Genomic DNA, 57671 nt, shown 5'->3' with positions numbered 1-57671 from the left:
GCGGCCCAGGTACTCCAGCGCCGGTCCGGTGTCCGTGCCCGCCGGATCGACCCAGCGCACCAGATCTCCGGTGCGGTACATCCGCTCCCCGGGCGCGCCCCATGGATGGGCCACGAACCGCTGGGCCGTCAGCGCCGTCCGGGCGTGGTATCCGCGCGCCAGCGCAGGACCGGCCAGATACAGTTCGCCCGCGATGCCGGGCGGAGTGGGCTGCAGCCGGGTGTCGAGCACCAGCGCCCGCATGCTCGCCGTCGGGCCGCCGAGCGTCATGGGCTGCCCGGCTTCCAGTTCGGCGAAGGACGCGCTGATGGTCGTCTCGGTCGGGCCATAGCTGTTGATGTAGCGGCGGCCGGGCTGCCAGGCGGCGAGCAGGCCGGCGGTCGCGGCGTCGCCGCCGGTGGCGACGACCGCGAGCTCGTCCAGTCCGGCGGGGTCCACGGTGCCCAGCATGGGCGGGGTGATCATGATGTGGGTGACGCGTTCGGTGCGCAGCAATTCGTGCAGCGGCTCGCCGCCGAGCAGGTCCGGATCGGCGATCACCAGGGTCGCACCGGAATAGAAGGTGTAGAGCCATTCCTCGATCGACTGATCGAAGCTGGGGGAGCACACGTGCAGGAAGCGGTGCGCGGGTTCGATACCCAGCAGGTCCACGCCGGTTCCGGTCAGGTTCGCCAGCCCGGTGTGCGTGACCAGCACGCCCTTGGGCAGGCCCGTCGACCCCGAGGTGTAGATGAGATAGGCGGGGTGTTCCGGGCGCAGCGGCCGCCGACGCTCGGCGTCACCGATCGGCGCGGGCGAGCGCCGGGCGAGTTCGGCACGGGTATCCGGGTCGTCCAGGCACAGCCAACGCACCTCGCCGGACAGCCCGGCGGCGAAGCCCTCGAGCGAAACGCCCGTGACGGCGCCCGAGTCGGTGATCATGTGGCGGATTCGGTCGGCCGGATGGGTGGGGTCGATCGGGAGGAAGGCGGCGCCGGTCTTGGCGACCGCCCACACTGCGGCGACCATGTCGTAGCCGCGCCGCAGCGCCAGGGCGACAACGGTTTCCGGACCGGCTCCACGCTCGATCAGGAGCCGGGCCAGGCGGGAGGAATGGTCGTCGAGGTCGCCGTAGGTGATCGAGTAGCCCGCGGCCCGTACCGCGACGCGGTCCCGCCCCGAACGCAGCCCGTGGGTGAACAGCTCGGGTAGCAGCATGCCCGGCAGGGTGGGGGCGGGGCCGCTGATGCGGGTCAGCGTCCGGTATTCGTCGTCGTCGAGCAGGTGTAGTGCACCCACGGAGGAGTCGGGTGTGGTGTGCAACCGGTCGATCATTCGCACCAGCCGTTGCCCGAGGGCGGCTGCGGTGGCGTCGTCCACGGCGGCGCGGTGATGGAAGATCCGCACGCGCAGTTCGGTTTCCAGTTCTACTACCACCGACACCGCGTAGTGGCTGTTGGACACCGATCCGACGCCGTCGACGAGCAGGCCGTCCAGCGCGCCGCCGGCCGCACGCAGCCCTTCGGCGTCGATCGGATACGACTCGAACGCGAGCAGGGTGTCGAACAGCTCGCCGGCCCCGGCCGCCGACTGGATCTCGCCCAGTCCCAGATAGTGGTGTTCGAGCAGGGCGGTCTGCTCGGTCTGCAAGCGGCGCAGCACATCCCGCGCGGAGTCGGCGGGTGAGAATCGCACGCGCACCGGGATGGTGCCGGCGAAGAGCCCGACGATGTCCTCGACGCCGTCGAGCTGCGGCGGTCGTCCGGAGACCACCGCGCCGAACACCACATCGGTGCGATCGAGTGATCCGGCCAGGACCAGGGCCCAGGCGGTCTGCACGATCGTGTTGACGGTGACGCCGGTGGCCGCGGCGAAGGAGGTCACTCCCGCGGTGTGCGCGGCGTCCAATTCCAGGACGTGCGAGCCGATTTCGTGGTCGGTCGCGGCGGCGGGCGGCAACACCGGGACCAGCGCTGTCGGTTCGGCTCCGGCCAGGGCCGCACGCCAGGTATCCGCCGAGACGGCGTGGTCGCGGCGGGCGAGCCAGTGCAGATAGCCGCGGTACGGGCGGGGAGCGGGCAGCGCGGAGGCGTCGCCGCCGGTGGCGTAGAGAACCAGCAGATCCTTCACCAGCAGGGGGGAGGACCAGCCGTCGAACAGCAGGTGGTGGGTGGTCAGCACCAGCCGCGTCTGCCCGGATTCGGTGTGGTACACGGTGAATCGCAGCATCGGCGGGACTGCGGGGTCGAAACCCGCGCGCTGATCGGCGGCCAGTAGGGCGTCGACCTCGGCATCCGGGACGGCTTCGAGCACTCGCCACGGCACCGCGACGTCGTCGAGCACCAGCGCCACCGGCGACCCGTCGGTGGTGGCGGCGAAAACCGTGCGCAGAACGGCATGACGGCGTACGAGCGCCTGCGCGGCACGCCGCAACCGGTCGTGATCGACAACGCCGGACAGACGCAGCGCGAACTGGGTGACGTACGTGTCCGGTGCGCCGTCGGACAGTCGCAGATGGAACAACAGACCGGCTTGCAGCGGTGAGAGCGGAAGCACCTCCGCCACACTGGGATAGGTGTGCCGCCAGCCATCCAGTTCGGCCTGCGACACTCGCACCAGCGGGACGTCGGACGGTGTCAGGCCGCCTGCAGCCGGATCGGTGAGGTGTTCGGCCAGTGCGGTCAGGGCGGCGAGCCAATCCTGCGCCAGCTCACGGGCTTCCGGCTCGCCGAGCACTCCGGTGGCGTATTGGAAGGTGGCGCCCAGCCGTGGTCCGGCCGCGGTGTCGGTGACGATCGCGTTGATGTCGAGCACCAGGTCCAAGGGCATGGCCGGATCCTGATCAGGGGCCAGTTCGATGACCTCGTCGGTGGGCAGCCAGCTCGTTTCCACGCTGCCGCCGGTCAGCGCGGCCGACGCGACCCGGCCCAGATAGTTGAAGCCGATCTGGGCGAGGGGTGCGTCGAGCTCGGTGGCGGTGGCGGGGTTGAGATGGCGCAGCAGTCCGAACCCGATGCCTTTCGCGGGCACCGCGAGCAGTTGTTCCTTCACCGACTTCAGGAGTGCGGCAGCGGTTTCCGGCTGTTGAACGGCGGTGTCGACGCCGGTCAGGTCGAGCGCTACGGGGTAGACGGTGGTGAACCAGCCGACGGTCCGGGTCAGGTCGGCTCCCGGCACCGTGTCCTGTTCGCGCCCGTGGCCTTCCAGCCGTAGCCGGGTCACCGGAGCCTCGATGCCGCGGCGCGCGCGCCAGGCCCGGACCGCCACGGCCAGGGCTGCCAGCAGCCCGTCGGGGGCGCTCGTGCGATACAACGCCGGCAGGGCGGTCAGGAGTGGTTCTGTGATTTCGACGGGCACTTCGATGCTGAAGCGCCGGGCGGTCGCGGTGCGGTCGTGGTCCGGATCGAGCGGACGCGCGCCCAGCAGCGGATCCGGTGTCGCGAGCACCCGCCGCCAGTGATCCAATTCCCGCTGCCGGCCCGAATCGGTTGCGGCGGCGGACAATCCGTGAGCCCAGCGGCGGAACGAAGTGCCCACGGGCGGCAGCACGACCGGGCGATTGCCGACGTGTGCCGCCCAGGCCGCCATCAGGTCCGGGATCAGAATGCGCCAGGAGACACCGTCGATCGCGAAATGGTGGGCGACGATCAGCAGCAGATCCCCGGCTTCGGGCCGGCGCAGCCAGCCGAACGCGATCATCCGCCCGTCGATCGGATCCACCATGGCGGCGGTGGCGGCCGAGGCGGTGGCGGTGATCCGGTCCATCAGAGCCGGTGTGGTCGCGACCGGGACCTTCCATTCACCGATCAGGTCGTCGATCTCGGGTCCGTGCTCGACGACCTCGACACGCCAGCCGGCGTCGGTGTAGCGGACCGCCGCCCGCAGCATGTCGTGGTGGGCCAGGACGGCGGACAGGGTGCGGTGCAGGCCCACCCGGTCGATGCCGGCGGGCAGCGCCAGCACCATGCTCTGGGTGAAGGCGTGGACACCGCGTTCCAGCTGTGCGGCCAGCACCGGTGTCGGCGGGAGTTCGCCGATGCCGCCGCCGGGCAGTTCGTCCAGTGCCGGAACGGGATTCGCCGCGGCGGCGCGGGCGATCTCGGCCAGGCGCGCGACGCTGCGATGCTCGAACACCTCTTGCACCGACACGTCGATGCCGGCACTGCGGGCGCGTGATACCAGCTGGATGGACACGATGCTGTCGCCGCCGAGCGCGAAGAACGAGTCGTCCACCCCGACCCGCTCGAGCCCGAGAACCTCGGCGAACAACGCCGCCAGCCGGGCCTCCATCCCGTCGCGGGGGGCGCGGGACTCGATGGTCGCGAAGATCGGCGCGGGCAGCGCCGTCCGATCGATCTTGCCGTTGGCGGTCAACGGGAGCGCGTCGAGCACCTGCACGGTGGCGGGCACCATGTGGTCGGGCAGGATGCGCCGGGCGTGCGTGAGCACCTGTGCGGTGTCGAGGGTGCGCCCGGGAGCGGGCAGCAGGTAGGACGCCAGCCCCGTCGAGCCCGAGGGCAGCGTGACGCCCACGGTGATCGCGGTGTCCAGATCGGGGTGCCCAGCCAGCGCGGCGTCGACCTCCCCGAGTTCGATCCGATAGCCGCGCACCTTCACCTGGGAATCGGTGCGGCCCAGGAACTCCAGCGCGCCGTCGACGCGCTGGCGCACCAGGTCGCCGGTGCGGTACATCCGCTCGCCGGGTCGGAACGGATTGGCCACGAACCGCCCGGCGGTCAGGCCGGGGCGCCGCAGATAGCTTTCCGCCAGGCCGGCTCCGGCCAGGTACAGTTCGCCGGCCACTCCGTGCGGGCACAGGCGCAGGCTCGCGTCCAGGACGTATCCGGCCATGCCCGGGATGATCGAGCCAATGGTGATCGGGGCGTCCGGTTCGACTGCGCCGCTGGTGACCACGACTGTCGCCTCGGTCGGGCCGTAGGAGTGGAACAGTGCGCGCCCTGGTCGCGTCCAGCGCGTGACGAGTTCGGGTCCGAGTTTGTCCGCCCCGGTGACGACCACTCGCAGCTCGGGCAGCGCGGCGGGATCCAGGGTGCTCAGAAGTCCTGGCGTGCCCAGCAGATGGGTGACGCTCTCGCGACGCAGTAGTTCGGTCAGTTCAGGTCCGCTGCGCACTCCGGCGGGAGCCACCACCAGGGTCGCCCCGGCGGCGAAGGTGAAAAGTATTTCCTCCAAGGCGAAGTCGAAACTCGGGTTGATGTTGTGGGCCACCCGGGCGGGCGCTGTGACCTGGTATTCCTCGCGCCCCAGCGTGACCATCTGGTCGATGCCGGCATGCGTGACGACAACGCCCTTCGGCAGGCCGGTGGAACCTGAGGTGTAGATGATGTACGCCGGATGGGCCGCAGCGAGCGGGGCGGAACGGTCGAGGTAGGACGGCGTGTGCGCGGGCCTGCCGGCAAGCTGTTCCCGTACTGCGGGATCATCGATGACCAGCCAGTCCAGCGAGCCCCCGAGCGCTTCGCTGCCGGCGGCCACCGTAATGCCCAGCCGTGCCTGAGAATCCGCGAGCTGGTAGGCGATGCGGTCGGCGGGATGGCTCGGGTCGATCGGCAGGAAGGCGGCTCCCGATTTCGCGACCGCCCACAAGGCCAGCACCGATTCCGCCGAGCGCGCGATCCCGACGGCTACCACCGTTCCCGGTCCCGCGCCGCGTGCCAGCAGTTCATGCGCCAACCGCGAGGACCCCTCGTCTACTTCGCGGTAGGTGAGCGTGCGCTGATCGGCGGGCTTGCCGGTGGGGTTGTAGCGGATGGCCACCGCGTCGGGCGCGGCGGTCACCGCGCGAGTCAGGATCTGCCACAGTCGTGCGGCTCCCGGCCGTCGTCTGGAATTAGCGGCCCGACGACCCGACTGCATTGGTCTCCTCGAGGATTGAGCAAACGATTGTCACCAGTGCGTTCGGTTTCGCGGACGGCCGCTGGGACGAGAGCCTTAGCGGCTCGGTTGCTCGAACTCTAATCACCGGTCCGAACACTCGATTTCCCAGCAGTGGGAAGGGCTTTCGCCGCATTCTCGGCGGGTCGATACTCTGCCTGCCGGACAAAATCGTGCTCATAATCCGGAGAATGTTCATGTATCTCGAACTGCTGAACCAGGTGAATTCCTCCGATCCTCAGACGTGGGCTAAACCGGAAACCTGGAGCGCCGCTGTCGAATACACGAGCAAGCAGAAACTCAGGAGCGGCAGCGCCGTCTGGATTCTCGGCGCGCCGTGCCTTATCGGCGCTCTCGTCATGGCTGTCGGGTTCTACTTCTTGGTGAACAAGGACAAAAAGAACTGAACTGTAGCGCCCTGAACAGCGCTTACCGGTTTGGCCACGAGAAGTCCGGCAGTCGGCTTTCACGCCTGATCACCAAGGTGATTCGGCGTCAATTCGACTGTGACAATGTCGTTCTCGGCATCGAACGTCGTTCTCGTTCGAAGTCCGTTCAGCTCCGGGTCGGGTTGTGGATGGTCGGCACGGAAGAAGAAGCCGCGGCTTTCCCGGCGCGCCAAGGCGCTGAGTGCGTAAGACTCGGCGAGTATCAGCAACCCGGTATCGCTGCTGTGCGTGGCGGGGATCACTCGTCTGGTGTCCCGGCACCAATCGATGAATTCCATTGCGGCCCGTGCCGAGAAGCGATGGTCCTCGAATTCGTACAGCCGGCGACGGATGCTCGTGCGGAGGCCGCGGTCGCTCGCGGCGTTCCGTGCCGAGGGCACGTACAGCGGGTGATCGGGGTTCGGCGGCAGGTCCTTCAAAAGCTGTGCCAGTCGGCCGGAGCCGGCCAGGGCGATCGCCCAGGGGCGGCCGAGGATGGCGTCGGAGGCGAGGTCGTGGCGAGCCTCGCCGGTGACGTAGACGCCTTCGATCGTGGTGGCACCGTCGGTGTGTTCTACGCCGCCCATGGACAATCCGTAGATCGGTCCCAGCAGGTGGCGTTCCTCGCCGCGTGCATACGTATGCGGCACATGACCGTTGAATCGCCAGTACCGCTGGAAGATATCGAGATCGCGGCGCCGGTCGTCGAAGGTCGCGGAGGCGTCGGTGAGCCAGTCGGCGCGGTCGTCGCCCCGATAGAGGGTCGCGCCGTCCAGGTCCGGGGGATACAGGATGCGCCCAGCGGTCAGATCGCCGAGCGCGTGGCGCTGGGAGAATTCCAGATTGGTGAGCTCTCCACCAGCGGCGGCGAACACCCCGAGCATGGCCGCGGAGTTGGAGGTGTGAGAGTGGGGGAGCAGGCCGGAGTGACCGCCCGTCGCCAGCACCACCGCGGTGGCCTGGATCACCGCCGGGCCATGCGCTCCTACATAGGCCACACCGTGGCAACTCGATTGCGTCACAAGCAGATCGGTGACGCGGCCCTCGAGGATCCGGCCTCCGGCCGTGGTGATGTGCTTGTGCAGCAGGGTGATCGCGTGGTCACCGGCGCCCAGTCGCGGGAAAGGGCTGGGGTGCTGGGGGATCAGTATCGGACCGGCGACCTGGAGGGGGACCAGGCGTTCGAGTTCGGCGAGTTCGGTGGTCAGGTGGGCGCGCAGCAGCGACCCCAGCCGCGGGTGTCGCGTCGCGGTCTCGTCGGCCAGGACCGCTGACGGGTCGCCGGATCGCGTGGCCTCGATGAGTCCACGATCGAAAACCATTGCCGCCAAACGGGATACATTCGGCGTGTCTTCGTCTTGCGCGGAGATCAGAATGACGTCGACGCCGAGCTGGGTCAGCCGGTAGGCCAGCCAGGAGCCGGCGATCCCGGCCCCGATCACGACGGTGTGGGTGTGCAGCGGTTCGGAATGCGACATCGTTCAGTGCCGCTGGGTCTCGGTGTCGACGAGGGTGTCGAGCAGCGCCGCAGCGGCGCGGACGTCGCTGTCGAGCGGGCGATCCGGGTCGATGGGAGTGATGGTCTCGATCAGCTGGTCGATGATGGCCGCGCAGGCGGGGGCGGTCGGGCGGCGAGCGCCGACGTACACGGCTTGACGCAGGGCCACCGCCAGCGAACCGTGCAGCCAGCGCAGCGAGGTCGCGGTATCGAGCGCATTGAGCGCGGCCTGCGTGCCGAAGGGGATCACGTCCTGGTTGTGCCCGTTGGTCGGAATGCTCTGGATGGACGCGGGCATGGCAGTGCGGCGCATGTTCGCGAGGGTGGCGGTGGCGGCGAGTTGAACGCCTTGCACGCCATGCTGTTTGCCGGGTTCGGTGGCGAGCATGGGCGGCAGGCCGCCGTTGCGGTGCGGATCGACGAGCAGATCGAGCTGGCGTTCGGCGAGGTTGCCCATCTGCACCGCGCCCATGGTGAGCAGGTCGGCGACGAAGGCGACGGGTTGGCCGAAGAAGTTGCCGCCGTGCACGACGGTGTCCGTCTCGGGGAAGAACAGCGGGTTGTCGCTGACCCCGTTCAGATCGTCGGAGATCACGCGGCCCGAATGCAGCAGGCTGTTGCCGACCGCGCCCAGCAGGTGCGGGGCGCATCGAATGCTGTAGGGCTCCTGCAGAGATCGCGTACCGGTGGGAGTCGTTCCCGTCAACCGGGTACGCAGCCGTGCCGAGACCTCCGCGGCTTCGGCGTGCCCGAAGGCTTCGAGCAGCTCCGCCGACAGGAAGCCGGGATCGCAGCCGAGCAGGTCGACGAGCAGGGCGGTGAGGGCGATGGCGACCGAATGCGATCGGCGGATCGACGCCAGGGCCAGGCCCGCGGTCGCGGCGGTCACCGAGGTGCCGTTGACCATCGCAAGTCCGTCGCGGCCATCGAGGGCCAGCGGTGCCAGGCCGGCGACCGCGAGCGCCTCGTCCGCCGGGAGCCGCCGGCCGGAGACATAGGCGTGACCCTGGCCGCGCAGCGCCCCCGCCAGGTGGGCGAGCGGTATGAGATCGCCGCTGGCGCCCAATGATCCGAGGCGCGGCACGGCGGGGGCGAAATCGGTGCGCAGCATGGCGATCAGGGCCGCGGGTACCGCCTGTGAGACTCCCGATCGCCCTTGGGCCAGTGACCACAACCGTGCCAGTGCGGCCGCGCGCACCACGCGCTCGGGCAGATCTTCGCCTTGGCCCGCGGTCAGGTGGTACAGGATGTTGTCGCACTGATCGACAGGCAGATCACGGCCCGCGAATTCCACGAGCGGTCCGAAACCGGTGGTGCTGCCGTAGATCGGGGTGCCGTCCTGCAGTCTCTGTGAGACGAACTCGCGGCACAGATCGATCCGCTCCCACACCACGGGGGCGAGCTCGATCTCGGCAGGTTTCGCGACTCTTTCCAATAATTCCGGAGTCAGGCGCGCGGGGAGCCGGATATCGGCTCGCAGTTCGTTCATCGAGGCGGTTCGGGTGTTCACATTTTCTCCAGAACGGGGGTTGTGTAATGGATTTCAGAGAGTCGTGAATTCTGGTGAGAACCCCCCGCGGAGTCGGCCCTCGGTCCATCGGACGGGATCATCGAGCACGACGTAGGCGACGCCGCCCGGCCGGATCCGGGCCCGCTGCCAAGGCCGTGATCCTCGGCCACGACGCTGCCGGATCCGGTATGTCGTTCGGGGGACGGTCTCATCACGGGTAGTCCTTCGCTGGTGGAACGAGCCGCGGCCTCGACGGTGGCGGCCCAGTGGAACCGTGGCGCGGGACGAGCCGTGGTTTCGCCGGAAGGCTCACATATCCGTTGCGCTGCCTCAAACATCTATTCCCATGAGTGGGAATAGCTGGGCTGGGTCCTCGAATGTAGCTTTGGCCCCGCAGCCGTTCTTCCGAGGAATCAGGACCGGATCATGTCAGTCACCGGCACCATCGACCCCGTACTCCTCTCCGTGGCGGCGGTATTACCGACGCCGGAATATTCGACGGAAGAATTGCTCACCGCGGGTCGGGGACGTTTATCCGACAAGCTGGTGGATATGCTGGGCGGACTCGGTGTGCGCAAACGCCATTCCGTGCTGTCGAATTATCCCGACGTGCTCTTCGGCGCCGCCGACCCGGTGCTCGAGATAGAAACAGCCGATCTCGCCGTCGCGGCCGCGCGGCAGTGCTTCGAGAAGTCTGCGGTGTCACCGGATTCGATCGGATTGGTGCTCGGGGTGACCAGCGCTCCCGGCCGGTTGCTCCCCAGCCTGGTGTGCGACGTGATCGCTCGAATGCCCGAAATCCCCAGGACGGTCTCGAATCTCAGCATCGAGTACATGGGGTGTTCGGCGATGGCGAAAGTCGTCGAAACGGCCCGCTGGTATCTGAGCTGCAATCCCGGCAAGAACGTCCTGGTCTGCTTCGCCGAGGCCATCACCCCGATGTCGCCTCCGCTCCCGGGCTTCTACTCCCACTTCTCCGAAGTGCCCGCCGCCCAACGCCAGTCGAGCGTGGACGCACTGCACGGGTTCCTGTTCGCCGACGCCTCGGTAGCCATGATCCTCGGCGCCGAAGGGGAGGGACCCAGTTTCGGTCCGGTGATCAACCTGACGAACGAACTGCCCTCCGACGCCGAACTGGGCACCGTCCCCGACGGCGGCTCCGATATCCCGGTCGTTCACGGACGCCGGATCTACACCCTCAGCGCCGATGTCACGCCGCGCGGGTCGTACTACGCCGAGCAGACCGTACGCCGGCTCCTCGACGAGGATGCCTGCACACTCGAAACCCCGGCCGCGGCCTCGGCTTTGCTGTTGCACACGGGCAGCATCCGGATTCTCGATGCGTTGTGCGACCGGTTCGGCGTCGCGCGCGACGCCGAGAGCATCGCCTCGTCGTACCGGGTGCTACAGGAGTACGGGAACACCCTGGGCTGTTCGGTGCCGTTGATGGTCGCCGAGCCGACCCATCGCACCGCCGGTCAAGCGATTCTCGTCACCTTCGGACTCAGCTTCAGCTGTGGCGCGTTCACCATGACCGTGCCCGAGGGCGGCTGGAGTGCGTGAACGCCGGGGTTGTATCGCCTCGGCCTCGATGCGCTCGAAGCTGCTCGCGGGCAACGGATCCGAGCCCGGATTCGGCGAATGACCGCCCCCTTGAACCCAGTCCTGGGGCTGTCACCGTGTGCCGGCGGGGCCATCGGGGTTCATGAAGCATCGTGACGGGTAGCTACCGTGCCACCAGATTTCGGGGCATCATTTCGCGATCCTTCATTTTGAGAGTTTCACTATGCTTCTTCCGATGATCGACGGCACCATCCCTCTACGAACCGCAGTCATGCTGCGGGATACAGCTATCAAGGTCGGCGCGACGCCGTGGAATCTCGCGAGCTTCCCGGAGGTGGATCCGAGCGCACTCGGGGACGAGCGCTTGCGCGTCCCGATCGAAACGGCGTGGCGGATGTGGGAATTGATCGGGGCCACCGGGGGGCTGTCGGCCGGATTGTGCGCCTCCGAGGCGGCCGCGCCGGGAGTCCTGGGGGTATGGGATTACCTGTTCTCGAGCCGCGCGACTCTGGGGGAGAGTCTGCGCGCGGTCATGGAATTCCGCTCGGCGGTAACCGACCCGGTAGTGGAATGGGAGGTCATCGAGGACGGGGGACTACTGACTGTCCGAGTGGGCGTCGCGGTAGAGGCGGATCCGGTGTTCGTGCCCGTCGAGGAGTTCGTGCTGACGCTGATTCTGCGCAGGATCCGCGAAGCGACCGGTCAGCTGGTTGTCCCGGTACGGGTTGCCTTCACTCATCGGGTCAGTCAGCGCAGGAATGCGTTGATCGATGAATTCGGTACGGGAAGAATCGATTTCGGCGCACCGTACTCCGAGATCACCTTTATCGACGCGAGCACGCTGCCCACCGGCGGCGATCCGGGGCTGGGGAACGTGCTCTGCCGGTACGCCGCGCTGTTGCACACCACGGCCAAGCAGATGCCGGTCTGGAGCGAGCAACTGCATACCGCGATCTCGGAGGCGCTGCTGTGCGGCGAACCCGGGCTGGAGAGCGTCGCGCGGCGCCTGTCGATAAGCCAGCGCACCCTGCAGCGTCGGTTGGCCGAGGCAGGCACCACCTGGAGCGCCGAAATCGAGCAGGTGCGGCATCAGCAGGCACGAGAGTTGCTGCGTGACACCGAACTTCCAGTCCAGTCGATCGCGACCCGAATCGGGTACACCGATGCCCGCACCCTGCGCCGGGCGTTCCATCGCTGGTCCGGCCAGACCCCGGATTCCTTTCGGAAACAAGCGGCCCGGCGGTCGGCGAGCTGAGCTTGCCTTACAGCGGAACACGTTCGGATCCATGGTCGTGACAGTCAGCGCATTCACCAGGCTTTGCCCAGAACACCGGAGTACCGCTGATATTCGTGTGGCGCTGGGGCGGGATCGTCGTCGCGGTGCAGATCGGCCAGCCGATCATTCAGCCACGCTCGCACGAGTGGGTCCTCATCCAGCAGACCGCGGTCGCCCAGAGCCTCTGCCGCGGAGATCGACTGCGGGTCGGTGGTCAGTGAGTGCAGATAGCACAGTCGGGCCGTATCGGGCTGTTCCAGTGCCTCCAGGCATTGGCCGAGCATGAAGTAGGCGTTCGCGCTGACCTGCGGGCCGAGCATAACGGCTTCCTCGTACGCGGTCGCCGCCTGGCGGATCCGCCCGCGCTCGATGAGGACCTGTCCCAGGGTGAGTCGCGCGCGTGGATCCGCGGGCACGTGTTCGACGAAGAGCCGGGCGTAGTCCTCGGCTTGCTGGAGGTCGCCGCGCAGGAGGTACTCCTTGACCCGGCTTTCCAGGAGTGCGTACTGCAGGACTTCCCATTCGGCCCTGTCGTTCGGATCGCTGCGTTCCATGCGGCCGCAGTGCTGTGCGGCGCGGTCCATCTCGCGCGACATGGCCGCGTGTTTGCCTTCCAGCTGGGGCAGCATGGCCGCTATTCGGTGATACCTGCTGGCGAGCCGATGGTAGCGGTTTCCGGTGGCCCCGGATGCTTCGATCGAAGCGAGATGCCGATCCAGATGCGTGCGGAAATCGTCGATATTGCCGAGGTATTTGACGTTCGCGTTGGCGAGGAAATACGTGGCTTCGATATGCGCCCAACTGCCGGGTTGCGCCATGTTTTCGACCTGACGCAGCTCGTCGAGAGTCCGGGCCTCCCCGACACCGTCGATCATCAGATGGAACCGGGAGAGTCCTCGCATGAAAAGTCGTGCGGCCGACTGGTCATCGAGGTCACCGTATATCGGATAATTCTCGTGCTGAAGAATGGCCTCGTGAAAACTTGCGCGGTGCAGGAGCCACAGCGTCCTCAGCTTCGCTTGTTCATCGAGATCTCGGTAGGCATCGAGGTGGTCGCAAAGCTTTTGCCACAAGGGAGTGCGCAGTTCCACACGCAGCTCACCGGGGTGGCCGATATCGTATTGGGGGAGCCGTGCCTGCTTCGTCAGCTCGTGCCGGATCGACGCGGGGGCCGAGATTTGAGGCCGAGCGTAGTCGTCGCTGCCTTCGTCGAATGCTCTGGCAGCGAGCACGAGACCGCTGACCAGCAGATTTCCCGAGCCGTTCCAGGCGCCCAGGTCGAAGAACGGCCGATACAGCCATCCGGTCAGGGTTGCATCGATTTCGGTGCGGCTAGACGACATCCTGCCTCTGTTCGGTAGAGATTTCGGGCGTGTGGGCGCGCCGTGCCCACGTGAAATGGCGCGCCCACAAACTGCCGCCGCCTAGACGACCGAACGACCGGCGGCGGTCGAACCCAGGGTGCGGAAAGGCTTGATCTTCATAGATTCTCCTTGAAATCGGGTGTCGAGAATCGACACCGTATCTCTTGCGTGGCCGCCGCCCAGTCGCACCAGCTGGTGCGCTCGGAAGGCGGTGCCAGCAACACGATATGCGATCCGCAATGCACACTATTCCCGGCAACGGGAACGAGAATCTGGAGTGGATTCATTGCGCCGCAACGAACCTGGCACCATCCGATATCCCCACCGAGGGTAGCCACATGCGTTATCGGCCGGGGGCGGGGCAGCTGCCGCTGCGCCTTGGCAACGATATCCATCGCGAATTCGGTGGCAGTGGGATGCCGTGACGCGAATCGATCTCCAGCGAACGCATCCCTGGCTGCGGGCCGCGGCCGACACGAGCTGCCGATCGGCGGTTCCTGCGGCTCACTGCCGCAACGACACCAGCTTGCGCACCCAGGATCGTTTCGCACCGGGCTCCGGCTGTTCGGTGGCCGCGCCCGCCATCGGGCATCGGGGCTCGGCCGGGGCTGACCCCGGCAGCGGCGTCGCGCGCCGGACGAAGGCGGGCCGCAGCCGCGGGTCCGGCGGCTCATAGTAGCGGTGGAAGGTTGGAGTCAGGCTCGCCGAGAGCGGGGGATTGATCCAGCTCCAATCGGCGGGGCAGACGCGACCCTCGATGCGCTCGCGTTCGACATGATCGATGAACTGTTTGGCGACGGTGTGATGGTCGACCAGATGGACGCGAGACTGCTTGTAGCTGTGCAGGATCGCGCGACTCAATTCGATCAGCGCGCTGTCGCGCCACAGCGTCCGCTCGGTCGAGCAATCCAGCCCGGCGCGTGCGGCGATCTCCGGCAGCAGATCGTAACGGTCGTGATCGCCGAGATTGCGGCCTATCTCGGAGGAGACGTACCAGCCGTTGAACGGCGCGCACGGGTAGCTGAGGCCGCCGATCTCCAGATCCATATTCGAAACAGCCGGCACCGCATGCCATTTCAGCCCGAGGTCGCCGAACCAGGCGTGATCGGGATGGGTGAGCGGCACCTCGAGCACGAGGTCGGCGGGCACTGGAAACAGGTGTATCTGCCCGTTGGGCGATTGGATCAGCAAGGGGAGTACATCGAATCGGCCGCGGGTGCGGGGGCGCCAGCCCCGGTCCATCGCAAGCTCGGTGAGCTCGACATTGGCCGGATCGCCCAGCACGCCGCCCGGAACCCGATACCCCGCGTATCGAATGAGCTGGGAGTTGAGGATTCGGAAGGCGCGCCCCTCGGCATCAGCAGGCGGGGCGACGGTGATGAAGCAGCGGACCGCACCGCCATTGGTGGCGCGGCGCAGATGTTCCCAGCACGCCTGCGCTATGCCGACCGCGCTGCGAGCGGCGCGAGCGTCGAGGACATCCAGTGCTCGCCAGTGCTTGCGGCCGACACAGCGACCGTGATTGCGCCAGGCCAGCCGGGCGCCGATGCGGAGTTCCTCCACGGTGTGGCAATAGGTTCCGGTACGCCTGAACTCACGCAATGCGGTCTTCACTCGCTCCGATGGCAGGTGCGCCAGTTCGGACCGGGCGAAGAACTCCGCGCATTCGCGCAGGCGCTCATCTGAGCCGGGAACGGGCGGTGAGTCCAGGCGGCCGGGAGCGGCGTCAGGCTGCTGTCCGGTCGCGGGCGTCGCGCATCGTCCGGTTCCAGGTACTGCGGTGGAGATCGTCATGAAGTTGTCGCCTTCGTAATCGAGTCAATCTCGCCTGATATCCAGCGCGGCCCCTTCCTGAATTCCTTTCCCGGCGCTGAATATCGCACACTTCGCTCGAGATTTGCCTCGATTCGCCGGCTCCGCTGCCAGGCATGCCCGGTTCATGTCGCGCCAGCCCTCGGGCCCTGGCCGCGCGTTGGCCGGAACGGGATGGTGGTGCCCGGGACGCCCGGAGGAGCGCGAACGCCGCTCTGGCGCAACATGTTCGTGGTGGGGGCTGGCATGGAGCAGGTATCAGCTACAGAAGATCCTTCCCAGCGGTGGAAAGTCCGCAACCTGCGGCTCACGTGAGCGCCGATAGTCTCGCTCCCTGAAAAGACCTGAACACCCGGAGGACTGAACATGTATCTGGATATGCTGACCCAGGCAAATCTGCTCGACCATGAGGTCTGGACGAATCCCGACACATGGAATGTGGCTATGGAGTACACGGCCAAGAAGAAGTCCAAGAAGGGGAGCGGCTTCTGGATTTTCGGCTCGGTCTGCCTCATCGCGGTTGTCGTACTGATCCTCGGCGTCGTCTACATGGTCAACAAGAAGAAGTGACACACCAGGCCCCTCTTCGGGTCCTGACTGATCAGCCCTCGGATGCCACGTCGGGTAAACCCAGCTCGGCCTCGTGGTAGTTGGTGAGGCAGGTTCCGTACGGGCCCATCCGGTAGAGCGCGAGAGTGGTGAGAGTGCCGGTAATGCTCTCGGGGGCGGGCAAGGTATCGAACGGGACACGATACGCGGGGTCGGTGGGCGCGCTCTCGGTGACATGGGGGCGGAAGCGGTCGCCGATTTCGTCGAATCCGGTGTCCCGCAGTTGTTTCAGGCGTTCCGGATCGGCGGGTACAGTTCCGGCGAGCATGGCAGGCAGAGGCTCGCCGAACGGTCCTTCCTGGCGGAGCCGGCCCTGACGAAGCGGCTCGAACGCCTCGACCACGGTCCGCTGCAGAGTCCGCCACTGCGATGTGGCATGGAAGAAGAGTTCAGGGGCGCCGAATGGGTTGTGTCCGTAGTGCTTTCCGAGCGCTTCCACCGGCGGGGTGTGCGCGGCGACGCGGTCGACTGCATCGGCGAGCAGTGGGAGCATCTCACGCGGGGCGGTCAGCATGAAGATCGAGATATGGGGTTCCGCGGGTTCGCTGCCCCAGGGCACGATCTCACCGAGAACGAAGCGCGCGTCCAGACGCTGCCGGCGCATGAGATGACTGAACTGCCGACTGCGACTCGATGATTCATCGCGCATGGGCTGGGGCAGCCGAAGCACGACATCGAGGGTGAGTAGTTCGGCTGGATCGCCGTCCAGCCATAGGGCGGGGATCGAGGGGGATTCCGGCATCCGAGCACTCCTGACAGACGACGAAGTACCGGAACCCTATCGGCAATACAGCACGCTCCCCAACGCTGGTTATACCCGATTGAGCGAGCCGCTGAACAACGGTACGTTGCGCACGTTATGACTGTGGGGTCGACGAGGGCTTGACCAGACGCGACTTCGCCGGGTCGATCCGACCCGGCGATGGCGTGCACGTGGCCACACAGTCCGGTCCGATCGAAAGTCGTTCAGCTGATGGCCGCTGTCACGTTCGGTTTCGTATTCCTGTTCATCGTTGTGGCCGGCGGGCTCAGATCCGTCGAAGTCGGCTGCCAGAACACTCAGAAGATCCATGTCAAGAATGTGTGGCTGTGCGCCGTGCTGTCGTATGCCGTTGCACTGAGCGGGTTTTCGATATTCCTGGTGGTCTCCACGCTGGTCGCGCATTCCCCCTGGCCGAGCTGGGCCGACCTACGTCAGATGCCGTGGTGGGCACCGTTCGGCGGTCTCATCGGCGGCGTCGCGGTAGTCGGCATGATCACTGTTGCCAAGTACGTCGGTATCGCGACCTTCAACGCAGTAGTGATCACAAGTGAAATGCTGGTCGCTCTGGTCATGGATGATCTCGGGCTGATGGGTTTCGCGGAACGGCACCTGAACCCGCCGCGGTTGGTGGCCGCCGCACTGATCACCGTCGCGGTCTTCCTCATGGCTCGTGACACCACACAACGGGCCGTCGAACCACGGCGTGACGTGATCCTGGAAGGGGTTGCCCGATGACCGCTCCCACCACGGTCCGCCCCACACTGTCACGTTCCGCTCTCAGCCTGGTCTTCGTGTTTCTCCTGATCGGCGGCGCGTTGCGGTCAGTGGAGGCGGGCTGCCAGAACTCACTCAAGCTCGCACTGAAGAACGTGTTCCTTTGCGGGGTGATCTCCTATGCCGTCGCACTCGCCGGAGTAGGAACCATTCTCGTTGCGACACTGTGGGTTTCGAAGAAGCGAAACTGGCCGACATGGACAGACGTGCGAACCATGCCCGCATGGGCCCCGTTCGGCGGGCTCACCGGAGGGGCCGCGATCTTCGCCATGATCACCGTCGCCTCCAGCGTCGGAGTCAGCACCTTCAATGCGCTCATCATCGCCGGGCAAATGTTCCTGGCCGCGCTCATGGACCACTACGGGGTCATGGGTTTCCCGCGCCGCCGTATGGATGCCACCCGGGTAGCTGCCTGCGCGATGATCATCATCGGCTCATACCTGCTGGCTAAATACTGAATGAGTGACGCGTCCGGTCCAAGTGCTCAACGACCGATCGGTGGAGCCGGCGGTTTCGGGTAAAGCCAGCCACGCAGAGCTTTCGACACAATGGGCATCGCCACATAGGTCATGAGGACACTGAACAACGCCGCGATCACCAGGGTGCGCACCGGGGTCGGAATCGTGGTCAGGTGCGGTAGGAGCAGCAGGTTGGCTGTCAGCGTAATGGGCAGAATGGCGAGGAACGATCCGATGGCCATCTTCCACCTCGGCGGCGCGAGCGGAGCCGGCGCGAACCATCCCTCGGTGCCGTGCAACACACGGTGGGTGCTCAGACGATGGTGATCGGTATCTATCGCTGCGAGCCAATGAGCACGCTCCGGTGAGTCCAGCCAAGCAAGGTAGGCTTCCTCGTCCGAAAAACGATGCAGGACATGCCATTTATCTCCACCGTGCGCCGGGCGCAGTAATCCCGATCCCAGGTGACCAGGACTCCGCTCGGCCGCCGCCCGCAATCCCGCAAACCACGCTTGGAACTCGGCTTCAAATCCGGGAGCGACCTGCTGTTCGAGCAAGACCGTGACGACATCCGCATCCGGGTCGGCAGACTGTCGCGCCATCATGTCACTCCTCGAGAATCCAATGGGCGCCTGCCTGTATCGCGTAGAGCAGGCGGACGCCGTTGTCGGCCATGCGGACAAACTTGTCGCGGTCGGCCTCGCATCAGCACAGTTGTAGTCGGCTTTGTGAGTCGGTGTCGAGAAATGTTCTTCCAGAGCGAACTTCCGGCCGCCAGTGCGCCACAATCCGTCACCGTGATGAAAGCAGGGCAGGGTGTAAATCCCGCGGACTGAGTCTCAGACGGTCAGGCCGGCGCACCTTGACATAACTAAACAATATCGGCGAAAGTTTCTATACCACAACGCATTTCCATCGGCTGGATGTAGCGCCAGATCGCACACCAGCGTGAGGCTGTTCCAGCCGAGGATGCACCGCGCTCGCGCGTCCGACACCAACTCCGCCGTTGCAGAGCTCGCACCGATTCCCGCACGGTGAAGGTTGTGCGGCACAGTGTGATTCAGGCGCCGATAAGCTACCTTATGTCAGGCTGGGAGTTTGGGGTGTCCCCTACGTCCGCGGCGGCGCTATTGCGGCAGCATGACGCGCGTTGGAATGGTGAATTCTTCCACGGGTTGTGTCAGCGGCAGCGCTTCGATTCTTCCGTCGATGAACTGCCTCTTGGTGATGAATGTGGTGTATCCGTACGGGTTGTAGACCTGAAAGAGACCTTGGTCAATGCCGACTATCACCATCTGATGACCCAGGTCGTGGTCTTCACGAGCGCCCGGTCGGTAGGCCAGGATCGGGACCGGCTTGCCGGCGGCCACCGCAGCCTCGACTTGGGGCAGCACGGATGCGCGAGCATCAGCGTCACTTACCTGGATGGTGCTGTATTTGCTGCCCGTAATCGGTTCCAGCAAGCGGAGGGTGTCCGATTGAGTGGCGGAACCGTTTGCCCAGCCCGAGTATTCGTCGAGGTAGGCGTTCTGAAGTCGGGCCGCGAACTGGGGGGTGCTGTCGCCGGGGCGACTGCCTTCGATGGCGGCGGGTCCCTGCCCCGTCGTCAGTCCGAGCATGTAGACAGGATCGTTCTTGGCGCGCGCCACGATGGCCCCGGCTGCTACACAGTCGGGCGTGATGTCTCCCTGGCTGTAGATCGATACCGCTTGGCCGGTGACCGGGTCGGTGTAGTTCTCCTCGGATCGATAGCGAGCCAGGTGCTGCCCCCGCGACGTCGATCTCGCACCCCCGTCGGTTCCGATCATTGGCTCCAGATGGTCGGACAGCCATACGGGGTCGTCGCCGTGTGCATGGATCAATGCGCTGAAGGAGTCGATATCGGCTCGGGAGTACCCGGCTGCCAATGCTTTCCACAAGTAGGCGCGCTCGGTATTCGATTTCGCGTCCTGGAGTTTCCGCTCGAACTCCATTCGCTCCTCGGAGCTCATGCCGGTCAGGCGCTCCGAGGCACGCTGCAACGCCGTGGGGGTCAGAATCGGATTCTTGCCTGCGGCGTACACGGCACCGCCGACGCCGCTGTAAGCCAATCCGACCGCTTCCAGGGAACCGAGGCCGGGGACGTCCACAAACCGGGCACGGAACTGCTCGATGAGTTGGCGCAGAGCACTCTTCATGTCGTTCCGCATCGCATCGCAAAACAGCGCGGTCTTCTCGCGCACAGTGCAGGCGTCCACTGCCAGTTGCTTGATCCGAAACCGGTCCCCAACGTTCGAGCTGACGTTCGCGCTTATCATCGACGCGACTTCCCTCAGTTGTCGCCGAGCCGATTCGTCGTCGCTTTGAGCTTCTCGCAACGCCCATCCATAGTTCTGTGCGAGTTCAGAACTTGCTTTGAAGGTGGAGTGCATTGCGGTCAGCTGTGATTGCATCCCCATCATGTCCTTCAGCGCGGCGTCTGCCGCACGGCCTCTCCAGTGAGCATCCACCGTAGAGCTGGTTCCGGCCATATCGTGTCCGCACTCGTCAGTTACGGTCGATGCTGTCCCGAAGAGTTCAGCTTCTTTGGCTATCAAGGTGGGTGAGCCTGGCGGTCCTTGCACTTCGATGGCCTGGTTTACGGCGGGGAGCAGGAATTCACGCACCATACTCCCGGAGTCGGCCGAAATAGCTTGCATCCCTTCCCTGAGCTCCGTGAGTATCGCGGAGGGTTGTGGAGGGATGCCTTCATCCGATGGTTTCTCGCGGCTCATGTTTTGTCGCTGAGGACGGTCGAGTAGATCTCGCGGGCGCCGTTATCGTCATGCGCCTCGTATGCGTCGACAGCCGTCGAGAGCAATGACCCGAATTCCTTTGCTGCGCTGTCAGATACGGATACCTCGGCGGTACCCGCACGCCGCAGCTCCGACCACAGGGAGGCGAGGTCCGATTCATCGAAAATCGAGTTCGGCGTTGCGTCGGATCCGTCGCCGGACAGCTTGCCCGCCAGCTGTGCCAGGCGATCGGCGATGTCGCTGATGCTCGCGCGAGCCGCGCGCACCGCGCCCGGATCGAGCCGTAATGTCGATGGTTCGATGCCGGCATTACCGTCTGTGAGTCCACTCATGATGGCTCGGCGGGATCGCGCCGAAGGCTGGCGCGCGGTTCCGTTCCCGGGCGCTCAGCACAGTGGCGACCGCGTCGAGCCACCGAGCGAATCGGTCGTCGAAGGCGACGCCGACAGGCTGCGGGCCCGACATCGCCGCTGCGATCCAGCCACGAACCAGTTGCTCCCGCGCGTGGCCGGTGAACAATTCCGGCATCGAGGACACGGTGGCCAGCCCCGAGGCCCGAACGTATCCGGCCAGGAAGGCCAATCCGGACGAGTCGATGGCCACCTCCTCCGCGCGCAGCGCCGCCGCGATGATCGCGGTGGTGTACCAACCGCCGCAGTCCGCGCCAGCGGGCCGCATTCCCGATGCCAGGGCCGATTCCACATCGAATTCCAACAATTGCCTGTCGATCCGGTACTCGACCGCGCTCATCACGAGCCTCCGCTGTTCGTCACGCACCCGAGCGGCACATCTTCTCTTCATTACCCGGCAACGAATCAACGCTACACAGCGCAGCTCGAAACATATTCCCGCTCATGGCAACAGCACGGGCAACCCTGATTCGAGGCAATAGGCTGCGCAACCACGCCGGGCGCTTCCCACCGGTGGCTACATGAGCGAACCCGGTCGGCACCGTGGGCGCATAGAATCCGGCGGCGAACGATATTTCGCCGAAATATGTTCCAGTAGAAGGGGATTCCATGATCTCGCGAACACCGGCAAGCGTCTCGCGGGTGCTGGCCCGTAGCGTCGCAACCATCGCCTTGGCCGTTGCCGCTCTGGCATCGTTCGGCGCCCAGGCCTCCGCCGAAATCGTCGACCAGGGTTCGGAGGTTCGTTTCGAACAGACGCATCCGCGGCCGCATGATCCGTACGGGATGGGCGGCGGGTACGGCTCGCGTAACTATCCCGGTCCGCCCATCGACTTCTGGCCCTCGCCCTGGAGCATGTTCGATCCGGGACCCTGGCGGCCGGGATTCGATGGCTGGGCGCCCCGTTCGTACCGTTGCTCGGGTTCCTTCGGCAGCTGCTGAGCCACGGTTACGCGGTGGGAGGCTTCCGCTGCGGAGGAGCCTCCCACCACCCTTTCGGTGGCCACGTAAATCAACCCTTCGATGTTGCGGAGAACAATCGAATGTCCTTGTCACGTCGAGGATTCTTGGCGGCGACGGCACTGGGCGCGACGGTAGGGGCGTTCAACGGGTTCGACGCTCGGGCCGCGCCGCCCGCCATCACTCGCGATGAGCCGGCCTACTCGTCACTGGTCCGGCGTGGCTACAATCGGCGCTTCATCGCTCAACCCGATCGAATCCATACCCCTTCCAGCACAGCCGAATTGCTGGAAGCTGTACAGCGATCTGTGCGCGATGATCTCCGCATCGCAGTCCGATCCGGCGGGCACGGTTTCGACGACTTCGTCGACGGCGCGGACACCAAGGCCCTGATCGACTTGCAGCGGTTGAACACAGTGGACTGGGATCCCGAGCTGCGGGCCTTCTCGATCGGCGCGGGCACCGACCTCGATACCGTCTACCGCGAGTTGGCCCGCTGGGGGGTGACCGTTCCGGGCGGCCTGTGCCTCGGGGTCGGGGTGGGCGGGCATATCAGCGGGGGCGGTTTCGGTCCGCTGTCACGGCAATTCGGCTTGGTCGCCGATCACCTCTACGGTGTAGAGGTCATCACTGTCGACGCAACCGGCAAAGCTACGCTGGCCTTGGCCACTCGTGACGGCCCGAACCGCGATCTTTGGTGGGCCCACACCGGCGGTGGCGGCGGCAATTTCGGGATCGTCACCCGATTCCTGTTGCGTTCGCCCGCCTCCGACGGCACCGATCCGACGCTAGCGCTCCCCCGCGTGCCCGAGACCGTGCTCATCGGCCAGCTGGACCTCCCCATGCCGATGGTGACCGAGGACTCCTTCTTACGACTGCTGCGCAACTATCTCGATTTCCACGACCAGCACCGTGATCCGGGTGATCCGTTCACGAATGTGTTCGCCCGGTTGGCGGTTCGCCCGCTTATCGAGAGCTTCACCGATCTGCTGGTCTTCTCCTACGGCGAACCGGCCGAAACGCAATCTCGCCTCGATGAATTCCTGACCGCCGTCAGCGCCGGCGTCACCCCCTCCCCCATCGTGCTGCCACCGGTCCGACTCGGCTACCTCGACAGCATCGGCAGCTATTATGCCCCGCCGCCACCGATTCCCGGCCGGATCAAGATCAAAGCCGCTCTGCTGCGGCAGCCCTACACCGACAGCCAGCTTCGCGTCCTGTACCGGGCGCTCACCGATCCTGCCCTGAAACGCGAAACCTTTCTGGAGTTCTCGCCTTTAGGCGGCGCGATCAACGCTGTTGCTCCCGACGCAACCGCCATGCCTGCCCGGGACACGATGATGAAGATGCTTCTGCACGCCGCATGGAACGATCCCGCCGACGACGACCGCTTCATATCTTGGGTCCGAAAGACCTATGCAGAGGTCTATGCCGAGACGAGCTCGGTCCCGGTCCCCGGGCAGCGTGACGGTGGCAGCTACATCAATTATCCGGACCCGGACCTGGCCGATCCCCTCTGGAACACCTCCGCCACACCCTGGCATGAGCTTTATTACGCGGGCAACTATCCCCGGCTACAACGCGTCAAGTCCGTCTGGGACCCGAAAAACAACTTCCGCCATCAACTCTCGGTGCAACCGGGGTGATTACATGGCCTCGGGCCGTTTGAAAGTGTAGCGGCACTTATCTTCTCGTGGATACAAACTCCCAGCACTGGTGGGTCCGGGTTCCGCTCCGATGTTAGTTTCGCCTTTTGCCACTAATGACCTACCCAGGGGAGCTCATGGCGATCGATCGGATCGAACCAACCGGAAATCAGGTGTTGTTCAACCCGGATAGGTTCGGGAAAGCCGTCGCGGGAATCGCCGAGGCCGCCAACGAGATGTCCGGCGTGGCGATCGCGAATCCCGACATCATGAGTATCGAACCGAAGATGTTCGGTGAGCTCGGGCCGGCCGTAGCGAGATTCCACAGATCCTGTTCGAGCGACGCGGAGTCCGCTACGCGTACCTTGCGGAAAGTCGCGTCGTCCTGCAGCGACGCGGGAACAGCCTTCGAGCAGGTCGATGCGGCGGGGCACGCGCTCGTGACCTCGGCCATGACCGGTGACCCCGGCTCGACGGACATTCTCTCGCGGCTGACACATACCCACGCCATCGACCAAACTCAGCCGATAAGCGTCGACCCGTCCGGGCTGGAGAGTCTGACTCAGAAGCTCGACAAGATCGAGCAGATGGATCGAGACCTGGTCGAATTGATGCACAGGGGTGAGCAGATGCCGCCGATACCCGAGGTGCCCCCAAAGGTCTTGGGTGCTGAGGTGCTAGGCGAATCAAGGGTGGAAGGGCGGCAGGGATGAGCGAGGGTGATGTGCGGCAGCTGCGAAGTCTGTGGGAATCGCTCAAGGCCCTGAATTTCAGATATGGCCGACCCGAGGCGGAGGCCTTGGCGGTCACGATCAAGTCGGCGATGTCGCCGAAGCTCGCACCGAAGGGTGATCCGGCCGCAGTTTTCGCGCAGGCAGAGATTTACCGCATCGCGGCGGATGCATCGAAAAAGGCCAACGCCGCGCTGCACACCGTGACCTCGTCCGACCTCCCGGAAGCATGGCGCGGTAGAGCGGCCGATACGCATACCGAGGTGTTGGATGCGTCGACCGTTCAAGCACAGGGCATCACCGCTAGTTATGAAACCGGCCATGCCACGCTGAACGACTTCCACGACGACCTCCGCCAAGCGCACGATCGTGATCGAAACGGCTGTGCGCTACTGCAAGACGCCGCCGAGCGCATCGATGCGATCCTTGCGCAATCCCCGCCGAGAGGGGCAGATTACGAACTGGCCTTGTCCCCGATCCGGGAAATCGCGTTACAGGGGTGTACAGACCGGCTCACAGCCGCGAAGACCGCGACGGAAAACGTGCAGGCTTACATCGACCGGCTCGAATCGGCGATTCGGGACTCACCCGGAGCACGGTTCCTGAAGGATCCTGACGGTGCCCTCGCCTCTGCCTATCTCGCCGATCTGTTGACCCCGACCGAGATGGCTACGGCAAATCAACGCCGCAGGGATATGACCCCAGCCGAGTACAACTCCTTCACCGGGCTGCTGGCACAGGCAACCTCGGCCAGCGAGGTCGCCGCCCTCTGGAAAGCGCTGGGGTCGAGCCGGCCTTACAGTCCCGCCGAACTCGCTGCTCTAGGCCAGGCGCTGCGCTCGAACATACCTCCAGGCGCGAGCGCGGGGCACGCGTCAACCCCTGACAAGGGTGGCGTAGTAGTACCACCTAGTTCCGATGTCGATCTATCGAAGCCACACACACCGAATCTCCGAGAGATAGAAATGACTCCACCTCTCGATGTACCACTGGCCGTGGGACAGGACCCGGTCCCGCTCCAAGGCGACGTCTCGAAGTCGCTGCCCGTACCGCCGCCTGGGCCAGCACCGGTACCTCCGGACAAGCGATAAATCCATCGCGTGCGGCCGTCGGCGCGCGGTCGCACGCGATGCAGCTTTCGTCTGTGACGTGGCGGTGATTGGCGCGCGCCGGGAGAGCTGTCAGACGACCGCCATCACCATGATCGCCACCGCCGCGAGGACGAGGTAGATGCCGGCTGCCACGCGTAACCCGAAGCGCAGCAGCACATGTTCGGAGACACCCGCGTTCGTGGCGCGATCACCGGCCACCGCCAGGATGAGCATGATCATCGGCAGCGAGGTGAATACGGTGTGGCCGGCGGCGCTGTTCTGCAACGCGGCGAACCAGGTGCCGAGGCCGGTGGGCGCGAGGTCTTGTTGCAGTGACATCATCAGCACGTCGCCGCCGACGTTCGAGCCGGTGACGAAGCCGCTGAGCATGCCGAGTGCGGGTGCGGCGCAGGCGATTACCATGGTCGGAGCGTTGGCGAGCGCATCCCCCAGAGCGCTGATCATTCCGCTGTCGGCCATCAGGCGGCCCAGGATCACGAAGCCGGTCAGGGCGAGCAGGGGCCGGGTGACGCGGTTCATGGCGGCGCGGGCATCGAGTAGATGTGGACGTCCGCGGTCCAGCAGCAGGGCGGCGGCCAGCAGCGGGAGACCGGGCGAGGACAGGAGTGCGAAGCTCGCGCCGCCGGTGTGCAGCGCTAAGGGAGCGACACCGGCGGCGGTGGCGATGCGCAGCACGGCGATTCCGCCCAGGACCAGTCCGTAGGCGTGCAGGACCGGGCGCGGCGGGATCAGTCCGCCCGTGGCGCCGTGCCGGTCCTCCCGGTTGATCTCGTGGTGACGCTCGACGTTTCCGGTAGCCGCAGCGGTATGAGCGAGTACCTCGGAGGGCTCGGACGCCCGGGGTCGCCGTAGCGCGCACAGGGCCAATCCCATTGCGGAGGTGAATAATCCGGCCAATACACCCGCCGGAGGAACCACTCCCAGTCGATTGCTGATCAACAGGCCCGACGCGAGCACTCCCCCGGCTCCGGCGGCCAGGACCGCGGTGCGGAGGCGTCGTTCCGGGCGGGACAACAGCGCGGCCCAGACGGTCAGCAGGGGGAAGATCAGGGCGCTGGTGACAGCGGTGGCGGTTCCCAATGTGGTCACCGAGACACCGGCGAGCGCGGCCCCGATGACGGTAGCCAGCCCCAGGGTCCCCCACGGCATGATGTTCATTCCGAGCATCGCCTGTCGCAGCGCGGTCGCGGGCGGGGCGAGGGCCAGCAGCACCGGGACGGTGACCAGCAGCGATACTCCGAATCCGGTGAGCGCCTCCACGGTCGGCGCGATGCCGGCCACGACGAGTGCGATCTTCGCCGGGCCGGACAGCGGTAGCGCGCGTACCCATTCCTGCAAGGATTCGTGTACGCCGCGGCGGGTGAGCACCTGGCTGAGGTAGACGCCGGGCAGCATGACCGCGGCGGCATTGAGCACCAGCAGGCCCGCCGCGCCTGCTCCCGCGCCGAGCCGCTCACCCGGTACCGCGAATTCCGGCCGCCACCAGACGATTATCACCGCGGCGAGCGCACCGGCCGCGGCGGCCCAGTGCGCGGGCCGCCGCAGGCCGGTGATCATCGCCAGCACCACGATCAGCGGGAGTACCGCCAGTACCCACATCATTTGCTTCTCGAAACCTCTCGTCGTGTCGGAACAATCGCTATCCAGCGTGGCGGGGCGGGTGTGTCGCGGTCTTGAACAAAAATCTCACGCCTGGAGATGCCCGGACCGAAGCTCGCCTTCCCATCGGCGGGATGCCGGGATCGGCGAATCCCCCACCGGCAGCGATAGATTCCGGGAATGAGGCGCCTGCCATCCCGTACCGCACCGGCACTCGACGTCCACGCGTCATCCCGGCACGCCCCCTCGTCACCGCCGTACGCGGTCAAGTCGTTCCGACGTGCCTTCAGCCGCGATGCACACCGTAAGGTCCGGCGCGAGAGCGAAGGGTTCAGTCTGAGCATGCGTCTGAAGAACTGGAACACCGTTGCAGTAGCACGTGATTCAAACGAACCACACCTGAGCGCAACTGCCGGACTCCCCGCCGGCGTACACCGGACCGGGCGGGAGCGTCGAAGCGGCGCCGGACGGTTGAGCTGCGTTGTCGCCGCCGCGCTGTTGTTCGGTTCGATCACCGCTTGCTCACCGGGGGCCGGTACCGGACCGGAGAATTGTGTCGCGGCGTCGAACGGGGTACCGGTGTCGGCCGCAGCCCGGGACGGACAGTCTACGACGGATCTGAGTCGGCACCCCGAGATCAGCAGCGGCTACCGCTCCGGTATGACGCCGGTGCGAACGCGGTCCTTCGCGGTATCCACCGCGAATCCGATCGCGACCGAGGCCGCGTGCCGTGTGCTGTTGGACGGTGGAACGGCGGCGGACGCCCTGGTCGTCGCCCAGACCGTGCTGGGCCTGGTCGAACCTCAGGCTTCGGGGCTGGGCGGCGGCGGGTTCGTGCTCTACTACGACGGCACGGCCAAGACCCTCGACGCCTATGACGGTCGTGAGACCGCGCCGGCCGCCGCGAACGGCGACTATTTGCGCTGGGTCAGCGAAACCGATCACGCCGCACCGCAACCGAACACCCGTGAGTCCGGCCGGTCTGTCGGCGTCCCGGGCATACCGCGTCTACTGGAGCTGGTGCATCGCGAACACGGAAAGCAAGCCTGGCGTGAGCTGTTCGATCCCGCGATCTCCTTGGCCGACAACGGGTTTCGGGTAAGTCCGCGACTGGCCGGGCAGATCGCGGACTCCGCCGCCGGGCTGGCCCGCGATGACAACGCCAAGCAGTACTTCCTGCGCGCGGACGGCACCGCCAAGCCCGCGGGGTCGACGTTGACCAACCCTGCTATGGCCAAGGCGCTCTCGGCGCTGGCGAGCGAGGGGGCCGACGCCTTCTACACCGGGGCGATCGCCGCCGATATCGTGGCTGCCGTGGAGTCCGCGGCGAACGGGCGCACCCCGGGCCGGATGTCGGCGGCCGACCTCGCGTCGTACCGGGCGAAGAAGCGGACCGCGGTATGCGCGCCGTATCGCACCCGCGAGGTATGCGGTATGCCCGCCCCCTCATCGGGCGGCATCACCGTGGCGGCGACGCTGGGCATCCTCGCCAACTTCCACCTCCCCTCGATGAAACCGAGTGGGACCGAGGGCGATACGGATGCCGCCCGCAATGGCGGCGTTCCCGCGGCCGCGGCCGTCCATCTGATCGCCGAGGCGGAACGTCTCGCCTACGCCGATCGTGACAAGTACGTCGCGGATCCCGATTTCGTTGCGTTGCCGGGTGGTTCGCCCCAGACTCTGCTGAATCAGGACTACCTGAAGCAGCGTGCGAGGCTGATCGACCCCAATCGCAGCATGGGCACCGCCAAGCCGGGCGATTTCGGCGCGGTTCCCGTCGGCGTCGGACCGCAGCCGCCCGAGCACGGCACCAGTCATATTTCCGTCGTCGACCGCTACGGCAATGCCGCCACCATGACCACTTCCGTCGAATCCGCCTTCGGCTCTTTCCATCTGGTCGACGGCATCGTGCTCAACAATCAGCTCACCGATTTCGCGGCCGAGCCGATCGGCGCCGACGGCGTGCCGGTGGCCAATCGCATCGAGGCCGGAAAACGCCCTCGCAGTTCGATGGCTCCCACCCTGGTTTTCGAGCGGAATCTCGACGGTACCCGCGGCCCGCTGACCTACGTCACGGGTTCACCCGGCGGTGCGGTGATCATCCAGTACGTGGTGAAAACCCTGGTGGCGCTTCTTGATTGGGGGTTGAATCCGCAGCAGGCGGTATCCCTGGTGACCTTCGGCGCTACCAACTCACCGGTCACCGGTCTCGGCGGGGAAAACCCGGCGATCGACGCCACCGACAATGGCGTCCACGATCCGCTGGCATCGAAACTGCGGCAGCTGGGTCATCAGGTCTCGACGACGCCGCAGATCAGCGGCGCTTCGGCGCTCGTGCGTGAAGCCGACGGCTGGGTGGGTGGCGCCGATCCCCGCCGGGAAGGCGTCGTGCTGGGAGATCTGCTCAACCGCTGAGGGAGCGCCGGGTTTTCACTCCTGCCGTTGCGCGGCGCGGGCCTGCTCCGGATCGGTCGGCAGGGTTCCGATGCGATGCCGCAGGGTCGGGGTGTCGACGGCGGGCCGGTGCACCACTCGCATCGCCTCGTCGCCCCGGCCGGCGGCGATGAGCGCGATGCTGTGCAGTGCTTCGGTGGGTTGCCTGGTCTGTGTGTCGGCGAAGGCGTTGTATCCCGTGTGGATTCGCTTGGGATTGTCGAACGGCGGGGTGCTGGGCGGTTCTGCGGCGACGCGGACGGCATGGAAACGCTCGTTCGCGGGGTCGGGACCGTGGCCGGTGTTGAGGAACCGGCCCTGTCCGGCGGCAGTGTCCGCGCCGACCACGGTGACCGGGTCGCGGTGGGAGGCGAGCACGTAGACGTTCTGTTTGCCGATGCCGAAATCGGCGGCGCGGGTGAGCGGTCCGGCACCGGGAGCCCCGGACAGGATGATCTGGTCGATCTCACCGGCCAGTCGACCGCCCTGGCCGGCGTGACAGATCGTGGTCGAGCCGAAACTGTGCCCGAGGAGGGTGTGCAGGCGCGGCTCTGTCGCGCCGCCGGGCAGACCCGCCCAAGCATCCCGGGTCGCGTTGTAGCTCACCAGGTCCCGCGTCACCACGTAACCGCCGACTTCGGCGAAGATCGGTTTGGCCGGTTCGGGCGGCAGCATCGCGATCGGATGGCGGTAGCCGATGTCGATGATCGAGGCAATACGGTTGTGGCCGGCGTAGCGGGTGGTCATCTCCCACTCGTTGCCGACCAGCCTCGCACGGTTCTCCAGTTTGCGTGCCGTGGTGCCCACGCCGCCGATGTGCCGGGTGACGATCTCGGCGCGGTCGGCGTCGCCGATCGAGACCACGATTCGGCCGTTGCCTTTATAGGCACGCGGGTTGTAGGCGAGCACCTGCACTTCGCGAGCGCCGAGTGTGTGAGCGCGCCGTTCGAGGTCCGCGAGATGATCACGAATCCGAACGATATTGCGTAACGTCATCAACTCGGCTTTCGGCAGCCCGCTGCGGCGGCCGGTCGGCCGCCAGACCAGATGTGCTTCCAGATCCTGGGTGATGGCAAGGCGATTCGCGCGGTCCCGGTAGGCATAGGGGATGCCGTCGGTATTGCCGATGAGATGTGGCCGCACCCGGACCATCGCCGATCGCTGTTCCTCGGACAATCCATGCCACCAGTGGGCATTGCGGGTGGCACGGCGCCGGGCCGCGGCGACGACGTCACCCGGTTCGATCGGGGTTACCAGTGATTCCAGATCCGCGGCCGGACCGAAGTGTTTCTTCAGATCGGCGATCGCTTCGGCGGCGAATTGGCGCTCCGCCGCGGAGATAGGCGTATTGGCCGGGAGCGAGGAACCGAGATGGCGTGCCGCGGAGGCATTCTGCGGGGACGGGAGGTCGCGGCCGGACGCTTTGGTCAGCCTGACCGGCCCCGGTCGGCCGCTCGCCTCGATCTCGCGCCCGAGGCGGTCGTCGAGGCGCAGCTTCGCCTCGACGTCCTGCCGTGCGACTCGCGCCGGGCGCTCGCCGACGTCGTGCAGCACCCGGCCGTGACGCCGCGTTATGCGCTGCAAGTCCTGTGTGATCCGGGTGAGCGCCATGCGCAGTCCGGGGGCGGCGGTGCCCTTCTTCGGGATCACGCGGCACTGGCGGCAGGCTGCCGGCTTCGCGGCCGGGCGTTTCCGGTCGTGCCGATGCTGTTGTCTACCAAGACCTCTCGCTGGGTAGATGCTCCGATTCGGTAGGTCCGGCGATGTCCTCGAGCGAGCGGCCTTCGGCGTCGACAGCGAGGGCGCGGGCGATCAGCCCGCCGCCGATCATGATGGTCGCGCCGAGCAGATATCCCAGTAACAGCCGGTCCGGCCGGGTGCCGTCACCGATGAGCGCACCGTAGACGACCGGGCCGAGCGCGCCGACGAGCTGCGCGATGGCGAAGAACACCGCGATCGCCTTGGCGCGCACCTCGAGCGGGAAGATCTCACTGACGGTGAGATAGGCGGAACTGGCTCCGGCGGAGGCGACGAAGAAGATCGCGCACCAGCACAAGGTCTGAGTGATGGCATTCAGCAAGCCGCCGTAGAACAGCGCGGCGGAGACGGCCAGCAGGACGCCCGAGAGAATGTAGGTGCCCGCGATCATGACCCGGCGACCGACGGTGTCGAAGTAGCGGCCGAGCGCCAAGGGGCCGATCAGGTTTCCGATCGCGAAGGCTGCGAGGTAGAGCGGCGTGCTGGTCGCAGGGACGTCGTAGAACGCGCCGAGCACCAGCGTGTAGGTGAAGAAGATAGCGTTGTAGAGGAACGACTGGCTGATCATCAGTGCCGCGCCCAGTAGCGCGCGAGAAGGGTACTCGCGGAACAGGACTCGGGTCAGCGCGAGGTAGCCGATCCGGTTGGCGGGTGTGACGCGCACGGCTCGTGCCTCATCGACCGGGAGCAGTTCGACGCCGCTGGCCGCCACTTCACGCTCGATCTCGGCGATGGATTCCTCGGCCTGGGGTTCGCGGCCGTGCATGATCTGCCAGCGTGGGCTTTCGGGAAGGTTGCGCCGCACGAGCACGATCGCCACCCCGAGGATGGGTCCCAGCAGGAATCCGAGCCGCCAGCCCAGATCCGGGGTGAGCCGGTCGAGCAGAATGTAGGTGCCCAGCGTCCCGATCAGCGCACCGGCCCAATAGGTTCCGTTCACCGCGATATCGACCCGGCCGCGGTAGCGGGCCGGGATCAGTTCGTCCACGGCGGAATTGATGGCCGCGTACTCGCCGCCGATGCCGACCCCGGCGATGAATCTGGTCAGATACAGGAACACCAGCCACCCGCCGCTGTTGCCGAGGGTGAGCGCGGTCAAGCCGCTGCCGAACAGATAGATGGCCAAAGTGACCAGGAAGAGTTTGCGCCGACCGAGCCGATCGGACAGGTCGCCGAAGACCAAGGCGCCGACGACTTCTCCTACCAGATAGACCGTCGCCATCAGGCCGACCGCGGTGGTGGACAGATGCAATGTCCCGGGTTCGGTGAGCAGGTCGGCGACCGCGCCCGCCACGGTGATCTCGAGACCGTCGAGCACCCACGCCACCCCGAGCGCGATCACGAGGCGGGTATGAAATCCGGACCACGGCAGGCGATCTATTCGTGCCGGTATCAATGTTGTAGGGGCACCGTTGTTTTCGGCCGCTTCCGCCATCACAACTCCTGAATCCACCCTGCAGGCCTCGAGCGCGCAGGCCGGTTCGGAGCCGGTGATCCCGTCATGCGCGGCTCCGATCCCCTGCCGCACAGATCACACTATGGCGTCCCCAGCGCTGGGAGTTGCGGTCAGCGCCGGATGGCGCCGGGCGTTATTCCGAAGTAGCGCTTGCATATTCGAGTGAGATGCGCCTGATCGGCGAACCCTGTCGCCACCGCTACTTCGGCGGGCTGCCCACCAGCCAGCAACAGTCGGCGGGCCCGATTGGCCCGCAGGCGCAACAGGTACGCGTGCGGTGGCAGTCCGTACGCCGCTTTGAACGCGGAGATCAGCCTGCTGCGTGGAATACCTGACGCCGCACTGAGTTCCGCTACAGTGACCGTCTCGTTCCAGCGATCGTGCAGGAGTGCGCGCGCCGAGTCCAGGCCCGCACGGGGCTGGGTGGCGGATAGGGAAACTCGTCCGGTGCGGCCATGCCGCCGCAGCACCGTACCCAAGCCATTGAGCAGCAGTGATTCCGCAGTGAGAGGATCCCCGGTTTGCTCTTGTTCCCGGTGAACCGCGCGCAACGCCGTGAACAACGCGTCATCCCGCACAGCTGTCTCGGGAAACCACACGTCCCCGCCGCCCAGTTCCTCGACCAGCGCGGTGTCGAAATAGAACATCCGATATCGCCAACCGGATTCGGCCGCAGCAAACCCCGTGTGCACCTGCCCCGGATTGATGATCACCAACTGCCCGGCCGGGATCACCACCGTGCCGCCGGCCAGATGCAGGCCCTCGGCGCCCTGTTCTATCACCCCGACCGAGAGCTGTTCGTGGCTGTGCCGATCGAAGGCGAAGGATTCGAATCGGGCTGCCAGCAGATCCACCTGCGGACTCGCCGGGGCCGTCCACAGCCGGGCATGCTCACCTGCTGTATCGGATCTCGCCTTGATGTCGACCTCCGAAATGCCGCGCCACCGCTTTGGCGGCCCGGCCGACCGCCAGTATCGCCCGGAAGTCCAATTCGCTTTCCGCGTAGGGTCCTTCGTCGATCGCTCGAACGTACCAGTCGCCGTACAGATCCATCGAGACGGTTATTTCCGTCAGACCGAACGCGCTCAGGGAGTTCGCCATCCGACGCGCGGATTCCCCATCGACGGCGCCGAAGAAATGCGCCACCGAGATCGGTGCAGTAGAGGTCACCGCAACAGTTTGCGTCGGTCGGGCAGGCCGCTATTCCCAAGAGCAAGAAGACATCACAGGTTTCGGTCGCGCGTCCGCTACGCGATCGCCTCGCGGGCCGCGGCGAGGGTATCGAGCGCTTGCGGGTCGCTGACCTCGAGATCTGCCCAGACCAGGTGGTGGTCGGTATCGGTGGTCTCTACTCCTTGGTTCACGGTCTGGAAATCTCGTGAGGAGTAAATTTGGTCCGGCGCGCCGTCCCAGCCTGGAACGGTTCTGGCGTCGGGCTCCAGTGCCGCACTCATGCCGAGATCCTCGAATGTGCTCCCGTACACCAGCCCCGGGCGATCGGTATTCAGATCGGCCGCGACCACCGCAGGGCCTTCGACCATCCCGCGTACAGCCGTACCGATCTCTCTGGCGTGCTCTGCGCCGGCGCCTTCCTCATAGCTGTGCCCGAAGAACCCCAGCGGCGTCGGATGTAGATTCACCACATTGATTCCGGCGACGTTCACCCGCTGTGCGTATCGGTCGTATGGTTCTACGGATACGCCACGAACCTTGAGGTCGAGCCGGGTGGTCGGCAACCGTTGCGCTTGTGCGCCTTCGATCGGCAATCGGCTCAGCACGGCCAGGCCTAAGTCCTTACCTTCACTGATATGTGATGGGCACATCTTGGTCTCGTAGACGTGTGAATAGCCGAGCAACTCAGCCAGCGTCCGAGCCGTGGAGCCATCCGGACCGATCTCGGACTCCTGCACGTTGATGACGTCGGGGTTGAGGCGTCGCAATTTCTCGGCGAAGTACGGCAAATCCACTTCGCTGTAGTCGAACGCACCCGTCGACAGGGATCGACGACCACCGGCAATGTTCCATGTGACCACACGGAACGGTCGCCGAGGATCACCTCCTGCGGTCTCGCTGGACAACTGCTTACCCAGCGTGATGTCCGGTGGCGACGAGTGCGCCGGGTCGCGGGCCACTACTGAATCGAGGTGAAAGCTCTTGTCGACCTTCCGGAATCTTTCGGCCGCATCCTTTGACGCGGTAGCGAACGACCCGGTGCCGGGCCCGGCGGCAGCCCGTGCTCCGCTCGCGATTCCATGTGTCAACCGCTGGGTGAATCGGATACAGGTCAGCGCGACATCCCGCCCGATCAAGAAGACCTCACCTTCAACCCGATCCCTAGAGCGAAATCCGTCGCCTGAGCCACCGCCGGAAGCTACACCGCGCACCACCCTCGCTCAAACAGGCGTTCACCACTCCTGAGACGATCTGGAGCGAGATCCCCGAGCCAGGGATGAACGGTTATGTCGTTCCAGCACGCCCCAAGATCCTTCCCAAGGATGAGAAGGAGGGTGCTTCACGTTCGAGTAGAGTCGAATTCACCCGCGGAGGTCGGCCTCTCCAGCGCCTCCCCGGGACACGACCAATGCATCGAACACTGCCGTGGAACCTTTCCCCCTCGGATTCTCACTCACGGTCAGTTATCGAGATCTAGCGCATTCTCGCCTGTTCCTTGCCGGTCGCGAACAGCCGCTTTCGGACTCTCGAAATCCATGCCGTCGAGCAGAGTCCGAAAGCGGCATTTCGCGTTTGCGCTCTCTTTCCGCCTTCTAGGCTCTTGATCTGCACGCTCATGCCGTGCTTTGCCGCCTCCGGTGACGCGTGCACCGCGCTCCACTCGACGCCTGAGACTCGCCCCCTGCCAGTCGGGAAAGACTGCGCGCGCAAGACTTCGCGGCCGGCGGTCAGCGCGGCCGCCGGCCGGGCGAATCCGATCGAGACGCCAGTCAGGTCGACCTTCTCATCGCCGGGAACAGAACATCTGAACAAGGATGGAACACTGATTAATGTACCGCTGCTTGACGGCACATAATGCCCGGCGCGTACCGGTCCACTACCGCCAGCGTGTGAGGAACACACCGATGCACTCATCCACCATTTTGCGCAGGCTCGGCACCGCAGCCTTGCTCACCTGCACTCTTCTCGGCGCATCCGCGATCGACATCGCCTCGGCCGCAGCCGGTCCGACAATCCTGCACGCGGCTCCTGGAGGGGGTTCGCACGGCCGCGGCGGAGACCACACGGGTGACCACGGGAGTGGCGGTAGCACCGGCCGGAGCGGCCGCGATGCGCGCGCCGAGGGGACCGGATCGGGTACCGGCCGGAGTGGTTTCGGACCGTCGGGCCGTATCGAGAGCGGAATGAAGCCCGATCCCAATCGGGAACGTTCCGGGCCGGCATTCGAGGCTCATCTGCCCGTTACGGACGAGAGCCGGCGAGGGGAAGACAAGCAGCCGGTCGGCGATGGGGCTTCCGACGCCGCGACGACCGAGAGCAGGGACGCAACCTGCTCCGCGCGCGCGACCCACTGCGACAACTGAACATCTCGCGGAACCGAACGAAGTGGTGCCGGGGCGAAAGCCCCGGCACCACTTCGTTTTACGACAACACGCCGTCGATACACAGGCTCGACGACCGCCAGGTGGGGCCGTGCTGCACCGACATGCCGTCGAATACCCACCGCGAGATCGGGCCGGCCGCTCGCCAGTAGCCGCTGGTGGAGACCTCGTAGACGTCCTCGCTGCCGTCGATGAGCTGGCTGCCCACGCAATAGTCGTTGTAGGAACTGCCGGGCTGCCGGGCGCCCGGGCTGAACAGGCCCCTCGGGTTCTGCACCGCGCCTGGACTATGGACCGTACTGCGGCGTGAGGTCTGCCCCGTTCGCGTCCATGACGGTGCGCCGAAGTGTTCGGTCCCGCAGTTGAAGGCCCAACCCCCCGCGTAGACGGTGTCGCCGGGTTCATAGCCGGTGCCAGCCCACAAACACATCGGTGCACTTGCCTGGGCGGTGGCGGGAACAACCGTTGTGACCAGGCCGAATGCGGCTGCGACGGTCATCAAGGCGGCCGCCGTACGGCGGTGTCGGCGAGTTCGATGGCCGTGAGTGCGGGCATGGGTGCGAGAGGTGGTTGTGGTCATCGACGGCTCCATTCACCGTAGGTCGTTCCGCGCCTGGGCCGATCCGGGCGAGACGCTTTTAACGACACTGAATGTACCGACAAGTAACGGCACGTTGACTGGAGGGCACCTGCCAGGTGTGGGAAGTTCGGCAGGTGCGGCTCCAATTCCCAGCGATGGGAATGCTATTCGCGGGCTCGGAAAGTTCGGAGCCATGATGGGCTGGTGGTGCCACCGGTTGGACCCGACGCCGGTGGTACCACGCCTCACTTGGTTATCCGGATCCGCCGCGCGCGGACCTCAGCTCCCCCACACCGCGGATCAATCACCAAAAGTGATCGGAGGCATGACCTTTTCGGCGTTGTTCCCGGGCGCGTGCTCGCGCAGGCTTGCGGAGCAAGCTTGGGATGAACCGAAGGAATCGCCTTGTCCAAGATCACCCCCTTTCGTATCGACATACCGCAGGACGAGCTGGACGATCTGAACCATCGTCTGGCCCGTACCAGGCTTGTCAGCGAGCTGCCGGTCGCCGAGGTCGCGGGCAAGGTGAATGTCGGCATACCGGTGCGGCCTGGCTGGGAATACGGGGTGCCGCTGTCATATGTGCGTCCGTTGCTCGAATACTGGCGTGACGGGTTCGATTGGCGGGCCCAGGAGCAGCGGTTGAATACCTTTCCCCAGTTCACCACCCAGATCGACGGGCAGCGTATTCATTTCGTCCACGTGCGTTCCCCGGAACCCGACGCGACGCCGTTGCTGCTCGCGCACGGCTGGCCCAGTTCGTTCACCGAATTCCTCGGCCTGGTAGGCGAACTCACCGACCCGCGCGCACACGGCGGTGATCCCGCCGACGCGTTTCACGTGGTGATCCCGTCGTACCCGGGATACGCGTTCTCCGGACCCACCAGGGAAGCCGGCTGGCATCCGGTTCGGATGGCCACGGCCTTCAACGAGTTGATGGATCGGCTCGGCTATGACCGCTACGGCGTGCACGGCAACGACGGGGGCGCGATTGTGGCGCCCGAAATGGGGCGGATCGCGCCGGACCGGGTGATCGGTGTTCATGTCACCCAGATCTTCTCCTTCGCCAAAGGGGATCCGGACGAGCTGATCGGGCTCACCGAAGCGGAGCTGAACCTGGTGCGGTTCGGGCAGAAATTCCTCGAGCACGCCATTCACGACGTCACTCAGAGCGCGCAGCCGCAGACCCTCGGGCACGCGCTGTCGGATTCCCCGGCCGGACAGCTGGCCTGGAGCGGGCAATTGCTCACCGACGCGCTGACCCCGGACGAGATTCTGACCAATGTGTCGATCTACTGGTTCACCAATACCTCGGCGCCGGCCGGGCGATTCTATTTCGAGAACAAGAAGTCGGTGCCGCCTCCGGAGCCGACCACCGTGCCGATCGGGTTGGCGTCCTTCGGGTTCGACTTCAAACCGCCGCGCAAGTTCGCCGAGCGCGACCACAAGAACATCGCGCAGTGGAACGAATACAAGGTCGGCGGCCACTGGTCGGCGCACGAGGCACCCGATCTGCTGCTCGACGATATCCGCGGCTTCTTCGCCAGAGTGATCTGAGGCTCGGGCGGACACGCAGAGATCCGCTGCGCGACAACGCCGTTCATCTCTTCCAATTCACTCCCCGATAGGGGACAACGCGAGTCCTGTCATGTCAGGACACTCAGGGAGAAACAGTGTCACGCTCCACCTTGATTTCACAAAGCCTCGCCGCCGTCGTATCGGCCGGTACCGCCCTGGCGGGCTCGGTCTTCGCCGCTCCCCCGGCCGCGGCCGATACCTTCCCAAATCTGATCGGGCCGGCCGTTCCGGCGGTCGCCGACCTCGATCACAATGGCTATCCGGACGTCGTGTTCAGCGATTTCGTACTCGGCGCGGGAGTCTCGGTGCTGCTCGGAGCGCCCGGCGGCTTCCGGCCCGCGGTGCGCTACGCCACCGGGGCCCAAGCCGACTATGTCGCGATCGCCGATTTCGACCACGACGGTGAATTCGATATGGCCGTCACCAATTTCTCCTCACACGACGTCTCCATCCTCGAGGGCCATGGGGACGGAACCTTCGCGCCCGCAGTCGGTTACGCGACCGACCTGGCTCCCGGAGCCGTGGTAACCGGCGACTACAACCACGATGGAAATCTGGATCTGGCCACCTCCAACCAAGCCCCGTCGTGGTCGATCCTGCTCGGCAACGGCGACGGCACCTTCGCGCCCGCGACGATGATCTCGACCGAGCTGGGGCTGGGTTCGGGTTCGGCCGACGCCGCCGATTTCGACGGGGACGGCAATCTGGATCTGCTACGCGGGAACTACGTCAACAGCACCATCCAGATCTACCGCGGACACGGTGACGGAACATTCGCCGCGCCAACCACTTTCAGCAAGGGTGCGGTGACGGCGTGGTACGGCATGGCCCGTGACCTCAATGCCGACGGCAAACCCGACATCTTGTTCTCGAACCTGGTCACCAGCACGGTTTCCACCCTGTTCAACAACGGAGACGGCACCTTCGGCGCACCCATCGAATACAGCACCGGCGGGCTGCTCCCTCAGTGTTTCGATGTCGCCGATCTCGACGGTGACGGGCTGCTGGATCTGGTGGTCGCCAACGGTGGCACCGCGACCGTCAACGTGCTGCGCGGAACCGCCCCAGGGGTTTTCGCGTCCGCTCCACACAGCTATCCTTCCGGCGGGCTGGTCCCCCTGTCGACGCCGATCCTGGCCGACTTCAACCGCGATGGAAAGCTCGATTTCGTGGTCGGCAATACCATGTCCGGCCAGGTCACATTGCGCTACGGCAATGGCGACGGCACCTTCGGCTCCGCTTTCGATTATTCAGCATGACCCTGCCCTTCGCGGAAACGTCGATACGTATTCTCGACGTTTCCGCGAAGCTGGTGGGTGGCTGTTATACGGAACTGGCGGTCATAGCCGCCGCGACGCTGTTCGCATTCGCGATGCGTTGACCGCGAGCTTCACCCGAGCTGCGTTCGTAGTACTGATCGAACGCGCTGGCGGCTGCGCCGGCAGTCTCCGTTGCTTTGAGACGCGCGTATGCTGCCGACTCGCTACCTTGAAGCTCGCTCATCATGTAATCAACCTGAACCTGCCAATCAGTCACAGGCTTTCCCTGCGCCGCGGCGAACTGCTCGAGCATGTGGCGGCGCCCGCCCTCCCACTGGCACAACCCGATCGCGCCTTCATTCGGGTTGTATGCGCCGGTGTCGAATCCTGATTCGACCTGCATGTTCCCAAGAATTCCGGCGGCTTGAGCGGGAGTGAATCCATAGTGTGTGATGAGGTATCGGTAGATCTCGTCGACTCGCGCGCGCCTTCCAGCCGAGATCGGCTGCGCTGCGGCCGATCTCGCCTCTCCCCCACGCATGGAGTCCCGCGCCCTGCTTGAACCATCCCGTGCGCCGGCATCGCGCTGCCCCACCAGACTGCGCTGCCCCGCCTGGTTGCCCAGATACGGGGACATCCCTGAGGACGCGGGATAGCCGGTTTGCGACGCAGTATGGCCACCTTGCGTGCCGGCCATCGAATCGGCATGTGTTTGAAGTTGTTGCTGGGCCTGTGAGAATTTCTCCCCTGCGGCATGCGTCATACCAAGGATTGTGTTCCCGGCGCGGATTTGTGCCTGCACGCTCGGCTTCGGTTCTATCCCGCGCAGGTAGCCGTCGATGTTGCCTGCCAGGGCCTTCACTTCCTTGTAGGCGTCGCCGGCGATCTGGGTGGATTTCGACGCCAGTTCGGCGATCTCGACGTCTATCGCGCTGAGATTTTTTCGATGTTCTTCGATCTGCGCTTGCTCGACATGATATTTATCTTGCATCTCGCCGGAGCCGATCTGATTTTCGCCCAGCCCGCTGAGGCTCGCACTGGTGATGTTGGCCGCCGAGCCCTTTCCGAGATTATCGAGAAGCAGGTTGAGCACTGTCTCGGAATGCCTGACAAAGGAATTCAGGATGGGCGCGTCAGGCGGCTGCCACAGTGTCACCTTGTCGTTGGCCATCCTTTTCCTTCCGATGCGCACCACGAACGCCGCGACGGCCCCTCACAGGCATCTTCGTATCGTAGTCACCGCGCGCCCGACTTCGTTCCCTGTGCTGGGAACACGGTTCCCTCAACCCGAAACGCGTTCCCAGACCTGGGAACCGCGTTCGACCCTGGGACCCGCGCGGACCACTAGAGTCGAGATTGCTCGAGGATCGCCGCTATCGAACTCCTCGAGCCGGACAACGATGTGCCCGAACACAGTCCTTCGCCCATGAGCGCGGAACATCCTTCCCTCCCATTGGTTTCAACCTCATGGGCAGGCGTGTGCGGACCGGTAACCTCGCGATGCCGGACATTCGTCGTCGACACCGTCGCTTCCGGCCCCGATCGGGGACGGGGCCGGAAGCGACTCGGCACGTGGGTGCGAATCAGAGTTCCGTGCAACCGATCAGTGGGCGCTGCCGGATGTCAGCAGGCCGAAGAGCAGGGCCAGCATGTACTGAAGCTGGGCCGCAGGGGTTTGGGGCTGGTCCATGGTCGAATATCCCTTTCGCACAACGATATCGCGGTCGACTCTGGCAACGCTCGCGGCACCGAGCAACCCCAAACTTTTTAGGGCCACTTATCTTTCCGGAGCGACAGCGGCACTTCTCGCCCCGTCGAAGACACTCACCGAACATTGCCCATGGAGATTGGGGCAGTGGAAACTATGTCGGTTGATTGGATCGGCCTGCGGCTATCGTTTACCCAGCTCGGTTCCGGCGGTTCGAGGGAATCGGAGCGGCCAGGGTGTACCGGCCGATGGTGACCGATGGAAAGGGCTTGTGGATAGTGCGAGTTTTTGTGAACGCTGCTGTGCTTGCCGCCATTTCGGCGGGCGTATTGCTGGGAGCGGGCCAGGCCGGTGCCGCACCGGTGGCGGACTCGACCGGGTCGAGTTCGGGTTCCTCGGGGAGCCTGATCGGCGCGCTGGTGTGCGCGCTGCAGGGCGGCGTTTCGGCGTCGACCGAGACGACTCCGCAGCATTGCGCACTGCCGACCACCTGACGTCGGTCCGCTAGCGGCCGACGGGCGCGGCGTGGACCGTCAGGAGTTCAGCACCTCGGCGAGGTCGGGGTCCTGCTTCAAACGTTGTTCGACAAGGCGGTTCACCAGCGTGGCCGTGGTGGGGCCGAGCAGGGAGGAGACGGCGGACACCCGGTCGGCGAAACGGGCCAGGTCGGCGGCGGTGCGTTCGGAGTCGGTATAGGGCTCGAAGGCGAACTGCTGCAACAGGTCCACGCTGCGGCGGGCGATGCGGTCACAGTCGGCGTGCAGGCGTTCGAGCTCACGCAAGATGTCGGTGTTGGGGACACCAGCGGCGGCGAGGCGGTCGAGGAAGTGGGCGAGTTCCGGGTCGGCGATGCGATAGTTGGCGGCGTCGACCGGCTGGAAGACGCCGGCGGTCACGACCCGGGCCAGCCCGTCGGGGACATCGGCGAAACGTTCCTGAAGTTCGGTCGCCGGGATCAGTTCGGTGGCGTCGGCGATGACAGGCTGGATGTCGGAGTCGCTCACGCCCAGCACGCGGCCCAGGTCCTCGCCGCGATCCCAGGCGGCGAGCAGTTCCTTGATGCCGTTGAGTTTGATGCCGCGCTCGAGCAACCGCGTGATGGTGCGGACGCGATTGAGATGCTCTTCGCCGTAATAGCCGGTCCGGCCGCGGACGGCGGGCGGTTGCAGGACGCCTCGTTCGTGATACACGCGCACACTGCGCACCGTCGTCCCGGCGGCGCGCGCGAGGTCGTCGATCGTGTATTCGGCGGCTCCCATATCTCAAGGAAACCACATCGCGCCGCCGAGTGAACCAAACCCATGTCTCATTGCCCGTCGAGCCATCGCCGGACGGGTAGTTCCCGGTCGGGTGATCACGAGCTGGGTGGTGTCACGCCGGGTGTCAGGTGCCACGGTAACCTCTTCCCGCCCTTGGTAATTCACGGCGGTTCCGACCGCATGGCGGGTTCTATCCTGGCGCGATGAGCGAATCGTCGCATGCGCGCGTGAGCCCCGTCGAACGGGAACGGGCGCTCACGGAGCTGTCGTGGCATTTCAGCACCGGCACGTTGTCGGTGACGGAGTTCGATCAGCGCAGCGCCCAGGCCCTCGATGCCGGCAGCCGTGACGAACTCGCGGTGTTGTTCCTCGATCTGCCGCGCGTACCGGCCGAAGCGCCGGAGCCACTGGATGCCACGATGTCGCGGCTGGTCATGCGCACGGCGGCGATCAGCACGCTGGCGATCGTATTGTGGCTGACCTTCGGCAGCACCTTGTGGTTGTTGCTGCTCGTCGCGACACCGGTGGTCGTGCTGGCCGGAATGCGTGGGCGCTACCAGCGGCTATGGGGACGGATGTAATTGGCGAGGTCCACCAGGCGGTATCGGTGCAGGCGGTCGGGGGCGTGGTGAGCCAGATCCCGCAGCGTCGATTCCAGTCCTTTTCGTAGTCCTTTCACCGTCACCGGGAAGCCCAGGACGGTGTCGCCGGGACGTTCGGGGCGGCCGTCGCCGCGCAGGCATTCCAGCGCCGCGCCCAGCAACAGCACCCGCAATTGAATGGCGCGCGGATCTTCACTGAGTTCTTCCAGACGCTCGGCCGCGGCATCGAGGTCGGCATCGCCGATCTCGGTGACCGGGCGGGACAGCAGCAGCAGGCATCCGGTGAGGCGGGTGAGCGCGAAGTGCCGTGAGGTCGGCGGCACCTGGTCGAGTACCTCGACAGCGGCGGTCAACGCGCCGTCGGCCACCAACCGGCGCGCCAATCCGACCGCGGCACTGACCACACCGTGATTGACCTGCCATACCGTCCGATAGCCCGTCAGCGCCGCCTCCTGCCAGCGGGCCTTGTCACGTGCGGCTTCACCGCCGCTTTCGAGGATCAGCTCCGCGGTGGCGGCCTGGGCCAGGAGCGGGGCGATTTCGCCGGGGAGCGCGGCGCTCACCGTCGCGAAGTGCCGGTGGGCGGGCTCGTAATGTCCGTCGAGCAGGGCGGCCACCCCGACATACCAGTCGATGCGCCAGTCCACGCCGTAGCGCGGGTGCAACTCGGCCAGCAGCCGGCAGGCGGGGACGGTCTCGCCGAGATCGAGGTGTGCCCGCACCGCGGTGAGCGCGCCCTCGAGTTCATAGGATTCCGGAGCGGCCAGGACGCCGGCGACGATCCGGGAATTGGTGCGCTGCAACGCATCCAGGGAGTGGCGGGGCTCGCCGTGCAGCAGACTCGACAGCAGCGGCGCGGCGGGATCCTCACTGTCGATCAGGGGCACCGGCAGCGCGGCCACCACGTCGTCGGCGGTGAAGCCGGATTCGCGGCGGACTCCGGTGACGATGCCGTCCGTGCGGGAAATGAGTGCATCGATTCCGAAATCGCCTCGCAGGGAACCGAATTCGACCGAGGGCTGGGGATGCTCGATCCCGGTGTCGACGGCCAGTGCCATGCGGAGCACGCCCGCGAGCTGGCAGTACATCGAGTACGCCGACGGGAAGCGATGTTCGGGGCGCGGATGAGTGGCCCGGCGCAGCAGCCGGTACAGCGGTTCGTAGCGGTGCAGCTGGGGTTGGGTGTCGAGGGCGGGCAGTTCCGGGAGGTAGTTGCCGTTGCCGTCGCGCGGCAGGTCGCATACCAGCGCGGCCAGGGTGCGGCCGACGGTGTGGATGTCGGAGGCGACGGTGGGTCCGGTCTCGGTGAGTTCGGGTGCTTGGTAGCCGGGGGTGCCGTAGATGCTGCCGAAGGAGTCCACGGCCGCGACCGCACCCAGATCGATCAGTTTGACCTCCTCGGCGCTGACCATGATGTTGTCGGGTTTGAGGTCGTTGTAGGCCAGCCCGAAGGAGTGCAGATAGTCCAGTGCGGGAAGGACTTCCATCACATACGCGATCGCCTCGGCGACCGGCAGCCGGTCCGGGCCGCGTTCGTCGACCATGGTCTTGAGCGATCGTCCGCTCACGTACTCCATGACGATGTAGCCCTCGGCGGTCTCCCCGCGCTCGCCGTGCTTGACGAAGTTGTAGATCTTGACGATGCCGGGATGCGCTACCTCGGAAAGGAATTGGCGTTCGGCGACCGCCACGATGTGGGCTTCGAAGTCGAGCGGGTTCTGCAGGCCCTTGAGCACTACCCAGCGGTCGCTGACATTGCGGTCCACGGCCAGGTAGATCCAGCCCAGTCCGCCGTGCGCCAGACAGCCCTGGACCTCGTATTGCCCGGCGACCAGATCGCCGGGCTGCAGGGAGGGCCGGAAGCAGAACGGTGATCCGCAGTGCGGGCAATTGCCCGCGATGACCGCCGGACGATCCTGATGGCGGCGGCCGACCGGTCGCTCACACTTCCAGCAGAACCTTTTGGGCTCTGGCACTTCGGGATTCGACAGCACCACGGTCAGCGGATCGACCGAGGTGAGGCGAGGTAATTCCACCAAACCGCCACCGAGGCGGCGCACGCTCGGACGAGACATCCGGCCGGAGGACACCAGAGCGGGCATGGCGGCTCCGGCCAGCGCGACGGTGGTCCAATCGCTCATGGCCGGAGAACCGACGGTAGGCGAACCACCTTGGGGTGCGGGGACATCGGCCGGACCGGGTGCGGCGGTCACGCGCGGGCCGGGCCCCCCGCGCCGGGTGGCCCAGGGATGGGGCACCCGGCGTGGCACTTCCGTGCCTCGCATCCGCCGATTCGCCCACGGGTGTGCTTGAGATCGGTCGGATGGGCCCGGTTGGTCCGGCATGAAACCCTCTCGCACACGCCATGACATGGAGGTCCCATTGTGGGTGGCCGAGAGATATCGCGCGGATCACTGTTCCCAATGCCGGGAATGCCGGTGTTCCGGGTGACGGGTCACCCGGAACACCGGCAGGGTATTGCCGTCAGTCGCCGGAACCGGGCTCGGCGTCGATGACCGTCGCATCGTGCAGGCGGGGACGGCGTTCGGCGATGACCGGATATTGACCGGTGAATCCCGAACGCTCGGCCGCGATCCGGGCGACGCGATTACGGGCCAGGAACCAGCCCAGAACCATCGTCGGGAGCACGATCAGGAACATGGCGCCCACCGCGCCGCGTTGGACCGGGTCGCCGCTGAAGAGCATCAGCAGAATGATTCCGACCAGGAAGACCAGGGTCGCGTAGCTGGTGTACGGGGCCCCCATCAGGCGGAAGGCGGGACGTTCGGCCCGGCCTTCACGCCACCAGCTCCACAGCTTGAGCTGACACAGGACGATCGCGCCCCAGGCGGCGATGGTGCCCAGCGCGGAGATGTTCAGCACGATCTCGAACGCCTGCTCGGGCACCACGGCATTGAGTCCGACGCCGATCAGCGCGATCGATCCCGTCGCCAGAATCCCGACATAGGGCACGCCGGTGCGCGACATCCGGGACGCGATCGCCGGGGCGCTGCCGCTGATCGACATCGAGCGCAGGATGCGGCCGGTGGAGTACAGCCCGGCGTTGAGGCTCGAGAATGCGGCGGTCAGCACCACCAGGTTCATCACTGATCCGGCCGCGGGCACACCGAGTTTCTCGAAGAAGGTGACGAAGGGGCTCACTCCGGCCTTGAACGCCGAGGTCGGCAGCAGCAGTGTCAGCAGCACCAGCGAGCCGACGTAGAAGAGGGCGATGCGCGCGATCACGGAGTTGATGGCCCGCGGCATGATCTTCTCGGGCTCGGCGGTCTCGCCGGCCGCCGTGCCGACCAATTCCACTGCGGCATAGGCGAAGATGACGCCGGTGGTGACCAAGACCAAGGGCAGGAAGCCGGTGGGGAACAGGCCGCCGTGATTGGCGATCACCCCGATTCCGGTGGGCTGGCCGTCGATTTCGAACCGGCCGCCCAGCACGACCACGCCGATGACGAGGAAGGCGAGCAGAGCGACCACCTTGATGAGCGCGGCCCAGAACTCCAGCTCGCCGAACCACTTCACCGAGATCAGGTTGATGCTCACCACCAGGGCCAGCGCGACCAGGGCGATCAGCCATTGTGGCAACACTTGGAAGACCGACCAGTAGTGCAGGTAGGTGGCGACCGCGGTGATGTCCACGATGCCGACCATCGCCCAGTGGAAGAAGTACATCCAGCCGACCGCGAAAGCCAGCTTCTCGCCGTAGAACTCGCGTGCGTAGGAGACGAAGGAACCCGAGGACGGACGGTGCAGCACCAGCTCGCCGAGGGCTCGCAGAATGAAGAAGACGAAGATGCCGCAGACGGCGTACACGAGGAACAGACCCGGACCGGCGCTGGCCAGGCGTCCGCCCGCGCCCAGGAACAAGCCGGTACCGATGGCACCGCCGATGGCGATCATCTGCAGCTGACGGGGGCTCAGGGATTTGTGGTAGCCGGCATCCTCAGCGGACAGCGCATCCGTCGGCAGGTCGGGCGGTCGGACGGTGGTCATGATGGGGACCTTTCGAGGTGACGCGGGTCATATCCATCTGCAATGTACCGTTGTTTAACGGTTCATTCAACAGGTAACAAGAGACGTAACGACGCCGAAACCTCGCCTCCGCCAACGGTTTCAGCGATCGACCCGGCATGACCAGCCTTGATTGATCATGCCGCTGAATAGCGGTACATTTATCGGCGCACCTGAACGATGGAGCTGCACATGGCGTGGTTCGAACGGGAATTCATCGCGGTCCCCGAGGAACATAAGAACCAGTTGGTCTACAAGTGGCCGGACCGCAATATTCGCCGCTATTCGCGAGCGATCGTCGACGCGGACCAGACCGCCCTGTTCATGAAATCGGGGCGGGTCATCGCGAATCTGGGTCCGGGCCGCCATCGCATCGATGCCGACGAGTTGCCGGTCCTGGGCGCGCTCGTGGACACCCTCACCGGCGGGAACCACTATCGCGCCGAGCTGTATTTCGTCTCGACCCGCGAGTTCCCGGGCAACAAGTTCGGCGGCCGTCTCACCGATATCACCGACCCGGTCAGCGAGCAGGTGCTCTCGCTGCGCGCGTTCGGCGAGTTCGGTTTGGCGGTACGTGATCCCGCGGCGCTGATCACCGGGTTCAACGGCACCGCCGATCCCGCCGATCGGGGCGTCACCCCGGCCTGGTGCGCCGAGCTGCTGCTCAAATCCATGAAAATCTGTGTGACCCAGGGTATTTCGCGAGGAACGTGGCCGGTCATCGGATTGCCGGGCGTGCTGCCCGCGATCGAGTCCGCTGTTCTGCGGCACGCGAACACCGCGCTCTACGAGTACGGGCTGCGGATCCCCCGGCTGGGCAATTTCGATATCACCCTGGCACCCGAAGACGCCGATCGGCTCAAGCGACTGGCCAAGGACTCCACCTACATTCGCATGACCGGGGACTTCCAGCGCTACGCCTTGGGCGAGCTGGCCTTGGGCGCGGGGCAGGGCATGACACGCGGGAGTGACGGCAGTGGGCTGCTGGGCGCGGCGTTCGGGCTGAACGCGCTGCAGCAGCATCCCTGGAGCGCCCCGGCCGCGCCACCGCCGGACTCGGGAACACGGTGCCCGGATTGCGGTGCGGCCAATCCGGGGGTGGCGCGGTTCTGCATGAGCTGCGGGGCGGGCCTCGCAGCCGGGCGGACCGCACACTGCACCCGGTGTGCCGCCGAGTTGCCGGCCGATGCTCGCTTCTGCGGCAACTGCGGCACACCGGTGCCCTGACCGGAAGGTGGGAGCGAGCCCGGTTATCGCTCCCACCTGCCTCGCGGCGCGTCCGTTTCCGGTCAGGACACCTCGCCGCCGCTCACCAGGCCACGCACCTGCCGCGCCGCTACCGACAGGGTGGCCATGTCGAACGTGGCGGCGGTGAAGATCTCTTCGAGCGTGGCGCGGGCCCGGGATAGCCGGTGCTGGTTCAGCGATTCCCAGTGTGCGACTTTGCCTTCCGGCGTGTCCTCGGGGCTGGTGGCGTTGAGGACGTCGCTGGTCAGCGTGCGCAGCGAGTCGTAGAGATCGTCGCGGACGGCGAGCCGGGCCAGGGTCCGCCAGCGATCGGTGCGTTCGAGGCCCACCACGGCGTCGAGCAACCGCTGAATGGCGAAGTGCTGGTCGAGGGCGTAGTAGAGGTCGGCCACCTCCTTCGGGTCGCGTTCGGTGAGTTCGGCGACGTCGATGATGTCGAGTGCCGGGAAACGATGGATCAGCAGGTACACCTCTTCGGCCAATTCGCGGGGCGCGCCGCGGTCGATGGCCGATTGCGAACGGGCGGTCAGGCTGTCGGCGATGGCGCCGGGCTTCCAGGCGGGCACGTGCGCGCCCAATACCCGCACGCCGCCGCGATATCGGGTGATGTCGGCGCCGACGGCGAGGGGTTGCGGCCGGTTGCTGAGCAGCCAGCGCGAGGCGCGATCCAGGGTGCGCTTGGTCTCGAGTTCCAATTCGTCGCGCACGGCGGTGGGCATCGGCGTGGTGCGGATGCGCTGCCACAGCTCGGGCAGGCCGAAGATCTCGGTGACCGCGGTGAACGCGCGGACCGCGTCATCGGTGGTGACACCCATTTCCTCGACCAAGCGGAAGACGTAGCTGATGCCGCCGTCGTCCACGACGCGGTTCACCGCGGCGGTGGCGATGATCTCGCGGCGCAGCGGATGCCGGTGCAGCGCACCGGCATAGTGCGACCGCAATGGTTCCGGGAAGTAGGCCGGCAGCAGCGCCGACATGGCGGGATTGTCGGGGAGTTCACCGGCGAGCAGCTCGGCGGTGAGCGCGAGTTTGACGTGGGCCAGCAGGCAGGCGAGTTCCGGTGAGGTCAGGCCCGTGCCGGCGGTGACGCGTCGCTGCATCTCGGCGTCGGAAGGCAGCGCCTCGAGTTCGCGGTCCAGCGCGCGGCGGGTTTCGAGGTCCAGCAGCATGCGCCGGTGCACCGCTGCCATGGGGTCGGCCTGGGCGCGGGAGATGCCGAGCTGGAAGTTCTGCGAGATGTTGTCGCGCAGCACCAATTCGGCGACTTCGTCGGTCATCGACGCCAGCAGCGGATTGCGGTCCGCCTGGGCCAGTTCGCCGCTGGAGACGAGCCCGTCGAGCAGGATCTTGATATTGACTTCGTGGTCGGAGCAGTCCACGCCGGCGGAATTGTCGATGGCGTCGGTGTTCATCTTCCCGCCATTGCGGCAGAACTCGATGCGCCCGAGCGCGGTGGCGCCCAGGTTGCCGCCCTCGCCGATCACCTTGACCCGCAACTCGTTCGCGTTCACCCGCACCGCGTCATTGGACTTGTCGCCGACCTCGGCATTCGTTTCGGTGGCGGCCTTGATGTAGGTGCCGATGCCGCCGTTCCACAGCAGGTCCGCCGGCGCTTTCAGGATGGCGGTGACCAGTTCCGGCGGGGCCAGCGTCGTGGTGCCGGGGGGCAATCCCAGTGCTTTGCGGGCTTGTTCGCTGATCGGAATCGATTTCACGGTGCGGTCGAACACCCCACCGCCCTCGCTGATCAGCGACCGGTCGTAATCGGCCCACGAGGAACGCGGCAACGCGAACATCCGCTCACGCTCGGCGAACGACGTGGCCGCGTCCGGGTTCGGGTCCAGGAAGATATGCCGATGATCGAACGCGGCCACCAGACGAATGTGCCGTGAGAGCAGCATGCCGTTGCCGAACACGTCACCGGACATGTCACCCACACCCACCACCGTGAAGTCCTGAGTTTGGGTGTCGATGTCCATCTCGGCGAAATGCCGCTTCACCGACTCCCACGCACCACGGGCGGTGATACCCATCGCCTTGTGGTCATAGCCGGCCGAACCACCCGAGGCGAACGCATCCCCGAGCCAGAAACCATAGGACTGGGCAACGTCATTGGCGATATCGGAGAAGGTCGCGGTGCCCTTGTCCGCGGCCACCACCAGGTAGGTGTCATCACTGTCGCGACGCAACACCCGCGGAGGCGGCACCACAGCACCGGTCGCGCGATCGACATTGTCGGTGACATCCAGCAGACCGGAGATGAACGTGCGATAGCAGGCGATGCCTTCGGCTTGCAGTGCCTGCCGATCCGCCACCGGGTCGGCGCTCGCGGCCGGCGGCTGTTTGACCACGAACCCGCCCTTCGCGCCGACCGGCACGATGACGGCGTTCTTGACGGCTTGGGCCTTGACCAGGCCCAGGATCTCCGTGCGGAAGTCCTCCACCCGGTCCGACCAGCGCAGGCCGCCGCGTGCGACCGTACCGAACCGCAGATGCACACCCTCCACCCGCGGCGAGTACACGAAGATCTCGAATTGCGGCCTCGGCTTGGGCAACTCGGCGATCCGTTGCGGATCGAGCTTGAACGACAGGTAGTCACGCGGTAGCCCCGCGTCGTCGGTGACGTAGTAGTTGGTGCGCAAGGTGGCTTCGACGAGGCTCAGCAGTGCGCGCAGGATTCGGTCCTCGTCCAGGCTGACCACGTCATCGATGGCGAACCGCAGCCGGTCCACCAGGTAGCGCGCATCGGGCCCGAATTCCTTGGCATCGACATCGAAGCTGACTTCGAACAATTCGACCAGGTTGCGCGCGGTCATGGTGTGTGCCAGCAGGACTCGGGCGATCTTGCCGAAGGTGTAGGGGAATCCGGTCTGCCGCAGGTATTTCGAGTATCCCCGCAGTACTGCGATCTGACGCCACCGCAGCCCCGACCGCAGTACCAGTTCGTTGAGCGCGTCGATTTCGGCGTGGCCGAACCACATGGCGGCCACCGCGTCGGCGAAGCGGCGCCGCAGGCCGTTGTCCGCGTCGCTCGCGGCGGCAGCGGCGAGCTCGGTATCCAGATCGATGCCGGCGGCGGGTACGCGCAGCCCGAAATCGTAGATCCAGCGGCTTTCCCCGCCGGGCAGGTCGAGCCGGTACGGCCGTTCGTCGACGACCTCTACTCCGAGGCTGTGCAGGATGGGTAGCACGCGGCTGAGCGAGACGCCTTCGCCGTGCACGTACAGGGTGAAGCGCCATTCCCCGGCCGCGGCGTCGGAATGGCGGTACAGGTGGGTGTCGATGTCGCCCGCGGTGAGCCGCCGCAATCGATCGAGGTCTGCCAGTGCCCGTGTGGGCGTGAATTCCTGCTGATAGGACACCGGGTAAGCCGCCGCGTATTGTTTGGCGATCTCCGGCGAGACCTCCGACATGGCGGCGGTCTCGGCCACCAGGAGATCGCCCCAGGTCCGCGTGGTGGCGAACAGCAGCTCTTGCACTCGTTCGCGCTGGGCTTCGGTGACTTGGACCGACTGTGCCGCTTCTCGCCGGTGCACGGTGAAATAGACGACGGCGAGCTCGGATTCGGTGGCGCGGGCCGAGTAGGCGATCTGCTCGGCGTCGAATTCCGCGCGCAGGATGTCCTGCATACGCAGGCGCACCTCGGTGCTGTAGCGGTCACGCGGCAAATAGACCAGGCAGTAGAGCGCGGCGCTGCGCGGATCGGTGCGAACGAACAGCCGGACCTGCCGTCGAAGGCTGAGATCCATGACGGCGGACACGGTTTCGAACAGGCGTCGGGCATCGGTGGAGAACAGTTCGGTGCGCGGGAAGCTCTGCAGCATTTCGAGCAGTTCCTGACCGGAGTACGAGTCCGGCCCGAAGTCTGCCCAGTCGATGACCTTGCGCACCCGTCGCGAGATCACCGGAATGTCGAGGATGTTCTCGTGCTGTGCGATGACGGTGAAGGTGCCGACGAAGTGATGGGTGCCCCGTAGCCCGGCGCGCTCGCCGGCGAAGTCGTCGATACTCACCAGATACCCGCCCGCCGATCCCGGCAGTACCGCGTCCAGTGACAAGGTGGCCAGCCGCAGGACCGGGCCGTCGGGGAGATGGACGGGCAGTTCCGGGCGGATGTCGAATCGCTCATGGCAGATGCCGAGCGGAGCGGAGCGTTCCGGAACTTCTTCGCCCGCACCGGGTTTCGCGGGTTCATAGCGATAGCCCAGGACCGTGAAGCGGCCGTCGGCGAACCAGCGCAGCAGATCGGGGTAGTCCGTGCTCTCGCCGTCGGCGGCGATCGTCGGCGCGTTCGCCAGATCGCGGGCGGCGTCGTGCATCAGCGCTGACATGTCGGCGGCATCGGCGGCGATCTGTCGAACGGCGGCCAGCAGCGGGGGCAGGTCCGCCTCGATCTGGTCGAGGATGTCATCGGCGACGTCGGTCCCGAGCTGCACGTGGATCCAGGATTCGTCCACGGCCAGATCGTGTTCGCCGGCTCGGGTCAGTGCGGCGTGCGAGATGGCGCGCACCTGCCCGTGCTTGTCGCGCAGCACATGGAAGACCGGATGCACGATCTGGGTGACGGTTGCCCCCAGGCGGTGCAGCATTGAGGACACCGAGTCGACGAGCAGCGGCATGTCGTCGTTGACGATCTGGATGGCGGCGCCCAAGCCGGCGTCGTCCTGCGGTCGGTACACCCGCATGGTGGCGATGCCGGGCCGCCGGGTCGCGGCCACCGAACGGTGTGCCCGCAGGATGTGTTCAGCGCGGGCGGCTACCGTGGCCGCCGGGGTACTCGGGGCCAGCCAGCGAAAATAGACCTCGTTCAGGTCGAGTGGTTCCACGGGGATCTTGCGGAGCGAGACCCGTTGCTGCTGGGTAATTGTCACCATCGACCGCACCTTTCGGAGATCTGATCCGCACCCTGCGGTTACGGAACTCGTATGTTGTGCCGTTATTTAACGGTACATTATTTATCGTCTTAATATGGTCGGTCGCGGTCCATACCCGACCGGTCTCACCGCGACAGCGCGCCTCGCGAGACGAAGGCCCGCGCGGCGGACTGATCGGTGAAGGCATCGGTTTCGACCCGCACCCCCGACTGGGTATCGGCGAACCACAGCCGCGTGGACGGCCCGATCGCGATGAACACCGTGCCGTCCTTGATCACCGCGGTCGCGGTCGAACGCCAGCGGCGCAATTCCTCAGCGAGCTCGCCGGAGCCGAGCGTCCGGACCGAGAACTGCAGGTCACGCCCACCGGCCAAGCGGCCTGCCAGCAGCGGGTCCGACGCCGCCACCGTGCACTGCTCCCCGCCGGACAACGTGGGCGCGCAGTGCGCGGCCGTGCGCAGCGCGACGGGCAACGATTCCGACGGTGTGGCCCAGCCGAGCAGAGGGGTTTGCGGCCTGCTCCACCACACCAGGGCCGATGCGCACACGATCAGCAGCACCACGGCCCCGGACGCGGCCCGCCACTGCCATCGCGTCGGCAGCTGGGATGCGAAACGGGCCACCGCCGATCCGGTGGCGACGACGCCGCGGCCTACCTCCTCGGCGACATGCTCGGCCTCACGCGCCCGCGCCCACGTCATCGCCGGCGGTGTAGGCGTTGGAGTGAGGGCTGGTTCCCGGACCGAGATGCGTACCGGCCCACCACAATTGAGGCATTGCGTGGTTGCCGTCGGCATCGCAGATCCGCAGTATTCACAGACCGCGGCCCCATGGGATCGGTGATCGAGTTCGCTCAATGTCCGGTGATCACAATCGATGAGAGGGCGGTGACGTTCACCCCGGTGGCGCCCTGCGACTCCAGCACCGTCAAAACGATTTTGGAGGCGGTCACCGCCGGGCTGAATTTCGTGGTCACCAGGGTGCGCTGGTCCAAGGTGCGCTGGGTGTAGGTGGTGCCGTCGTCGAAGTGGTAGGAGACTCGGCTCGCCGTTCGGTATTTCGGCCATTGGTCGGTGCCGTCGGCGGCGACGGAATCCCAGCCGGGCACGAGCCCGATCGACTCGACTTGGTAGGAGCGTCCGAGGTCGATGGTGAGCACTTGGCCGTCGGCCCGGTAGGCGCGTGCACACGACCAAGCCTTGCCCGGTCCGGCGAAGGCGTCCATGGCCGGGGTGCCGCCGGGCGGGCAGTGGGACTGGGCCGAACGTACTTGAATCGCGGCGGCCGCCGCGGTCGTGGTGACGGGTGCGCCGGCCGTCGTCGCCGCGGTGGGATTGGCGGACGTCACGGTGGCGTAGACGGTGCTCGCCGGCGGATCCGAACCGCCGGAAAGCACGAACACCATGATCAGCAACAGCGCCAGCGTCGCGCCCAGTGCCAGCGCCACTTTGGGATTGCGGAGCCGCATGAGCAGCTCGGCGCCGTTGAAACCGCCGCGTGCCCGCCGGGTGTGCCGGGGCTGTTCGGCCGGCGCGGATTCGGGCGCGCTGTCGCGATCCTCGGGCAGATGTGCGGCGAAACCGAAATCTGGTGTTTCCGTGGGTGTTTCACCGCTGAGCAGGGCCAGAATCCGATCGCTGGCCTTCGGTCCGGCGTCGCGTTCTCGTGCGACGGACACCGGATCGGGCAGCGGATCCGGTGATTCGAACTCCCCGAGAATGCCGGGATCGAAACCCGGGATTCCCGGCTCGCTCAATTCCGGGTCGGACAGCAGCGCGTCGAGGACCGCATCACGGTGACGGAGAAAGACATCCCCGGTTTCCTCGTCGGACATGCACGAAAGGGTATCCACCCGTTGATATTTCGGGCTTCCGCTGTTCCCGCTGCCGAGAAGGCGCCGACGTGCGCCACGCCGGCGTTTCGGTCATTCCGGCCCGAGCCCTTCAGCGCCGGCGAGGGCCCGCTCGCTACGGCGGACCGCCCGCGGGCGTGCGAATCCGTTCAGCGGCTTTTGGTCTCGGTGACGAAGTACTCCGGGGGCACATCGAACACACGGGCCAGTGCGATGATCAAATCCAGACGGGGGATCGCGTCACCGTGAATGAGGCGATACAGGCCCGACTGCGATACCGGAACATCCGGATACGCCAATTCCAAATGCTGGGCGAGTGAATAGAGGGTCAGCGATCGAGTCGCCCCCGCCTCGGTCGACACCAGCGATTCCGAGATCAGCTCCGAGAGACGGCTGGAGAATATCGCCGCGGCCGCTTGGCGCGGACTCTGAGCGTCCTCGTTTCCCGCTTGCCGATCATCGCCCTCGGTAGGCTCGGAATCCGTTACCACGCCGACAGACATTACCGTCGCACCTCCGCTCATTCATCCCAGGCATTCGCGGCGGCGGCCGACGCCGATGCGCTGTCATCGTATTCGGGTCGTTCGGAGTCGGCGGCCGGCTCGAAATAGCGGGTCTCGCCGTGCGGTTCGATCAATTCCACCGTCACCGTGCGCATCGGGATGGCGACCGCGACGGTCGTGGCATCGATCTGATCGATCACCAGGTCCGCGTCGCGGTGGCGGCCGATTCCGGGTTCGGTGAGCGCGACGACGGTCGGGGCCGCGGCGGCGCGGGGAGCGAGATGATCGAACACGGCGATCCCGCCGGCTGTCGACTCGGCCGCGTCGGCCTCGGCGGCGGTCGCCAGCCGCAGCGCCTGCGGGTCGCCGACCGCAGCGATCAACTGCCACCAGCGTTGCGGGTGTACCGAGTACACCACCACTTCGGCGCCCACGACGACCGCGCGCAGCACCAGCTGCTGTGCGACCGCCAGTTCGGCGTGGACGTCGATCGTTCGCCGGCGCGGCTCGTGTCGGGTGGGATCGAACAGCGGCAGCGCCAGCAGGTGCCGGTCGGGTCCGCCGAGCGCGCCGATGATCTGCCCGCTCGGGCCGATCGCCACCCGGAGTTCCCGCGTGCGGGCCGCGGGCAGACCGGGTCCGAATTCCTTACCGCGCAACGCCGACGGAGAACCGGCCCCGGGCAGTGTGGCCCGGAAGGCGGTGGTCTGGCGGCCGGAGAGCAGCCGCAGGTAGGCGGGCGGGGGATCCTCCGGGCTCGGCCCGACGTATCGGACCAGGGCTCGGGTTCCGGTGCTGGAGAGCGCGATCGCGATCGTCGTCCAGCCGCGATGCCAGCGCCAGCAGTCTTCGAGGCCGGGCGTTTCCACTCGCGTCCAGTCGACGGCGAAGGTGGTCACCGTCCGGCCCGCGTGCGCGGTGTCCAACTGTCCCCAGCGTTCTCGCAATTCGCTCGGTTCGACACCGGCGTGCAGCCACTGGGTCATCTCCCCCAGTGCGTCGGCGGGCAGGACGTGCGCGGCTACCTCGCGTTCGCGCAACCGGGCGGCGATGCGGTGAGCCGCCGCCGCCAGCGCGCGGGGGCCGGATTCGGCGCAGGGGCCGCGCCGGGTGAGGACTTGCAGGTTGCGTCGCTGATCCAGGCGGATCACCAGCCAGGTCGAGCGCTGCCCGATCACCGGCCGGGATCCGATCAGCTGGTCGTAGACCTTGCTGTAATCCAGGTCGGCGCGCGTGCGCCGGCCGTGGGTGACGATGTCGATGTCGACCGTGATGCCGTATTGGTCGAGCATCCGCAGCAGCAGGTCGACCGGCACCGTGTCTTCGGTGTACACGGTGCGGTCGGCGATGACGGTGGGCAGGTCCAGGTCGGGTGCGAGCCGGATCACCGCCACGAGTACGTCTCCGTCACAAAGGATTCCGCATATCCCCGCCGCCACCTCTACATCCCCCAGCGGCGGCTCCTCGTGCAATGTCCGCAGGCGGGCCGCTCGGCCGAAACGGAAGGCGCACCGGTCCGACAACCATCGGATCGGGCTGCGCTGCCGGATGGGCGTGCCTGCCAGGACGAGCACGGCCGCCGCCGACGCCACCGCCCACCAGGGGGCGTGCGCGGATAGCAGGAACAGTGGCGGCAGACCACCGATCAGCAGTATCGCGACCGGGCCGCGGTCGATGCCCAGGTCAGCCACGGCGCCGCCGACTCATATTGTTTGCCCAGGTCAGCGCCGCACCGGTCAGCGTGAAGCCGAGCGCGACGAGGACGGCGGTGATGCCCGGCCGGCGATCCGCGGCCGGCGGTGGCGGGGGCACGGCCAGGG

42 protein-coding genes (1 of these 42 running past the window's edge) are annotated in these 57671 nt (G+C 66.1%); 16 read left to right on the top strand and 26 right to left on the bottom strand.

Annotated features, from left to right (window positions below):
- Positions 1-5856, bottom strand: partial view of a non-ribosomal peptide synthetase gene (locus NY1_RS37390; protein WP_084536087.1) — the beginning only. It extends 10983 nt beyond the left edge of the window; 5856 of the gene's 16839 nt are visible here — the first part of the coding sequence; the start codon lies at positions 5854-5856; its stop codon lies off the left edge, out of view.
- Positions 5857-6071: 215 nt separating this feature from the next.
- Here NY1_RS37390 and NY1_RS43425 point away from each other — a divergent pair, with 215 nt between their 5' ends.
- Complete coding sequence (locus NY1_RS43425) at positions 6072-6281, top strand: hypothetical protein (RefSeq protein ID WP_157762731.1); 210 nt, start codon at positions 6072-6074, stop codon at positions 6279-6281.
- 59 nt (positions 6282-6340) lie between these two features.
- On the opposite strand, the gene NY1_RS37380 is transcribed toward NY1_RS43425, so the two are convergent.
- Positions 6341-7780 (bottom strand): FAD-dependent oxidoreductase, encoded by a 1440-nt coding sequence (locus tag NY1_RS37380; RefSeq protein ID WP_067722039.1) that lies wholly within the window; start codon positions 7778-7780, stop codon positions 6341-6343.
- A 3-nt stretch (positions 7781-7783) separates the two neighbouring features.
- Positions 7784-9310 carry an HAL/PAL/TAL family ammonia-lyase gene (locus NY1_RS37375; RefSeq protein ID WP_218028541.1) on the bottom strand — a complete coding sequence of 509 codons (1527 nt, stop codon included), beginning with the start codon at positions 9308-9310 and terminating at the stop codon, positions 7784-7786.
- Positions 9311-9736: 426 nt separating this feature from the next.
- Between NY1_RS37375 and NY1_RS37370 the strand changes: the two genes are divergently transcribed.
- A complete protein-coding gene (locus NY1_RS37370) occupies positions 9737-10873 on the top strand; it encodes a 3-oxoacyl-[acyl-carrier-protein] synthase III C-terminal domain-containing protein (RefSeq protein WP_067722037.1) in 1137 nt (378 codons plus the stop codon).
- Between the two features lie 235 nt (positions 10874-11108).
- Positions 11109-12128 carry an AraC family transcriptional regulator gene (locus NY1_RS37365; protein WP_067722035.1) on the top strand — a complete coding sequence of 340 codons (1020 nt, stop codon included), beginning with the start codon at positions 11109-11111 and terminating at the stop codon, positions 12126-12128.
- Positions 12129-12181: 53 nt separating this feature from the next.
- Here NY1_RS37365 and NY1_RS37360 read toward each other — a convergent pair whose 3' ends face one another.
- Entirely contained in the window at positions 12182-13492 is a 1311-nt protein-coding gene (locus NY1_RS37360) for a tetratricopeptide repeat protein (protein WP_067722026.1), read from the bottom strand.
- A gap of 525 nt (positions 13493-14017) precedes the next feature.
- Positions 14018-15307 carry a nitric oxide synthase oxygenase gene (locus NY1_RS37355; protein ID WP_084536083.1) on the bottom strand — a complete coding sequence of 430 codons (1290 nt, stop codon included), beginning with the start codon at positions 15305-15307 and terminating at the stop codon, positions 14018-14020.
- Between the two features lie 396 nt (positions 15308-15703).
- On the opposite strand from NY1_RS37355, the gene NY1_RS37350 reads away from it, so the two are divergent.
- Entirely contained in the window at positions 15704-15895 is a 192-nt protein-coding gene (locus NY1_RS37350; RefSeq protein WP_157762730.1) for a hypothetical protein, read from the top strand.
- A 31-nt stretch (positions 15896-15926) separates the two neighbouring features.
- Here NY1_RS37350 and NY1_RS37345 read toward each other — a convergent pair whose 3' ends face one another.
- Positions 15927-16676 (bottom strand): hypothetical protein, encoded by a 750-nt coding sequence (locus NY1_RS37345; protein WP_067722021.1) that lies wholly within the window; start codon positions 16674-16676, stop codon positions 15927-15929.
- Between the two features lie 231 nt (positions 16677-16907).
- Between NY1_RS37345 and NY1_RS37340 the strand changes: the two genes are divergently transcribed.
- Together NY1_RS37340 and NY1_RS37335 are read left to right on the top strand one after the other, a co-directional pair.
- Positions 16908-17432 (top strand): DMT family transporter, encoded by a 525-nt coding sequence (locus NY1_RS37340; protein WP_067722019.1) that lies wholly within the window; start codon positions 16908-16910, stop codon positions 17430-17432.
- A complete protein-coding gene (locus NY1_RS37335) occupies positions 17429-17929 on the top strand; it encodes a DMT family transporter (RefSeq protein ID WP_067722014.1) in 501 nt (166 codons plus the stop codon). The genes NY1_RS37340 and NY1_RS37335 overlap by 4 nt, the downstream gene beginning before the upstream one ends.
- 26 nt (positions 17930-17955) lie before the next feature.
- Here NY1_RS37335 and NY1_RS37330 read toward each other — a convergent pair whose 3' ends face one another.
- From NY1_RS37330 to NY1_RS37315, 4 genes are all read right to left on the bottom strand, one after another.
- Positions 17956-18534, bottom strand: a complete 579-nt coding sequence (locus NY1_RS37330) for an antibiotic biosynthesis monooxygenase (protein WP_084536079.1) — start codon at positions 18532-18534, stop codon at positions 17956-17958.
- Between the two features lie 522 nt (positions 18535-19056).
- Positions 19057-20682 (bottom strand): C39 family peptidase, encoded by a 1626-nt coding sequence (locus NY1_RS37325; protein ID WP_157762729.1) that lies wholly within the window; start codon positions 20680-20682, stop codon positions 19057-19059.
- Positions 20679-21035, bottom strand: coding sequence for a type VII secretion target (locus NY1_RS37320; RefSeq protein ID WP_084536077.1), 357 nt, complete (start codon positions 21033-21035; stop codon positions 20679-20681). Before NY1_RS37320 ends, NY1_RS37325 begins: the two co-directional genes overlap by 4 nt.
- Complete coding sequence (locus NY1_RS37315; RefSeq protein WP_067722005.1) at positions 21013-21453, bottom strand: hypothetical protein; 441 nt, start codon at positions 21451-21453, stop codon at positions 21013-21015. The genes NY1_RS37320 and NY1_RS37315 overlap by 23 nt, the downstream gene beginning before the upstream one ends.
- 269 nt (positions 21454-21722) lie before the next feature.
- Here NY1_RS37315 and NY1_RS37310 point away from each other — a divergent pair, with 269 nt between their 5' ends.
- From NY1_RS37310 to NY1_RS37295, 4 genes are all read left to right on the top strand, one after another.
- Complete coding sequence (locus NY1_RS37310) at positions 21723-22055, top strand: hypothetical protein (RefSeq protein ID WP_067722003.1); 333 nt, start codon at positions 21723-21725, stop codon at positions 22053-22055.
- Between the two features lie 125 nt (positions 22056-22180).
- The gene (locus NY1_RS37305; protein WP_233434657.1) at positions 22181-23719 is read left to right on the top strand and encodes an FAD-binding oxidoreductase; all 1539 of its coding nucleotides are present in this window, start codon (positions 22181-22183) and stop codon (positions 23717-23719) included.
- A gap of 137 nt (positions 23720-23856) precedes the next feature.
- Positions 23857-24432, top strand: a complete 576-nt coding sequence (locus NY1_RS37300; protein WP_157762728.1) for a hypothetical protein — start codon at positions 23857-23859, stop codon at positions 24430-24432.
- The gene (locus NY1_RS37295) at positions 24429-25541 is read left to right on the top strand and encodes a hypothetical protein (RefSeq protein WP_067721999.1); all 1113 of its coding nucleotides are present in this window, start codon (positions 24429-24431) and stop codon (positions 25539-25541) included. Before NY1_RS37300 ends, NY1_RS37295 begins: the two co-directional genes overlap by 4 nt.
- 90 nt (positions 25542-25631) lie before the next feature.
- On the opposite strand, the gene NY1_RS37290 is transcribed toward NY1_RS37295, so the two are convergent.
- The gene (locus tag NY1_RS37290) at positions 25632-27164 is read right to left on the bottom strand and encodes an L-lactate permease (protein WP_067721997.1); all 1533 of its coding nucleotides are present in this window, start codon (positions 27162-27164) and stop codon (positions 25632-25634) included.
- A gap of 657 nt (positions 27165-27821) precedes the next feature.
- Between NY1_RS37290 and NY1_RS37285 the strand changes: the two genes are divergently transcribed.
- Positions 27822-29576: a gamma-glutamyltransferase family protein gene (locus NY1_RS37285; protein ID WP_233434656.1), complete on the top strand. Its 1755-nt coding sequence runs from the start codon at positions 27822-27824 to the stop codon at positions 29574-29576.
- A gap of 15 nt (positions 29577-29591) precedes the next feature.
- Here the strand turns inward: NY1_RS37285 and NY1_RS37280 are convergent, their stop codons facing one another.
- From NY1_RS37280 to NY1_RS37255, 6 genes are all read right to left on the bottom strand, one after another.
- Entirely contained in the window at positions 29592-31244 is a 1653-nt protein-coding gene (locus tag NY1_RS37280; RefSeq protein WP_067721993.1) for an alpha/beta hydrolase, read from the bottom strand.
- A 64-nt stretch (positions 31245-31308) separates the two neighbouring features.
- Positions 31309-32787, bottom strand: a complete 1479-nt coding sequence (locus tag NY1_RS37275; RefSeq protein WP_067721989.1) for an MFS transporter — start codon at positions 32785-32787, stop codon at positions 31309-31311.
- Between the two features lie 131 nt (positions 32788-32918).
- The gene (locus NY1_RS37270) at positions 32919-33662 is read right to left on the bottom strand and encodes an AraC family transcriptional regulator (RefSeq protein ID WP_084536071.1); all 744 of its coding nucleotides are present in this window, start codon (positions 33660-33662) and stop codon (positions 32919-32921) included.
- 37 nt (positions 33663-33699) lie between these two features.
- Entirely contained in the window at positions 33700-33978 is a 279-nt protein-coding gene (locus tag NY1_RS37265) for a hypothetical protein (RefSeq protein ID WP_157762727.1), read from the bottom strand.
- 77 nt (positions 33979-34055) lie between these two features.
- Positions 34056-35117, bottom strand: coding sequence for an endonuclease/exonuclease/phosphatase family protein (locus NY1_RS37260; RefSeq protein ID WP_157762726.1), 1062 nt, complete (start codon positions 35115-35117; stop codon positions 34056-34058).
- Between the two features lie 1285 nt (positions 35118-36402).
- On the bottom strand, positions 36403-36639 hold the full coding sequence (locus tag NY1_RS37255) for a hypothetical protein (protein ID WP_067721979.1): 237 nt from the start codon (positions 36637-36639) through the stop codon (positions 36403-36405).
- Between the two features lie 708 nt (positions 36640-37347).
- Between NY1_RS37255 and NY1_RS37250 the strand changes: the two genes are divergently transcribed.
- Both NY1_RS37250 and NY1_RS37245 read left to right on the top strand, forming a co-directional pair.
- Positions 37348-38499, top strand: coding sequence for an epoxide hydrolase family protein (locus NY1_RS37250; RefSeq protein WP_067721978.1), 1152 nt, complete (start codon positions 37348-37350; stop codon positions 38497-38499).
- Positions 38500-38615: 116 nt separating this feature from the next.
- The gene (locus NY1_RS37245) at positions 38616-39779 is read left to right on the top strand and encodes an FG-GAP repeat domain-containing protein (RefSeq protein ID WP_157762725.1); all 1164 of its coding nucleotides are present in this window, start codon (positions 38616-38618) and stop codon (positions 39777-39779) included.
- A gap of 64 nt (positions 39780-39843) precedes the next feature.
- Here the strand turns inward: NY1_RS37245 and NY1_RS37240 are convergent, their stop codons facing one another.
- Positions 39844-40950, bottom strand: a complete 1107-nt coding sequence (locus NY1_RS37240; protein WP_067721975.1) for a phage tail tip lysozyme — start codon at positions 40948-40950, stop codon at positions 39844-39846.
- Between the two features lie 827 nt (positions 40951-41777).
- On the opposite strand from NY1_RS37240, the gene NY1_RS37235 reads away from it, so the two are divergent.
- Entirely contained in the window at positions 41778-41981 is a 204-nt protein-coding gene (locus tag NY1_RS37235) for a hypothetical protein (RefSeq protein WP_157762724.1), read from the top strand.
- A gap of 39 nt (positions 41982-42020) precedes the next feature.
- On the opposite strand, the gene NY1_RS37230 is transcribed toward NY1_RS37235, so the two are convergent.
- The gene (locus tag NY1_RS37230; protein ID WP_067721971.1) at positions 42021-42746 is read right to left on the bottom strand and encodes a MerR family transcriptional regulator; all 726 of its coding nucleotides are present in this window, start codon (positions 42744-42746) and stop codon (positions 42021-42023) included.
- A gap of 203 nt (positions 42747-42949) precedes the next feature.
- Between NY1_RS37230 and NY1_RS37225 the strand changes: the two genes are divergently transcribed.
- Positions 42950-43327, top strand: coding sequence for a DUF1707 SHOCT-like domain-containing protein (locus tag NY1_RS37225; RefSeq protein ID WP_067721970.1), 378 nt, complete (start codon positions 42950-42952; stop codon positions 43325-43327).
- Here the strand turns inward: NY1_RS37225 and NY1_RS37220 are convergent.
- A complete protein-coding gene (locus tag NY1_RS37220; RefSeq protein ID WP_233434654.1) occupies positions 43300-45489 on the bottom strand; it encodes a serine/threonine-protein kinase in 2190 nt (729 codons plus the stop codon). The genes NY1_RS37225 and NY1_RS37220 overlap by 28 nt on opposite strands.
- A gap of 343 nt (positions 45490-45832) precedes the next feature.
- Positions 45833-47356 carry an amino acid permease gene (locus NY1_RS37215; RefSeq protein WP_067721969.1) on the bottom strand — a complete coding sequence of 508 codons (1524 nt, stop codon included), beginning with the start codon at positions 47354-47356 and terminating at the stop codon, positions 45833-45835.
- Positions 47357-47566: 210 nt separating this feature from the next.
- Between NY1_RS37215 and NY1_RS37210 the strand changes: the two genes are divergently transcribed.
- Positions 47567-48601, top strand: a complete 1035-nt coding sequence (locus NY1_RS37210; protein ID WP_067722059.1) for an SPFH domain-containing protein — start codon at positions 47567-47569, stop codon at positions 48599-48601.
- A 62-nt stretch (positions 48602-48663) separates the two neighbouring features.
- Here the strand turns inward: NY1_RS37210 and NY1_RS37205 are convergent, their stop codons facing one another.
- From NY1_RS37205 to eccE, 5 genes are all read right to left on the bottom strand, one after another.
- Positions 48664-53496: an NAD-glutamate dehydrogenase gene (locus tag NY1_RS37205; protein ID WP_067721968.1), complete on the bottom strand. Its 4833-nt coding sequence runs from the start codon at positions 53494-53496 to the stop codon at positions 48664-48666.
- 125 nt (positions 53497-53621) lie between these two features.
- Entirely contained in the window at positions 53622-54197 is a 576-nt protein-coding gene (locus NY1_RS37200; protein ID WP_067721966.1) for a hypothetical protein, read from the bottom strand.
- Positions 54198-54349: 152 nt separating this feature from the next.
- The gene (locus NY1_RS37195) at positions 54350-55330 is read right to left on the bottom strand and encodes a discoidin domain-containing protein (RefSeq protein WP_067721964.1); all 981 of its coding nucleotides are present in this window, start codon (positions 55328-55330) and stop codon (positions 54350-54352) included.
- Between the two features lie 167 nt (positions 55331-55497).
- Positions 55498-55872, bottom strand: coding sequence for a helix-turn-helix domain-containing protein (locus NY1_RS37190; RefSeq protein WP_233434653.1), 375 nt, complete (start codon positions 55870-55872; stop codon positions 55498-55500).
- The gene (gene eccE, locus NY1_RS37185; RefSeq protein WP_067721962.1) at positions 55869-57542 is read right to left on the bottom strand and encodes a type VII secretion protein EccE; all 1674 of its coding nucleotides are present in this window, start codon (positions 57540-57542) and stop codon (positions 55869-55871) included. The genes NY1_RS37190 and eccE overlap by 4 nt, the downstream gene beginning before the upstream one ends.
- Positions 57543-57671 lie beyond the last annotated feature (129 nt).

The organism is Nocardia yamanashiensis NBRC 100130, assembly GCF_001613325.1.
Lineage (GTDB): Bacteria > Actinomycetota > Actinomycetes > Mycobacteriales > Mycobacteriaceae > Nocardia > Nocardia yamanashiensis.
Note: the sequence above shows the minus strand (reverse complement) of the source record. Positions and strands in the feature narration are given on the sequence as shown.

Coding starts and splice junctions, on each gene's coding strand:
- NY1_RS43425 (WP_157762731.1), top strand. CDS start 6,072: ATGTATCTCGAACTGCTGAACCAGGTGAATTCCTCCGATCCTCAGACG.
- NY1_RS37380 (WP_067722039.1), bottom strand. CDS start 7,780: ATGTCGCATTCCGAACCGCTGCACACCCACACCGTCGTGATCGGGGCC.
- NY1_RS37370 (WP_067722037.1), top strand. CDS start 9,737: ATGTCAGTCACCGGCACCATCGACCCCGTACTCCTCTCCGTGGCGGCG.
- NY1_RS37365 (WP_067722035.1), top strand. CDS start 11,109: ATGATCGACGGCACCATCCCTCTACGAACCGCAGTCATGCTGCGGGAT.
- NY1_RS37360 (WP_067722026.1), bottom strand. CDS start 13,492: ATGTCGTCTAGCCGCACCGAAATCGATGCAACCCTGACCGGATGGCTG.
- NY1_RS37355 (WP_084536083.1), bottom strand. CDS start 15,307: ATGACGATCTCCACCGCAGTACCTGGAACCGGACGATGCGCGACGCCC.
- NY1_RS37350 (WP_157762730.1), top strand. CDS start 15,704: ATGCTGACCCAGGCAAATCTGCTCGACCATGAGGTCTGGACGAATCCC.
- NY1_RS37345 (WP_067722021.1), bottom strand. CDS start 16,676: ATGCCGGAATCCCCCTCGATCCCCGCCCTATGGCTGGACGGCGATCCA.
- NY1_RS37340 (WP_067722019.1), top strand. CDS start 16,908: ATGGCCGCTGTCACGTTCGGTTTCGTATTCCTGTTCATCGTTGTGGCC.
- NY1_RS37335 (WP_067722014.1), top strand. CDS start 17,429: ATGACCGCTCCCACCACGGTCCGCCCCACACTGTCACGTTCCGCTCTC.
- NY1_RS37330 (WP_084536079.1), bottom strand. CDS start 18,534: ATGATGGCGCGACAGTCTGCCGACCCGGATGCGGATGTCGTCACGGTC.
- NY1_RS37325 (WP_157762729.1), bottom strand. CDS start 20,682: ATGAGCCGCGAGAAACCATCGGATGAAGGCATCCCTCCACAACCCTCC.
- NY1_RS37320 (WP_084536077.1), bottom strand. CDS start 21,035: ATGAGTGGACTCACAGACGGTAATGCCGGCATCGAACCATCGACATTA.
- NY1_RS37315 (WP_067722005.1), bottom strand. CDS start 21,453: ATGAGCGCGGTCGAGTACCGGATCGACAGGCAATTGTTGGAATTCGAT.
- NY1_RS37310 (WP_067722003.1), top strand. CDS start 21,723: ATGATCTCGCGAACACCGGCAAGCGTCTCGCGGGTGCTGGCCCGTAGC.
- NY1_RS37300 (WP_157762728.1), top strand. CDS start 23,857: ATGGCGATCGATCGGATCGAACCAACCGGAAATCAGGTGTTGTTCAAC.
- NY1_RS37295 (WP_067721999.1), top strand. CDS start 24,429: ATGAGCGAGGGTGATGTGCGGCAGCTGCGAAGTCTGTGGGAATCGCTC.
- NY1_RS37290 (WP_067721997.1), bottom strand. CDS start 27,164: ATGATGTGGGTACTGGCGGTACTCCCGCTGATCGTGGTGCTGGCGATG.
- NY1_RS37285 (WP_233434656.1), top strand. CDS start 27,822: ATGACGCCGGTGCGAACGCGGTCCTTCGCGGTATCCACCGCGAATCCG.
- NY1_RS37275 (WP_067721989.1), bottom strand. CDS start 32,787: ATGGCGGAAGCGGCCGAAAACAACGGTGCCCCTACAACATTGATACCG.
- NY1_RS37240 (WP_067721975.1), bottom strand. CDS start 40,950: ATGGCCAACGACAAGGTGACACTGTGGCAGCCGCCTGACGCGCCCATC.
- NY1_RS37230 (WP_067721971.1), bottom strand. CDS start 42,746: ATGGGAGCCGCCGAATACACGATCGACGACCTCGCGCGCGCCGCCGGG.
- NY1_RS37225 (WP_067721970.1), top strand. CDS start 42,950: ATGAGCGAATCGTCGCATGCGCGCGTGAGCCCCGTCGAACGGGAACGG.
- NY1_RS37220 (WP_233434654.1), bottom strand. CDS start 45,489: ATGAGCGATTGGACCACCGTCGCGCTGGCCGGAGCCGCCATGCCCGCT.
- NY1_RS37215 (WP_067721969.1), bottom strand. CDS start 47,356: ATGACCACCGTCCGACCGCCCGACCTGCCGACGGATGCGCTGTCCGCT.
- NY1_RS37210 (WP_067722059.1), top strand. CDS start 47,567: ATGGCGTGGTTCGAACGGGAATTCATCGCGGTCCCCGAGGAACATAAG.
- NY1_RS37205 (WP_067721968.1), bottom strand. CDS start 53,496: ATGGTGACAATTACCCAGCAGCAACGGGTCTCGCTCCGCAAGATCCCC.
- NY1_RS37200 (WP_067721966.1), bottom strand. CDS start 54,197: ATGACGTGGGCGCGGGCGCGTGAGGCCGAGCATGTCGCCGAGGAGGTA.
- NY1_RS37195 (WP_067721964.1), bottom strand. CDS start 55,330: ATGTCCGACGAGGAAACCGGGGATGTCTTTCTCCGTCACCGTGATGCG.
- NY1_RS37190 (WP_233434653.1), bottom strand. CDS start 55,872: ATGAGCGGAGGTGCGACGGTAATGTCTGTCGGCGTGGTAACGGATTCC.